Source organism: Brevundimonas naejangsanensis (assembly GCF_003627995.1).
GTDB classification, from domain to species: Bacteria; Pseudomonadota; Alphaproteobacteria; order Caulobacterales; family Caulobacteraceae; genus Brevundimonas; species Brevundimonas naejangsanensis_B.
On record NZ_CP032707.1, the window covers coordinates 798,070 to 851,920 of the forward strand.

Genomic DNA, 53,851 nt, shown 5'->3' on the forward strand with positions numbered 1-53,851 from the left:
AGCAGTATCAGGAAGGCGTCTTCTGCTGGAAGGGCTTCCTCTATTACAAATGGGCGCTCAGCAGCCTGATGGCCGACATCGTCCACGTCGCCGACGAGGTGGGGACGGTCAAGCCCGTGGGGCCCAGCGACCAGGCCGCCAAGGACTATATCGCGCGCGGGCGGGCCGTGCTGCGCGGCCGCATCATGAAGACCTGCGAAGAGGTCAGCCGCACCCTGCGCTATTACGACGACGCCTATGCGGCCCTGACCCGCGAGGGCAATCCCCTGGCCTTCCGCGACTTCCTGCTGGAGGCGCCGGCCCTGTTCACCCGCCTGGGCGACCAGCTGGGGGCGGTGCAGCACATCGTCAGCTTCTGGCGCTTCCGCTTCAACCCCAAGGCGCCGCCCATCGGCGTCGATGAGCTGATCGACGTCTTCATGGACTTCGAGACCGGCCTGATGGGCCGCGAGGCCGACGCCTACGACCCGCGCGACGCGGCGTAGCAGCGCCGCGCCGCTTTCCTCCCCATGACATGGGGAGGGGGACCCCGACCCGATGGGCGGCGCGAAGCAGCCAAGGGGTGGAGGGGCTTGAACAGCGGAATCAGGCGGAAAAGAAGCCGGGGCAGCGGAACCAAGCAGCCCCTCCGTCTCGTCGGCTACGCCGCCGATCCACCTCCCCATTGCAGGGGAGGAAAGAAAAACCCCGCGCCGTCGCCGGCGCGGGGTTTCTGCCTTCAGACCTTCAGCAGGCCTTAGTAGCGGTAGTGCTCGGGCTTGAACGGCCCCTCGACCGGCACGCTGATGTAGGCGGCCTGGTCCTTGGTCAGGGTGGTCAGCTTGGCGCCCAGCTTGGCCAGGTGCAGGAAGGCGACCTTCTCGTCCAGGTGCTTGGGCAGGGTGTAGACCTTGTTCTCGTACTTCGAGGCGTTGGTCCACAGTTCGATCTGGGCCAGGGTCTGGTTGGTGAAGGACGCCGACATGACGAAGGACGGGTGGCCCGTGGCGTTGCCCAGGTTCACCAGGCGGCCTTCCGACAGCAGGATGATCTTCTTGCCGTCCGGGAACTCGACGTGGTGGACCTGATCCTTGATCTTGTCCCACTTGAAGTTCTTCAGGCCCGCGACCTGAATTTCCGAGTCGAAGTGGCCGATGTTGCAGACGATGGCGTTGTTCTTCATCCGGCGCATGTGCTCGACCGTGATGACGTCCTTGTTGCCGGTCGTCGTGACGTAGATGTCCGCCTTGTCGGCCACGTCGTCCAGGGTCTGGACCTCATAGCCTTCCATCGCCGCCTGCAGGGCGCAGATCGGGTCGATCTCCGTGACGATCACGCGGGCGCCGCCGTTACGCAGGCTGGCGGCCGAGCCCTTGCCCACGTCGCCGTAGCCGCAGACCACCGCCACCTTGCCCGACAGCATGACGTCGGTGCCGCGACGGATGGCGTCGACCAGGCTCTCACGGCAGCCGTACAGGTTGTCGAACTTGGACTTGGTGACGCTGTCGTTGACGTTGATGGCGGGGAAGGGCAGCTCGCCGCGCTCGGCCATCTGATACAGGCGGTGCACGCCCGTGGTGGTCTCTTCCGACACGCCGCCGATGGCGTCGCGGATGGCCGAGTAGAAGCCCGGCTTTTCCTTCAGATAGCGCTTCATGACCGAGAAGAGGGCTTCCTCTTCTTCATTGGTCGGGTTGTCGAGGACCGAGGGGTCCTTCTCCGCCTTCGGGCCGAGCACGCACAGCAGGGTGGCGTCGCCGCCGTCGTCGAGGATCAGGTTCGGGTAGCCGCCGTCAGCCCATTCGAAGATCTTGTGGGCGTAGTCCCAGTACTCCACCAGGGTCTCGCCCTTGAAGGCGAAGACCGGCGTGCCCGACGCGGCGATGGCGGCGGCGGCGTGGTCCTGGGTCGAGAAGATGTTGCACGAGGCCCAGCGCACTTCGGCGCCCAGGGCTTCCAGCGTCTGGATCAGCACCGCCGTCTGGATGGTCATGTGCAGGGAGCCGGCGATGCGGGCGCCCTTTAGCGGCTGGGAGGCGCCGTATTCGTCGCGCAGCGCCATCAGGCCCGGCATTTCGGTTTCGGCGATGGCGATTTCCTTGTTGCCGAAGTCGGCCAGGGAAATGTCGCGAACGATGTAGTCGGTCATGCGGAGGGGTCTTTCGGCCACGGTTCTGTCTCAGCGGCCGCTATAGCGCGGCCCGCCGCCAGGGGCAATCAAGGCATAAGGATATCTTTATATGAGCGCCGACGAACACAGGTAAGGGAATCTACGCATTTGCCGCTTAACCCGGACAATACCCTCAGCGAGGGAAGGGTTTTGTCACGGCGCGCTCCCCAGCGCCTTGGTTCAAGTGAGTCCGTTTCATGGCGTCCGAAGGCATTGATCATCACATGAACTTCATGGGCCTGGGTCACCCCTCCGCCGGCTATCGCGCGATCGGCCCCCTGTTGCGGCGTCAGCTGCCCCTGGCGCTGGCGGCCTTCTACGACCGGGTGCGGGCCGAGCCGGAGACGCGCCGCTTCTTCCGCGACGAGGGGCACATCAGCGCGGCCAGCACCGCCCAGCAGCGCCACTGGGACGCCATCATCGACGGCCGCGCCGACGCCGACTACGCCGCCTCGGTGCGCACCATCGGCCGCGTCCACGCCCGCATCGGCCTGGAGCCGCGCTGGTACATCGGCGGCTACAGCGTCATCCTGGCGCACCTGACCCGCGCCATCATCGAACGGCCCCGCAAGCTGTTCGCCAATCGTCGCGAGCACGACCGCGTCACCGCCGAGGCCATCAGCGAGCTCAGCCAGCGCGTCATGCTGGACATGGAGCTGGCCATCTCCACCTATCTGGAGGCCCTGCAGGAAGAACGCGACCGGGTCCAGGCGGCCCACGACGCCGCCGAGGCGCGCCAGACCGAGGTGGTCCGCGCCCTGGGCGCCGCCCTGCACGCCCTGGCCGAGAACGACCTGTCGGTGACCATCCCCGAGAGCTTCCCCGAGGAATACCGCTCGCTGCAGAACGACTTCCACGCCGCGACCCGCGCCCTGCGCACCGCCGTGCGCGCCGTGGCCGACAGCGTCGAAAGCCTGAGCGCGGGCTCCAGCCAGTTGGCCGTCGCCTCCGAGGACCTGGCCAGCCGCACCGAGCGTCAGGCCGCCAACCTGGAGCGCACCGTCAACGAGGCCGAGGCCATCGCCAACGAAGTCGCCGCCACCGCCGACGGCGCCCGCCAGACGGCCGAGGCCCTGGCCGCCGCCCGCGCCGACGTCGAGGAGACGGCCAAGGTCGTCGGCGACGCCGTGAACGCCATCCACGCCATCGCCGAATCCTCGACCGGCATCGCCCGCTTCACCAGCCTGATCGACGAGATCGCCTTCCAGACCAACCTGCTGGCCCTGAACGCCGGGGTCGAGGCCGCCCGCGCGGGCGAGGCCGGCCGCGGCTTCGCCGTGGTGGCCCAGGAAGTCCGCGCCCTGGCCCAGCGCTCGTCCGAGGCCTCGGGCGAGATCCGCGCCCTGATCTCCACCTCCTCGGCCCAGGTGGCGCGCGGCGTCGACCTGGTCGAGCGCACCGGGGCGGCGCTGGAGCGCATCGGGGCCAAGGTCACGGCCGTCGACGGCCTGGCCGGGGGCATCGCCGGCTCGGCCCAGGAACAGGCCGAGGGCCTGGCCCGCGTGCGCCGCGCCATGGGCGAGATGGACGACATCACCCAGCAGAACGCGGCCATGACCGAAGAGGCCACCGCCGCCGCCCGTCAGCTGGCCAACGAGGCCCTCAGCCTGAACCAGCAGGTCAGCCGCTTCCGCCTGGACCGCCCGGTCGCCGCCGGCGCCGCGCCGACGGGCCCGCGCCTGGTGGCCTGATCCGGCGGCGCGAATCCCGCTGGCGCAGGTCGGCGGGAGCGCGCTAACAGACTCTCCTGTTCGAATGGGGGAGCATCGATCATGAAGACCTTGCTGAGCGCGGCCGCCTGCGTTCTGGCCCTGAGCGCGGCCGCGCCCGCGGCCCTGGCCCAGAACACCGCCCCGGTCGCGCCGACCGGCGCCGCGCCCGCGGCGGGCGTCGTGACCCTGATCCAGGCCGGACGGCTGCTGGACCGGCCCGGCCGGACGCCGCGCGGCCCGTCGACCCTGGTGGTGCGCGACGGCAAGGTGGTCGAGATCCGCGACGGCTTCGTCGACGCCTCGGCCTTTCCCGGCGCCGTGGTGGTGGACCAGCGCGACCGCTTCGTCCTGCCCGGCCTGATCGACAGCCACGTCCACCTGGTGTCCGACGTCGCCGGCCAGGCCGGCTTCCTGGCCGAGATCACCGACAACCTGCCGGTCCACGCCTACAGCGCCGCCATGAACGCCCGGAAGACCCTGATGGCGGGCTTCACCACCGTGCGCAACCTGGGCGACAGCGGCGGCGTGACCCTGGCCCTGCGCAATGAGACGGCGGCCCACCGCCTGCCGGGGCCGCGCATCCTCGACGCCGCCTCCAGCATCTCGACGACCTCGGGCCATATGGACGGGCGGTTGGGCTTCAACGACGACTTCCGCGAGCACATTGCGCACGACAACGTCTGCAACGGCGCCGAGAGCTGCCGCGAAGCCGTGCGGCTTCAGGTCGGGCGCGGCGCCGACGTCATCAAGATCGCCACCACCGGCGGGGTCAACAGCCGCATCGGCGCGGGGCTCGGCGCCCAGATGTTCGAGGACGAGGCCAAGGCCCTGATCGACACGGCCCACCTGTACGGCAAGAAGGTCGCCGTCCACGCCCACGGCGCCGACGGGATCAACCTGGCCCTGCGCATGGGCGCCGATTCCATCGAGCACGGCACCATCTTCGACGACGAGACGCTGCAGCTGCTGCGCCGCACGCGCGCCTATTATGTGCCGACCCTGTCGACCATCAACGGCTATCGCGAGCGCCTGGCCGCCGATCCCAACGCCTATCCGCCCGAAGTCCTGCCCAAGATCCTGTGGCGCATCGAGATCACCGGCCAGTCGCTGCAACGCGCGGTCCCGGCGGGCGTGCGCATCGCCTTCGGCACCGACGCGGGCGTGTCCAAGCACGGCCGCAACGCCGATGAGTTCGAGCTGATGGTCCAGAACGGCATGACCCCGGCCACGGCCATCGAGGCGGCCACCGTCAACGCCGCCGACCTGCTGGGCCTGTCCGCCGAGATCGGCACGCTGGAGCCGGGCAAGCGCGCCGACGTCATCGCCGTGGCGGGCGATCCGCTCAGCGACGTGACGACGCTGAAGACCGTGGCCTTCGTCATGCGCGATGGCCGCATCTACAAGGACGAGCGCTGATCTCGTAACGGCGGGCGGTCAGTTCCGGCTTGGCCGCGCCCGTTCGCACGGCTAAGCCGTGACGCCATGGCTGACGACGCTTCGATCCGACCCGCCCGCGATCTCTCGATCCCCCGCCACGACTGGACCCTGGAGGAGGTCGAGGCCCTGTTCGCCCGCCCCTTCATGGAGCTGGTGTTCGAGGCGGCGACGGTGCACCGGCGCACCTTCGACCCGAGCGAGGTGCAGAAATCCCAGCTGCTGTCGGTCAAGACCGGCGGCTGCGCCGAGAACTGCGGCTACTGCTCCCAGTCGGCCAGCTTCAAGACCGGCCTCAAGGCCGAAAAGCTGATGGAGCCGACCGCCGTCATCGCCGAGGCCATGGCGGCCAAGGCGGGCGGCGCCAGCCGCTTCTGCATGGGCGCCGCTTGGCGCGAGCTGAAGGACCGCGACACGCCCAAGCTGGCGGCCATGATCTCGGGCGTGAAGGCCCTGGGTCTGGAGACCTGCGCGACGCTGGGCATGCTGAACGCCGATCAGGCCAAGCAGCTCAAGGACGCCGGCCTCGACTACTACAACCACAACCTCGACACCGGGCCCGAATATTACGCCGAGGTGGTGACCACCCGCTCCTACCAGGACCGGCTGGAGACGCTGCAGCACGTCCGCGACGCCGGCATGTCGACCTGCTGCGGCGGCATCGTCGGCATGGGCGAGAAGCGCCGCGACCGCGCGGGCCTGCTGCATGCCCTGGCCACCCTGCCCGTCCACCCCGACAGCCTGCCGGTCAACGCCCTCGTCCCCGTCGGCGGCACGCCGCTGGGCGAACGGGTGCTGAAGGAAGGCGAGATCGATCCGATCGAGTTCGTCCGCACCGTCGCCGTCGCCCGTCTGGTCTGCCCCAAGTCGATGGTCCGCCTGTCGGCCGGCCGCGAAGGCATGACGCCCGAGATGCAGGCGCTGTGCTTCCTGGCGGGCGCCAACTCCATCTTCGTCGGCGGCAAGCTCTTGACCACGCCGAACCCGGAAGAGGACGACGACGCCAAGCTGTTCGCCCTGCTCGACCTCAAGCCCATGCCGCTGAAGGTCGAGGCGCGGGCCTGAGGCTCGCCGTCCCCCGCTTCTCCGTCATCCTCGGCCTTGCGCCGAGGATCCAGAGACTCCAGGGTTCGCCGTTCGGGCCGCATTGCCGGGTCCTCGGCGCAAGGCCGAGGATGACGAACGGAAGGGCCGGAAGGGGACACAATGGCCGCGCTCGTCTATGCCACCGTGGGTTCCAACCGTTTGGACCAGGCGAAAGCCTTTTATGACGCCTTGCTCGGCTCGGCGGGGATCAGGCCCATCTTCGAACACCCGTCCGGCGGTCGCGTCTATGGCGCCAACCGGACGCCTAACTTCGCCGTGCTCGGCCCCCACGACGGCCGCCCCGCCAGCGTGGGAAACGGGTCCATGTTCGCCTTCGGCTTCGATACGCGCGAGGAGGTCGACGCCTTCCACGCCAAGGCGCTCGAATTGGGCGGCGCCTGCGACGGCCCGCCCGGTCTGCGTGGGCCCGGCCTATGGTTCAGCTATTTCCGCGATCTCGACGGAAACAAGCTCTGCGCCTTCTGCATGACCTAGGCGGCTCATGCCGCCGCAGGTCTGGGCGCGAAGCTGGAGCCTGGCTCCGTCCGCGCGGATTAACGCGATTTCATTGGCGCGCCGTCCAGCCTAACGGCAAGGCTTCGTCATGAGCTCGAACCTCGATGCGCCCGCGGCGGACTTCCGACGGCCCTTTCGCGGCTGGCTGGCGTTCAACGTTCGGACGGGGCTGATCCTCCTGGCTCTCTTCGGCGTGACGCGCTTCGCCCTCGTCATGCTGGCGAACGTCACCCGGGACTATGGCCTGGTGTCCTTCTTCTTCATCGCCATGGCGTTGACGCCGCTGCTCCTGCTGACCCGGTCAGGGCGGGTGCGGATCGGATTGAACTGGCGGCCGCGTCTGACGGGCCTCGGGCTAGGCGTCCTTCTGGGCGCGGGCTGCTGCGTGGTGCTGATCGCCACCGCCGGCCTGCTCTTCGGCCCCGGTGACGACAACGCCTTCACCTATGTGGCGGGGACCTACTCCGCCCTGCCTGATCGAATGAGCGACACTCTGCGGCTGATCATGTTCGCGGTGTTCGCCCTGATCGGCATGACCTTCAGTCCCATCGGCGAGGAGCTGTTCTACCGCGGCCTGGTCCACGAATCCTTCGTCGCCGGGCTGGGCGAGAACCGCGCCGCCCTGGTCGACGCCGCCGCCTTCGCCCTTGTCCATCTGGCCCATTTCGGCCTGGTGTGGCGCGGGACCGGCTGGGCGTTGCTGCCATTGCCGGCCCTGTGGTGGCTGTGCGGGCTTTTCGCGGCCGCCCTCGCCTTCACCTGGGCCCGACGGGCGAGCGGCTCAATCCTGGGCGCGGTCGCCGCCCACGCCGCCTTCAACCTCGTGATGACCGCGTGGATTTTCTACGGGCTGAGGGTCTAGGCTGGCGGCGAAGAAAGGCCGCTGCCCTGCCGCGCGCCCGCCTGTCGGCCGGGCGCGAGGGCATGACGCCCGATGCAGGCCCTGTGCTTCCTGGCCGGCGCCAACTCCATCTTCGTCGGCGGCAAGCTGCTGCTGGACCTCAAGCCCATGCCGCTGAAGGTCCAGGCGCGGGCCTAGACGCCCCGGCCCGGCGCCAGCGCCCCACCAGCCACAGGTGCAGGGCGTGAACGCCGACCCAGGCCAGCCCCATGACGATCAGGACGCCGAAGTAGAGCCGGGCGTCCGCGCCCTCCAGAGCCCCCAACAGGCTCGCCAGCGCCGTCGGGATCAGGGAACATCGTCATATCGGCAGACGACCACATGCCCCTCAGGCGATCAAGCCGGGGGTCTGCGCCTACTTGCTCATCCAGGGGCGTGCGGCGCCGGTCTTGATGCGGGCCGCCTGTTCGCGCTGGAAGCGGCCGCCGCGCGGCGGCTTGGGCCGGGCGTCGATCGCCGCCTTCTTGAGCCGCAGCGCCCGCTGGACGGGCGTTTCGCCGGGAGCGGCGTCCTCCGAGGCGGCGGCGGGGGCGTGATCATCGTCAATGCTCATGCCCATCCCTGTAGCACGTCCGCGCGACGCGCTGCCTCTTCTCCGTCATCCTCGGGCTTGACCGGAGGATCCAGAGACTCCGAGAGGGAAGGTTCGGGCTACGAGGCCTCAATCCGCTTGCGTCGCGATACTGGATCCTCGGGTCAAGCCCGAGGATGACGGCGGGAACAGGCCACGGCGGAGAGGCTTCCCCCCGCCCCCCCCCCCCCCGTCCTACCGTCCCGGCCGCCGGGTCATCGCCGAGGCAGGCGCCAGTTGCAGGCCGCGCGCCTCCAGGCCCGCCGTCCAGCGGGCGGCGGCCTCGACGGTGACGGGGTAGGAGAAGCCGGTCCCCAGCGCCGCGCCGTGGGTCTTGGCGGCGGCCTCCAGCGCATTGAACTGGCGCAGGATGGCGGCGGGGGTCTGCTCCTCATCGATGACGCGGTCGGCGCTGGCGCGGGCGAAGGCGCCGGGGCGGCGGCGCATGGAGCCGTCGTCGAGGAAGGCGAGGCCCCGCTGGCGCAGGTTGGTCATCAGGGCGCCCATGCCCTCGTCCGAGGTCGCGAAACGGTCGCCCAGATAGTTGGTGACGCCGAAATAGCCCGTGGCGCGCGCCAGCAGCCAGTCCAGCTTGACCGCCACGTCGTCGGCGCCGCCGGACGAGAGCAGGGTGTAGGGGCCGGGATCGTTGTCGGGATAGCCGGTCGGCTCCATCGGCAGTTCGATCATCACCTCATGGCCATGGGCGCGGGCCAGGTCGATCCAGGTCTGCAGGCCCTCGGCGTAGGGCACGAAGCTGAGCGTCACCTCGGCCGGGAGGCGCTCGATGGCCGCGCGGGTGGTGGCGCTGTTCAGGCCGAGGCCGCCGACCACCAGGGCCACCATCGGCTTGCCGTTCGAGCGGAAGGGACGGGCGTAGGCCTGGGCGGGGACGCGGCCGTCGGCGGCGATGCGCGGCAGGGGGCCGTTCGGGCCGGGCTGGGACAGGCCCGCGATCGGCGCCTTGGGCAGGGGGTTGGACGGGGCGCGGACCGGGGCGCTGAAACCTTGCCCCGACGCCACGCTGGCGCCGTCCGGCAGGGTGATCAGGGCTTCGCCGCCGGCGGCGCCCTCTTCGCCCATCAGGGCCGGGTCGATGGGGCCGAGATCCTGATAGATGTCCAGGCCGCTGAAGCCGAAGGCCTCGGCGCCCGTCGGGGCCGTCTCGGCGGTCGAGGCCCGCTCCAGGGCGGCGCTGGCCGAAGGGGCGCCCGCGCGCGGATCGCCCAGGACGGCGACGAACAGGGCGGCGGCCCCGACGACGAAGACCCCGGCCGCGCCCGCCGCCACCGGCGGCTTCTTCAAGGCGGCCAGCAGGCCGTCCACGGCCGCGCGCGACCGGGGCTCCGGCGGCGCGCCTGCGGCGGCGGCGAGGGCGGACTGGCGCTTGGCGAACATGGACAGGGCGGCTCGAAATGCGATGCGGACGCCGCACAGGCGCGACGCCTTCAGCCTCAGTTAGCCCTGACGTCGGTTAAGAAAGCCTAACGGCGCGTTCACCACGTTAGGCGAACGAGGCCGATGCGGCGATCAGTCCTTCTTCGGCTCGTTCCCCGGCGTGATTTCGGGCGCAGAGATGGGACGTTCGCTTGGCTCGGCGGGCTTGACCTTGGTCGCCTCAGCTTCGGCCATCTCGATCGGCTCGGCGCCCGGCTCGGTGATGACCACGCCAGAAGGCGCGGCGGCCAGCTTGAGCAGGTCGCCGCCGGCGCGCAGCAGGTCCAGGGCCCGCTCCAGCTGGTAGTCCTTGTCCTTGGGGTAGTCGGCGCCGGGCGCCTCGCGCGGGGTGTGCGGCCCCTTGCGCTCGGCCCCGATGGAGGAGTCCAGCGCCGTCGAATAGGCCGCCTCGGAATAGATGAAGCTGGAGCGCGAGACGATGCGCGCCTCGGCCTCGGAGCGCGCGACCTCCAGGTCCGGCTCGATGCCGATCTTCTGGATGGAGCGGCCCGACGGCGTGTAGTAGCGCGCCGTGGTGATCGACAGGGCGCCGTCCTGGCCGCCGCGCAGCGGGATCACCGTCTGCACCGATCCCTTGCCGAAGCTGGTCAGGCCTAGGACCGTCGCCCGCTCCTGGTCCTTCAGGGCGCCGGCCACGATCTCCGACGCCGAGGCCGAGCCGTAGTTGATCAGCACCACGACCGGCAGGCCGCCGGTCAGGTCGCCGGGCTTGGCGGCGTAGCGTTCGATGTCGGTCGGCTTGCGGCCGCGCTGGCTGACGATCTCGCCGCGCTCGAGGAAGGCGTCGGACACGTCGATGGCCGCCGTCAGCAGGCCGCCGCCGTTGTTGCGCAGGTCCAGCACATAACCCTTGAGGCCGGGCTTTTCGCGCTTCAGCCGCGCGATGGTCTCGCCGAGTTCGCGGCCGGTGTTCTCATTGAAGGTCGAGACGCGCAGATAGCCGAAGTCGCCTTCCAGGCGGCCGGTGACGGATTCGACCTTGATGACCTCGCGGGTCAGCTTGACCTCGCGCGGCTCCTCGCCGTCGCGCAGGAAGGTGACGGTGACGCTGGTGCCCGTGGCGCCGCGCAGCTTGTCCGACACCTCCGACACGGTCAGGCCCGCCGCGTTCTGGCCGTCGATGGCGCTGATGACATCGCCCGCCTGGACCCCGGCACGGCCCGCCGGGCTGTCGTCCATGGGCGAGATGACCTTCACCAGGCCGCCCTCGGAGGTGATGGTCAGGCCGACGCCGGAATATTCGCCCGAGGTGCGCTCCCGCAGGTCGCCGAAGGCCTTGGCCGGCAGGTAGTTGGAGTGCGGATCGAGCGCCGACATCATGCCCTGCAGGGCGGCTTCGATCAGCTTCTTGTTGTCGACCGGGACGACGTAGGCCTGTTCGACGATGCCCAGCACGTCGCCGAACATCTCGAGCATGCGGAAGGTCTCGTTGCGCGGGGTCTGGCTGGCCACGGCCGCCGCCGATCCGCCCAGCGCCAGGGCGGCGCAGCCCACGAGAAGCAGTTTACGCATTCGGTCTCTTTCCATCGGATCCGCTTTCGGCTCCGGTCGTCCAGGGCGGCGCGGACGCCGGGACGGCGCGCGCGACAGTTCGGCCGATACAATCAGCGTCCGCGCGGATTTGAAAGGATTTTCGCACGGTTGCGGCCGAAGCCGGACTCCCCAGACGACGCCCCCGCCTCATTCCCCCTTCTCCGTCATCCTCGGGTCGAGCCCGGGGATGACGAATGAAATAGAGCTTTGCGCCTGAGCATTTCGACGCCGTCGACGCTCACGCCGCCGCTACTGCAGCCAGGGCGCCGGGTCGATGGGCCGCTCCTGGCGACGCAGCTCGAAATAGGCCTCGCCGTCCTCGCCGGTGCGGCCCAGGGTCTGGCCGTCGCCGACGCGTTGGCCCGTCTCGACCTCCAGCCGGTCCAGGCCCGCGATCACGGCGCGCCAGCCGGGGCCGAGGTCCAGGATCACCACCTCGCCCCACTCCTTCAGCGGCCCGGCGTAGGCGACGCGCCCCGCCGCGGGCGCGCCGACCGCCTCATGGCTGGAGCGCCAGGCCCAACCAGCCGAGCGGCCGCCGAAGCGTTGCGACGGCGTCCCCGCGATCGGCGGGGTCAGGCGGCTGCGCCCGGCCGGCAGGCGAGCGGCGGGCGCCGCTTCGGGCGCCTCCGCCACCTGCGGCGTCTGCCCGCCCAGTTCGCGGATGCGGGCTTCCAGCGCCCGTGTCGCGCGTTCGGCTCGCGCCGCCTCGGCCCTCAGCACCGAGCGCAGGGCGGTCTTGCGCGCCGTCAGGCCCTCGATCTCGGCGCGGCGGTCGTTATGGGCGCTCTCGACGGTGAACAGGCGCTCGCTGGACAGGGCGGCCAGGCGGCGGATACGGCCGATCTCGGCCTGCCGCTCGACCAGGGTTTCGGCGCGTTTCTGCAGGTCGGGCGTGATGGCGCGGATCAGGATGGAAGCGCGCACCGTATCCACCGCCTTGTCCGCCGGGATCAGCAGGGGCGGCGGCGGCTTGCGGCTCATCATCTGCAGGGCCGACAGCAGCCGTCCCTGGGCCGCGCGCTCGTGCGACAGGGCGGCGACCAGGGCCGCCTCGCGCTCGCCCAACGCCTTCAGCCGGGCGCGCTGGGCCTCCATCTGCACGTCGTCCTCGGCCTCGGCGAGGCGCAGCTCGCGCAGCTGGCGGTCTAGGTCGACGATCTCCTCGGCGGCGGCGGCGGCCTCGGCGCGCAGGCGCCGGGCGCGGGCCGTCTCGTCGCGATACTCGGCCTGGAGACGGGCCAGCTCAGGATTAGGCTGGGCCGCGCGCTGGCTCGCCGCCGGCCCGGCCAGGGCCAGCAGCAGGCTGGAGGAGGTCAGGAGAAGAACGGCCCCGCGTCGCATCAGTCGCGATGATAGGGCGATCCGGCCAGGATGGTCACGGCCCGATACAGCTGCTCGGCCAGCATGGCGCGGGCCAGGGCGTGGGGCCAGGTCTGCGGCCCGAAGGCCAGGGTCGAACGGGCGGCGCGACGCACGCTCTCGTCCAGGCCGTCGGCGCCGCCGATGACGAAGACCAGGCGCCGCTCGCCCTGGTCGCGCAGGGCCGCCACATGGTCGGCGAAGGCGCGCGAGGAATAGGTCCGGCCCCGCTCGTCGCAGGCGATCAGGTGCGCGCCCTCGGCGGCGGCCAGCAGCAGCTCGGCCTCCGGCGCCTTGCCGGGCTTCCTCGGCTCCAGGTCGATGAGCTCCAGCGGGCCCAGCCCCAGGGGCCGGCCCGACAGGGTGGCGCGGCGGGCGTAGTCCTCGGCGAGAGTCGCCTCGGGACCGCGGCCCGGCTTGCCGATGGCCGCGATCGCCAGCTTCATGAGGTCAGCCCGCCGTCAGGAGGATCAGCCGCGGACGGGGCCGCCGCGGTGGGCGCTGTCCACGGCCCAGATCTTCTCGATGTTGTAGAAGGTGCGCACTTCGGGGCGGAACAGGTGGACGATGACGTCGCCCGCATCCAGCAGCACCCAGTCGCAGTGCGGCAGGCCCTCGACCTTCACCTTGCCCAGCCCCCGCTCCTTGAACAGGCGCAGCAGGTGGTCGGCGATGGCGCCGACGTGGCGGTGCGAGCGGCCCGAAGCCACGATCATGGCGTCGGACATCGGGCTCTTGCCGCGCAGGTCGATCAGGACGATGTCCTGGGCCTTGTCTTCGTCGAGTTTGGCGAGGATGGCCTGCTCCAGCTCGGTCGCGCCGACCGGCAGGGGCTGGCGCTCGTCGCTACTGGGGCCGTCCTCGGCCTGACCGTCTTCGGAATGGACGGAATCCATCAGGTCCATTTCGTGCGCCGCGTTGGAAACGGCGTCTTGCGCATCGTGCGCGGTCGAGGGGGTCAGCGGAGGGCTCCAAGGGCGATTACTAAAACTCCAGTCTAGCACGCCCCGGGCGAAAGGTCACCCGATCGGATTCGACTCTTCGCCCCGCCCCGCCCGCGCGGCGCGGATGGCGGTGGAGGAGCGGTGATTCAGCGGCGCCGACAGATAGGTCCAGGCCGGCGCCTCCAGGCTCGGCAGCAGGCCGGCCTGGGCCGCCGGGACGCGGTAGCGGGCGAAGCGCTCCGCCGCCGGGGCCGTGCGGCTGTCCAGCAGGCTGCCGGGCCGGGCGATCACCGCCACGGGCATCATCCGCATGATGTCGGTCCAGCCCCTCCAGCGATGGAAGTCGGCCAGGTTGTCCGACCCCATCAACCAGACGAAGCGCACCCCCGGATGGCGGGCGACGACGGCGCGCAGGGTGTCGATCGTCCAGCGCGTGCCGGCGCGCGTCTCGAAGTCCGAGACGATCATGGCCGGGCCGACCGTGGCGGCGACGGCGCGGGCCGAGGCCATCCGCTCGTCCAGAGGGGCGGTGTCGCGGCTGGATTTCAGCGGGTTCTGCGGCGAGACCAGCCAGACCACCCGGTCCAGCCCCAGCCGCCTGAGGGCGGTCCGCGCCACATGGGCGTGGCCGTCGTGGGCCGGATTGAACGAGCCGCCGAACAGGCCGACCTTCATCCCCGGCGCCAGGTCCAGCCCGTCGCGCAGGGCTCCCCGGCGGGGGCCGGAGCCTTTCGGCGCGGGACCGGCGTGGAAGAAGGACAAGGGCGGCTCTTGCGGCGACGACGGACGGGCGAGCGCGGCCGGAACGCCTTATGCTCACCTGCGCCCTAACACGGCCCGCGGCGGCTGTCTCGCCCCGCGAGGCGAGTCAGAATTCCTTCCAGCTCGAGCCCGGATCGCGCTCGCCCGGCTGGGCCAGCTGCTGGCCCCAGGTCAGCATCATGAAGGCCTTGTGGCTGCGGATCTTGTACTGGCCGATCATCGGGGTGACGGCCCCCAGAGGCATTCCCGTGCGCGCGTCGTAGAGGAAGCCCGAGAACTCGGCCACGCCCATGCGGTCGCGGTTGGAATAGAGCGACACCTCGGGGATGGAGACGACGTTCAGGCTCTCGTTGATCGGCACCCGCATGTCGGGGATGCCCACCACCCGGCGCAACTGGTCCAGCGACAGGGCGCCGGCCCGCACCTCGAAGATGGCGTCGGCCTCGCCGCGCTCGCGCACGATGGCGTAGCCCGCCTCCGACAGGGCGGCGCGGATGGCGCTCAGCGCATAGCGGGCGTTCTCGGCCTGGAAATAGGTCTCGTCGACGAAGACGCGCGCGCCCTGGGGGATGGGCAGGGTCAGGCCCTCGACGGCGCGGTCCGCCGCCCGGTTGACCAGCAGCATGTCGGTGGCCGTCCGCGCCGGATTGGTCTCGGTGACCATGGCGCAGCCGCCCAGCGCAGCCACGACGACGCCCAGGACAGCGCCCTGCAGGACGAGACGCGCTGAACCCACGCTCACCAGCTTCCGACGTTCGGCATCGAGGCCCAGGGCTCGGCCGGCGCCAGGCGGGCGCCTTCCTGCAGCAGTTCGATCGAGATGCCGTCGGGCGAGCGGATGAAGGCCATGTGGCCGTCGCGCGGCGGGCGGTTGATGACCACCCCGCCGTCCATCAGGCGCTGGCAGGCGGCGTAGATGTCGTCGACGCGGAAGGCCAGGTGGCCGAAGTTGCGGCCGCCGTCATAATCCTGATCGTCCCAGTTCCAGGTCAGTTCGACCTCGGGCGACTGCTCGGCCTCGGCGCGGGCCTGATCCTTGGGCGCGGCCAGATAGACCAGGGTGAAGCGGCCGGCCTCGTGCTCGCTGCGGCGGGTCTCCACCAGGCCCAGCAGGTCGCGATAGAAGCGCAGGGAGGCGTCCAGGTCCTTCACGCGGACCATGGTGTGCAGATAACGCATGACCGGGCTCAGTGCGCCTCGGGCGGGCGGGCCGCCGGATCGAGGTATTCGCTCTCCGGCTGCGGGTGGGCCGACAGCACGAAGCGGCGGTCGCAGTAGCCGCACTCGATGAAGTCGTCCTCGCCCATGTCCATGTAGACCAGCGGGTGGCCCAGCGCCCCGCCGCCGCCGTCGCAGGCGACGCGCTTGGTCGAGACGACGATCTCTTCGGGCGGGGGGATGACAGCGTCGATGTGGCGGGGAGGCATGGGTCCGGTCCGGGTCTGGAAAGGCTCGCGCCGTTCCTAGGCGGACCGGACCGTCAGGTCAAACCTCGGGAGCCGCCTTCGCCTTCTGCTCGGACGGGCGCCGGAACAGGCGGTCGAACAGGGCCTTGCGCTTCTTGAACAGGGTCAGGCCCAGGCAGCCCGCGCCGACCCACAGGCCGATCTCGCCGATCAGGGCCGCGATCGCCGCGAACAGGGCGGCGTAGGTCATGTCCAGATAGTCCAGCTTGCCCGCCAGCAGGGCCAGGCCCATGCCGGCGTAGCCGAGGGCGCAGACCCCCATGGCCGTGAAGCCGATCAGGCGGGTGCGGGTCAGGGGCTTGCGGTTCTGGGCGTCGCCGGCGGCGGGAGCGGTGGCGGTCATGGCGTCCTCATCCAAGGAAGGTTGTCTTTATGACAAGCAACCTAGACATGTCATCCGGACGGGTCAAGCACCATTTACATAAGGTCTCGCATCCTTGTCGAAACCGCTTCGACGACGCCTTGGCGAACCCCTCTTCGCGCCCTACCTATGCCGCTCGCCGCGCCGCTCTCAGTCGAAGTTCCGCCATGACCCACGCCCCTGCCCTGCCCGCCAACGCCATCGAGGTGCGGGGGCTGAAGAAGACGTACAAGGGCTCGCGCAAGGCGCCGCCCAAGACCGCCCTGCGCGGGGTCGACCTGACGGTGCCGCGCGGCTCGATGTTCGGCCTGCTGGGCCCCAACGGCGCGGGCAAGTCGACCCTGATCAACATCATCGCCGGGGTGGTGAACAAGTCCGAGGGCACGGTGCGAATCTGGGATCGCGACATCGACCATGAGGCGCGCGACGCCCGCTCGGCGCTGGGCGTGGTGCCGCAGGAGATCGTCGCCGACGTCTTCTTCACCCCGCGCGAGGCGCTGGAGGTCCAGGCCGGCTTCTACGGCGTGCCGGCCGACCAGCGCCGCTCGGACGAACTGCTCGCGGCCCTGGGCCTGTCGGACAAGGCCAACGCCTATGTCCGCGCCCTGTCCGGCGGGATGAAGCGGCGCCTGATGGTGGCCAAGGCCCTGGTGCACAATCCGCCCGTGCTGATCCTCGACGAGCCGACGGCGGGCGTGGACGTCGAACTGCGCCGCCAGCTGTGGGACTATGTGCGCAAGATCAACGAGGAGGGGGTGACGGTGATCCTGACCACCCACTACCTCGAGGAGGCGCAGGAGCTGTGCGACACCATCGCCATCATCAACCGGGGCGAGGTCGTGGCCTGCGAGCCGACCGAGCAGCTGCTGAAACGGCTCGACACCCGCAACGTGGTGGTGACGCCCGAGACGGCGCCCGAGACCCTGCCGGTCCTGGCCGGCTTCCACGTCGCGGCGCGCGCCAACGGGGCCTTCGTCGTCACCTATCGCACGGGCGAATCCAGCGTCGAGCAGGTGCTGGCGGCGGTGCGCGCGGCGGGCGTGACCATCAAGGACATCGCCACCGAGGACCCCAGCCTGGAGGACGTCTTCCTGGCCCTGACCTACGGCGACGCCAGCCGCCCGGACCCGACGCAGGACTGAGGGCGCCCTCTCCTCTCTGCGCCTCCACTTACCGTTTCTCTCCGTCATCCTCGGGTCAAGCCCGAGGATGACGGCGTGTATGCGTAGGTGTGAGCGAGGATATGCGCGCGAACGCGAGCGGCGCCCTAGACCACCATCACCGTCCCCAGCAGCAGCCTAGCCCCCGGCTTGCCCAGGATAGAGTCGGTGGCGTGCTGCAGGGCCACGACCAGCCATTCGACATCGGGCGGGGCGTCCGGCAGCAGGCGCTGGGCGGCGATGCGCACCACCTCCGTATAGGAGGCGCTGAGGCGCGGCTGCGACAGCCGGGCCCGCTCCATCAGGGCGGCGTCGGCGATGTCCAGGCCCGTCTCGACCGACATCACCCCGCGCCGCCCGTCGCGACGCAGGATGGTGGCCGTGGCCGTCGGCAGGGACAGATAGCCCCCTGGGCGCCCCCGCCCTTCTCCGACGAGGCGCGCGCCGTCCCGGCGGCGGCCAGCGCGAGCCCGCCGAGCGTCAGGCCGATCAGATGACGTCTGTCCATGCGCCCAGCCTAGCGGCCGCTTCCTTTCGCGGACGTTGACGCCCCTAGCCCGCAAGACGGCGGCGGCGTATGCGGAGCGCATGAGCGCCGTCGATCTGTCCCTCTATCGCCCCAACGTCGGGGTCGTCCTGTTCAACCCGGCCGGCCAGGTCTGGTTCGGCCGCCGCGCCGATACGCCCGAGCCGTGGAACTGGCAGTTCCCGCAAGGCGGCGTCGACGACGGCGAGGACCTGGAGGCCGCCGCCCGCCGCGAACTGCACGAGGAGACGGGGGTGCGCTCCATCGCCCTGCTGGGCCGGACGAGCGACTGGATTCCCTATGACTTCCCCGAGGGCCTGCCGAGCCCCAGGAGCTGGAAGGGGCTGAAAGGCCAGCGCCAGCAGTGGTTCGCCTTCCGCCTGACCGGCGCGGAGGACGAGATCGACCTGAACGCCCACGGCGAACCTGAATTCGACGCCTGGCGCTGGGGACGGCTGGCGGAGGCGCCCGGCCTGATCGTGCCGTTCAAGCGGCCGGTCTATGAGCAGGTGGTGCGGATGTTCGGCGAATGGGCCATTTAACGCTCCCTTCCCCCTCGATGGGGGAAGGGCCGGGGATGGGGGGTGTGGGCGCGGCGTTAAACGTCCATGTGCGAGAGACGCGCCCGCGCCGCCCGCCTTCACCCCCACCCAACGCTCCCCCATCGAGGGGGAGGGCTTGAGAAGCGCCAAAACAAAAGGCCCCCCGCCGCAGGCGAGGGGCCTTTAATCGTTTCAGCCGCGCGAACCTCAGTTCGCGGTCAGCTCCGAAGCCTCTTCAGCCAGGATGGTCAGGCCTTCGCCGTTGACGTCGGCGAAACCGCCCTTGACCTCGAAGCGGCGGCGCTGGGCGCCGTCATAGACCGTCACCACGCCTTCGCGCAGGGTGGTCATGAAGGGCGCGTGGCCGGGCAGGACGCCGAAGTCGCCCTCGACGCCCGGCGCATCGACCTGATCGACCGAACCGGCGAAGACTTCGCGTTCCGGGGCGACGAGGGAGAAGTTCAGCTTACCGGCCATGGCTTAGGCTTCCGCAGCCATCTTGGCGGCCTTCTCGACGGCCTCTTCGATGGCGCCGACCATGTAGAAGGCGGCTTCCGGCAGGTGGTCGTATTCGCCGTCGCAGATGGCCTTGAACGAGCGGATGGTGTCGGCCAGCTCGACGAACTTGCCCGGCGAGCCGGTGAACTGCTCGGCCACGAAGAAGGGCTGCGACAGGAAGCGCTGAATCTTGCGCGCGCGCGACACGACCAACTTGTCGTCTTCCGACAGCTCGTCCATGCCCAGGATGGCGATGATGTCCTTCAGCGCCTTGTACTGCTGCAGGATTTCCTGGACGCGGCGGGCGACCTGATAGTGCTCTTCGCCGATGACCAGCGGGTCCATGATCCGCGAGGTCGAGTCCAGCGGGTCCACGGCCGGGAAGATGGCCTGGGCGGCGATGTCACGCGACAGAACGGTGGTGGCGTCCAGGTGGGCGAACGAGGCGGCCGGGGCCGGGTCGGTCAGGTCGTCGGCGGGGACGTAGATGGCCTGGACCGAGGTGATCGAGCCCTTCTTGGTCGAGGTGATCCGCTCCTGCAGGTTGCCCATCTCGGTGGCCAGCGTCGGCTGATAGCCCACGGCCGAGGGGATGCGGCCCAGCAGAGCCGACACTTCCGAACCGGCCTGGGTGAAGCGGAAGATGTTGTCGACGAACAGCAGCACGTCCTTGCCTTCCTCGTCGCGGAAGTATTCCGCGATCGACAGGCCGGTCAGGGCGACGCGAGCGCGGGCGCCGGGGGGCTCATTCATCTGGCCGTAAACCAGGGCGCACTTGGAGCCTTCGGTCGAGCCGTTGTTCTTGGCCGGGTCCACGTTCACGTTGGACTCGATCATCTCGTGATACAGGTCGTTGCCTTCGCGGGTGCGTTCGCCCACGCCGGCCAGAACCGAGTAACCGCCGTAAGCCTTGGCGATGTTGTTGATCAGTTCCTGCATGGTCACGGTCTTGCCCACGCCGGCGCCGCCGAACAGGCCGGTCTTGCCGCCCTTGGTGTAGGGGCAGATCAGGTCGATGACCTTGATGCCGGTGACCAGGATTTCCGCCGAGGTCGACTGTTCGTCGAAGGTCGGGGCTTCCTTGTGGATCGGACGGTATTCGGTGGTCAGGATCGGACCGGCTTCGTCGATCGGCTGGCCGACGACGTTCATGATGCGGCCGAGCGTGCCCGGACCGACCGGGGCCATGATCGACTTGCCGGTGTCGACGACCGGCTGACCGCGGGTCAGGCCTTCGGTCGTGTCCATGGCGATGGCGCGGACCATGTTCTCACCCAGGTGCTGGGCGACTTCCAGGATCAGGGTGAAGGGCTCGCCCGTCTTCTGGTCGACGTTCTGGGTCTCCAGGGCGTTCAGGATCGCCGGCAGGTGGCCTTCGAACTCGACGTCGACGACGGCGCCGATGACCTGGGCGATCTTGCCCTGGCCCGCGACGGCGGCGGCGGCCTTCGGAGCGGCGGCCTTCTTGGGAGCGGCCGGCTTCTTGGCGGCGGGTTTCTTGGGGGCGGTGGTGTCGGTCATCGGGTGTTGTCCGTGTCGAATGTCAGCTGTGTCGGGATCAGAGCGCTTCAGCGCCGGCGATGATCTCGATCAGCTCGGTGGTGATCTGAGCCTGGCGGGAACGGTTGTACTGCAGCGTCAGGGCGCTGATGAGGTCGCCCGCGTTGCGCGTGGCGTTGTCCATCGCGGCCATCTGGGCGCCGAAGAAGCCGGCCTGGTTCTCCAGCAGGGCGGCCAGGATCTGCGTCGTCAGGTTGCGCGGCAGCAGGGTCTCGAGGATGTCCTCTTCCGACGGCTCGTACTCATAGAGCGCGCCGGCGTCGGCCGAGGCGTTCGCGTCGACTTCGGCCGGGGCCAGCTGACGCGACGACGGGACCTGCGAGATCACCGACTTGAACTGGCTGTAGAAGAGGGTGACCTTGTCAGCCTCGTCCGCTTCGAACTTCTGCGCCAGCAGCTCGGCGATCGGCTGGGCCGAGTGCAGGCCCACCGTCTTGTGCTCGCTCAGCTCGAAGGTCTTGACGACCTTGTCGCCGAACAGGCGGGTCAGCTGGTCGCGCGACTTTCGGCCCACGGCCACGATCTCGACGGTCTTGCCGTTGGCGATCAGGCTGTTGATGTGGTCCCGCGCGGCGCGGATGACGTTGGTCGAGAAACCGCCGGCCAGGCCCTTGTCGGCCGTGGCGACGACGACCAGGTGCTTCTGGTCGGCGCCGGTGCCGGTCATCAGGCGCGGGCCGTCGTCGCCGACGCCGGCCGCCAGGTTGGCGATGACCGAGGCCATCCGCTGCGCATAGGGCCGGGCGCTTTCGGCCTGGTCCTGGGCGCGCTTCAGCTTGGCCGCGGCGACCATCTGCATGGCTTTCGTGATCTTCTGCGTCGCTTTGACGCTTCCGATCCGATCGCGCATTTCCTTGAGGCTAGCCATCCGGCTCTGCTCTTCCTTTGACTACAGGGCCGAACGATCAGGCGAAGGTTTTGGCGAAGGCCGCCAGGATGTCCTTCAGCTCGGCTTCCAGCTCGGGCGTCAGGGCCTTCTTGGTGCGGATGCCTTCCAGCAGCGAGGCGTGGTTGGCGTGGATGCGCGCCAGCAGCTCGCTCTCGAAGCGGCCGACCTGGGCCACTTCGATGCCGTCCAGATAGCCGCGCGTGCCGGCGTAGATCGACACGACCTGCTCTTCGACGGCCAGCGGCGAGTACTGCGGCTGCTTCAGCAGCTCGGTCAGACGGGCGCCGCGGGCCAGCAGGCGCTGGGTCGAGACGTCCAGGTCCGAGCCGAACTTCGCGAAGGCGGCCATTTCACGATACTGGGCCAGCTCGCCCTTAATCGAACCGGCGACCTGCTTCATGGCCTTGATCTGGGCCGAGGAGCCGACGCGCGACACCGAGATGCCGACGTTCACGGCCGGACGGATGCCCTGATAGAACAGGTCCGATTCCAGGAAGATCTGGCCGTCGGTGATCGAGATCACGTTGGTCGGGATGTAGGCCGACACGTCGTTGGCCTGGGTTTCGATGATCGGCAGGGCGGTCAGCGAGCCCGAGCCGTAGTCCTCGTTCAGCTTGGCCGAACGCTCCAGCAGGCGGGAGTGCAGGTAGAAGACGTCGCCCGGGTAGGCTTCGCGGCCCGGCGGACGGCGCAGCAGCAGCGACATCTGGCGGTAGGCCACGGCCTGCTTGGACAGGTCGTCATAGATGATCAGGCCGTGCATGCCGTTGTCGCGGAAATACTCGCCCATGGCGGTGCCGGCGAACGGAGCCAGGAACTGCAGGGGGGCCGGTTCCGACGCCGTGGCGGCCACGACGATGGTGTATTCCAGCGCGCCCGACTCTTCGAGGGTCTTCACGATCTGGGCCACGGTCGAACGCTTCTGACCGATGGCGACGTAGATGCAGTACAGCTTGGCCGACTCGTCGTCCGACTTGTTGACGGCCTTCTGGTTCAGGATGGTGTCGATGGCGACGGCGGTCTTGCCGACCTGACGGTCGCCGATGATCAGCTCGCGCTGGCCGCGGCCGACCGGGATCAGGGTGTCGATCGCCTTCATGCCCGTCTGCATCGGCTCGTGCACCGACTTGCGCGGGATGATGCCGGGGGCCTTGACGTCGACGCGGCGACGCTCGGTGAACTGGATCGGGCCCTTGCCGTCGATCGGCTCGCCCAGCGGGTTGACGACGCGGCCCAGCAGGCCCTTGCCGACCGGCACGTCCACGATCTCGCCCAGGCGGCGCACGTCGTCGCCCTCGGCGATGGCGGCGTCCGCGCCGAAGATCACGGCGCCGACGTTGTCGCGTTCCAGGTTCAGGGCCATGCCCTTCACGCCGGCCTTGGTGAACTCGACCATTTCACCGGCCTGGACGTTGTCGAGGCCGTGGATGCGCGCGATGCCGTCGCCGACCGACAGCACCTGGCCGACGTCCGAAACGTCGGCTTCCACGCCGAAGTTGGCGATCTGCGACTTGAGGATGGCCGAGATTTCGGCGGCGCGGATATCCATGATGGGCTCTCTGGCTTTCGTCTTCGGTGCGGGCCCGTCGGCCCGGCTTGATCGGGTGTTCGGGTTAGGCGCGCTTCAGCGCGAAGGTCATCTGGTCGAGCTTGGTCTTCAGCGAGGCGTCGAACAGCTTCGAGCCCACCTTGACCTTCAGGCCGCCCAGGATCGACGGATCGACGCGGGCGGTCAGCTCGGGGTCGCGGCCCAGGGCGGCGCGCAGCTCGGCCTGGATCTTCTTGGTCTGGGCGGCGCTCAGGGCCACGGCCGAGATCACCTCGGCGGCCACCACGCCCGTCTTCTTGGCGTACAGGGCCTCGAAGGCGGCGATCGCGCCCGGCAGGTCCGCGGCGCGGCCGTTCTGGCCCATCAGGCCCAGGAAGTTGCGCGTCACGGCGTTGAACTTGGCCTTGTCGGCGATGGCCGTCAGGCCCTTGGCCTGATCGTCCGAGGCGATCAGCGGCGAAGTGGCCAGGCGGCGCAGGTCCGCGCTCTCCAGCCAGGCGGCCTTCAGCGCGCCCAGATCGGCGCGCACGGCGGCCAGCGCCCCCGTCTCGTCCGCGAGGTCGAACAGCGCCTGTGCATACCGTCCGCCGACTTCCGTCGTCCTGAAATCGTCCGCCACTTATATTGGTCCGCGTCTGAAGCGATTGTATCAAGACCGGCCGCAGTCGCCCGCGCCAGCCAAGGGCCTGATATGCTTTAAGAAAGCACGCTGGGGACGCATCTTTCGATACGCCCTTCGCTAAAGCCGCGCGGCTGATACCACGCAAGCCCCCGCCTCGCAACCAAGGCGGGCGGAACGATAACGCCGCACCCACGCTCCTTTGGTCGAACGAAACCGGGACGCCATGGCCGCCTCCACGTCCAAGCAGGTGATCTTCGCGGCCCTGGCGGGCAACACCGCCATCGCCGTGACCAAGTTCGCCGCCGCCCTGTTCACCGGCTCGGCCGCCATGATGAGCGAGGCGATCCACTCGGCCGTCGACACCGGCAATCAGGTCCTGCTGCTGATCGGCCTGCGCCGCGCCGCCCGGCCGGCCAGCGAGACCCACCCCTTCGGCCACGGGCTGCAGCTCTATTTCTACACCTTCGTCGTCGCCATCCTGATCTTCGGCCTTGGGGCCCTCGTCTCCATCCTGCACGGGCTGCAGCGCATCCGCGCGCCCGAGCCGATCCAGAACCCCTGGATCAACTATCTGGTGCTGGGGCTGGCCGTGCTGTTCGAGGGCGGCTCCTGGTGGGTGGCGCTCAAGGCCTTCAACCGCCAGCGCGGCGGCCGGCCCCTGCTGCCCGCCGTGCGCGAGAGCAAGGACCCCACCGTCTTCACCGTCCTGTTCGAGGACACCGCCGCCCTGACCGGCCTGGTCATCGCCCTGATCGGGGTGGTCGCCAGCCATGTTTTCGGCCTGCCGGTCATCGACGGGGTCGCCTCCGTGGCCATCGGGGTGGTGCTGGCCCTGACCGCCGGCTTCCTGGCCTTCGAGAGCCAGAGCCTGCTGACCGGCGAGGCCGCCGATCCCGCCACGCGGGCGGGCATCGCCGCCATCGCCCGCGCCGAGCCAGGCGTCGACGGGCTGAACGACCTGCGCACCATGCATTTCGGCCCCAATGAGATCCTGGTCGCCCTCAGCCTGGACTTCGACGACCGACTCAGCGCCGGAGAGGTCGAGGCCACGGTGGCGCGGCTGGAGCACCGCATCCGCGCCGCCCACCCCCAGGCCGGCCGCATCTATGTCGAGGCCCAGAGCCTGGCCAGCCATGCGGCGGTCCGCGCGGCGGTCATGGCGGGGGGCGGCCCCGGCGCCCTGGTGTCCGACGTGCCGGGGGGTGCGACCATGACGCCACGCACGACCGCTTGATGCAACCTCACGGCCCCGTTACCGCTAATGCTCACCATCACATCCTGGAACCCCGATGCTTGACAGCATAATCCCGCTCCTTAGCGATCCGGCCGCCTGGGCGGCCCTCATCACCCTGGTGGTCATGGAGGTGGTGCTGGGGATCGACAACCTGATCTTCATCTCCATCCTGTCCAACAAGCTCCCGCCCGAGCATCGCCAGCGCACGCGTCGCATCGGCATCGGCCTGGCCCTGATCATGCGTCTGGCGCTGCTGGCCGCCATCGGCTGGATCGTCGGCCTGACGGCGCCGGTCTTCGACCTGGGCCTCCACGGAGAGACCTTCGACACCGCCTTCTCCTGGCGCGACCTGATCCTGATCGCCGGGGGCCTGTTCCTGGTGTGGAAGGCGACCAAGGAGATCCACCACGCCGTCGACACCACCCCCTCGAACGACATGCTGGAGAAGGACAAGAAGGACGTCGTCATCAACAACGTCGGCGCGGCCATCGTCCAGATCATCCTGCTGGACCTGGTGTTCTCGGTCGACTCCATCCTGACAGCCGTGGGCATGACCGATCACGTGCCGATCATGATGGTCGCCGTCATCATCGCTGTGGCCGTCATGCTGCTGGCCTCGGACCCCCTGGCCGACTTCATCGACAAGAACCCGACCGTGGTCATGCTGGCCCTGGGCTTCCTGCTGATGATCGGCATGGTGCTGATCGCCGACGGCTTCGGCGTCCACGTGCCCAAGGGCTACATCTACGCCGCCATGGCCTTCTCGGCCCTGGTCGAGGGGCTGAACATGTGGGCGCGCGCCGCCCAGATCAGGAAGAACCAGGCCGAGGAAGCCGCCCAGGCCGCCCTCAACCGGGCCGAGACCGCCGAACCGGGCGTCTGACCCCAGCCCCCCGGCTGAACGACGAAGCGCCGCGGTGAGAGCCGCGGCGCTTTTTTCATGCCTTTGCCGCTCATCCCGGCGGACGCCGGGATCCAGTGCTTTGGCTTCAAACGCGAGTTTGGTCGGGACGCTGCTTTCCACGCGTCGTGCAGCGACTCTTACTGGATCCCGGCGTCCGCCGGGATGAGCGGGAGAAAGGGAAGCGCTCAAGCAGCGAGCCGCCGCGCGGCGAGCGATAGCGCCTCTTACAGAAAACTATAAGGATCCACGTCCACGGTCAGCCGCACAGAGGCCGGGACCTTCACCCGCGCCAGCCAGGCGCGCAGGAAGGCCTGGAGGTTCACGTCGCGATCGGCCCGCACCAGCAGCCGCTTCCTCCGCCGCCCGCGCACCAGGGCCAGGGGCGCGTCGGCGGGACCATAGACCTCCAGCCGCTCGGCGTTGGGGATGGCCTCGGCCAGGTCGCGGGCGACCTTCTCGACCGCCATGGCGTTCTCGCTGGACAGGATCAGCGCCGCCAGGCGGCCGTGCGGCGGCAGGGAGGCGGCCTCGCGCTCGGCCATCTCGGCCTCGACGAAGGCGTCGCGGTCGCCCGCCGCCAGGGCCTGCAGCACCGGATGCTCGGGCGTCCAGGTCTGCAGCAGGGCGCGGCCCGGCTTGTCCGCCCGCCCGGCCCGGCCCGTGGCCTGGGCCAGCAGCTGATAGGTGCGCTCGGCCGCGCGCAGGTCGCCGCCGCGCAGGCCCAGGTCAGCGTCCACCACGCCCACGAGCGTCAGACGCGGGAAGTTGTGGCCTTTCGCCGCAGCCTGGGTGGCGACCAGAATGTCGATCTCGCCGTCGGCCATGGATTGGATCAGGGCGCGGGCCGACTTGCCGTCCGGCACGGTGTCCGAGCTGAAGACGGCGGTGCGCGCCTGCGGGAAGAGCTGGCGCACCTCCTCCTCGACCCGCTCGACCCCCGGCCCGACCGGCACAAGCGAGTCCTCGGCGCCGCACGAGGGACAGGCCTTGGGCTTGGGCATGGAGAAGCCGGTCAGATGGCAGACCAGCCGCCCGGTGTAGCGATGCTCGACCAGCCAGGAATCCGTATCCGGCGCCGTCAGCCGATGCCCGCAGGCGCGGCACAGCACCACCGGCGCATAGCCGCGCCGATTGAGGAACAGCAGGCTCTGTTCCCCCCGCGCCAGCGTCTCGCCGATGGCTTCGCGTAAAGGTGCGGACAGCCAGGTCTGCGGGTCCGGCGGGCATTCACGCAGGTCGATCAGGCCGATCTGCGGCAGGACCGCTGCGCCGTGCCGCGCCGCCAGCTTCAGCCAGCGATACCGCCCCTGATGGGCGTTCCACAGGGTCTCCAGCGACGGGGTGGCCGAGGCCAGGACCACCGTCGCCCCCTCGATCCGCGCCCGCGCAACGGCCAGGTCGCGGCCGTGATAGACCAGCCCCTCCTCCTGTTTGAACGAGCCGTCATGCTCCTCGTCCACCACGATCAGCTTGAGGTTGGCGTAGGGCAGGAACAGGGCCGAGCGCGCGCCGACGACGATGTTGCAGCGGCCGGAGACCACCGCCTCCCACGCCTGTCGCCGGCGCGGCGGGGCGACGCCGGAATGCCATTCGGCGGGGGCGACGCCGAAGCGGGCGGTGATGCGCTCGATCACCGCCTGGGTCAGGGCGATCTCGGGCAGCAGGATCAGCGCCTGCGCCGTCGGATCGGCCCGCAGCGCCCGCGCCGCCGCCTCCAGATAGGCCTCCGTCTTGCCCGAGCCCGTCACCCCGTCCAGCAGGAAGGGGGCGAAGCCGCCCGCCGCCACAGCGTCCGCAATGGCCGCCGCCGAGGCCGCCTGATCCGGGTTCAGGGTCGCGGGCGCATGGTCGGGATCGGGCGGGTCGAAGGCGGCGACCGCCTCGACCTCGAACGGCTCCAGCACCCCTTCATCGACCAGTCCCTTGACCACGCCGGACGAGACGCCCGCCGCCCGCGCCAGATCGGGGCCGGGCATGGATCGTTGGCCCAGGGCCTCCAGCACCGCCGTGCGCGCCGCCGTCGGGCGGGCGGGACTGCGGCCCTCGACACGCCGCACCCGCCGCTCGGGCCGGGGCCGGGGCGCGCGCAGGCCCTTCAGCGCCGTCGCCGCCATCTCGCCGGGCGGACTCAGCGTCCAGCGCGCCGCCCATTCGACGAAGTCCAGCGTGCGTTCCGGCAGGCGCGGATCGGCCAGCACCTGCTCGACCGCCTTGAGCTTGCGGTTGGAGCCGGTCGTTTCGAACACCTCGGCGACCACGCCCCGGATCAGGCGCGGCCCCAGCGGCACGGCGACCTGATCGCCGCGTGCGACCGCCAGTTCCTCGGGAACCGCGTAATCGAAAGCTTCCGGCACCGGCAGGGGGATGAGGACGGAGGCGACCTTCACGCGGCTTCTCCTCCCCATTTCATGGGGAGGTGGCGCGGTCGCGCAGCGGCCGTGACGGAGGGGCTGCTTGGTTCTGCTGACAGAGGCCCCTCCACCACTACGTGGTCCCCCTCCCCATGAAATGGGGAGGAAAAGGGGAGTCGCCCTTCGCGTTGGTCAGGGTTAGAACTCTTCCCCATGAAACTCTTTCTCGACACCGCCGACGTCGCCGTCATCAAGGACCTGCTGCCCACCGGGATGGTGGACGGCGTCACCACCAATCCTAGCCTGATCGCCAAGTCGGGTCGCAACATCGCCGAGGTCATCGCCGAAATCTGCGCCCTGGTCGAGGGGCCGATCTCGGCCGAGGCCGTGGCCACCGACTTCGAGACCATGGTCAAGGAAGGCGACAAGCTGGCCGCCATCGCCCCCAACGTCGTGGTCAAGCTGCCCCTGACCTGGGACGGGCTGCGCGCCACGCGGGCCTTCGCCGACAAGGGGATCAAGACCAACGTCACCCTCTGCTTCTCGGCCGCCCAGGCCATGCTGGCGGCCAAGGCCGGCGCGACCTTCATCTCGCCCTTCGTCGGCCGCCTGGAAGACGTCGGCGCGGACGGCGTGGGCCTGCTGGAGGAGATCCGCACCCTCTACGACATCCACGACTTCGACACCGAGATCCTGGCCGCGTCCCTGCGCAATCCCGACCATGTGACGGCCGCCGCCCTGGCCGGCGCCGACGCCGCCACCCTGCCGACCGACGTTTTCAAAGCCTTGGTCAAGCACCCGTTAACCGACAAGGGGTTGGATGCCTTCCTGGCCGACTGGGGCAAGACCGGTCAGTCCATCTTGTAATTTTTCAGACCCGGAAAGAGGTCCTGCTTGAGCACTTCCCTGGACCTCTCTTCCGACCCCGCGGCGTCTAGCCTGCATTGGCCCGAGGTGCGCGCCTGGCTGGGCGCCCACGCCGACTTCCTGCTGGACGACCGGGCTCTGCTGGAAGAGCTGGGCCTGGCCGCCACGGGGCGCAACGTCGTCGACTTCGGCCGCGCCGCCCTGGCCCGGCTCGAGGCCGTCGCCCAGCGCGAGGCCGGGGCGCGCCGGCTGATCGAAGAGATTGCCCGCGCCAACTTCGCCGCCCAGACCCAGACCCACGTCGCCGCCCTGGACCTGATGGAGGCCCAGACCCACGCCGAACTGGCCCGCCATCTCGACGCGGTGTCCCAGGGCCGCTTCGGCCTGGCCGGCGCCGCCGTCGCCGTCGAGAAGCCCGGCGCCGTCCCCTTCGGCTGGAAGGCGCTGGAGGCGGGCCGCGTCGACGCCCTGCTGGGCGAGGACGGCCTGCACTGGCTCGGCCCCAACTTCACCGGCCTCAACCTGTTCGGCCCGGCCGAGGGCGAGGTCGCCTCGGTGGCCCTGGTGCGCATGAGCCTGCACGCTCCGGGCGAGGACGCGCCGCGCTCGGCCCTGTGCGCCTTCGGCTCGGCCGAGGACGACGGCTTCACTCCCGCCATGGGCTGCGAACTGGTGGCCTTCGTCGCCCGCGTCGTCGAACGCATGGCCGGACGATGGCCGCTGCAGGCCTGACCGCCGCCGCCCTGACGGCGCAGGAGGCCCTGGCCGCCTGGCTGGAGCACCTGGCCCACGAACGCCGCCTGTCGCCGCGCACGCTTGAAGCCTACGGCCACGTGGGCCGGCTCTATCTGGCCTTCCTCGAGCGCCATCGCGGCGAGGCTCAGAGCGCGGCCGACATGGGGACCGTCGCGGCGGCCGAGATCCGCGCCCACCTGGCCGAGCGTCGAACCGGCGAGCGCACTTTGAACGCGCGCTCGCTCAGCCAGACCCTGGCCGCCATCCGCGGCTTCCACGCCTTCCTCGACCGACGCCTGGGGGTGGCGGCGCCGCAGCTGGCGCTGGTGCGAGGGCCGAAGGTCAAGGCCTCCCTGCCCCGACCCGTCAGCGAGGATCAGGCGAAGGGCCTGCTGCACGAGCCCGAGGCCGATCCCGACCTGGAGCCATGGGAGGCCGCGCGCGACCGCGCCGTCCTGACCCTGCTCTACGGCTGCGGCCTGCGGATTTCCGAAGCCCTGTCGCTGAAACGGTCAGACGCCCCCCTGCCCGACTCCCTGCGCATCACCGGCAAGGGCGGCAAGACGCGGCTGGTCCCCGTCCTGCCCCAGGTGCGCGCGGCGACGGACGCCTATCTGGCGACCCAGCCCTTCGTGATCGACGCCGATCAGGCCCTGTTCCGGGCGCGGCGCGGCGGGCCGCTCAGTTCGCGCCATGTGCAGGCGACGGTCCAGCGGCTGCGCGGACGGCTCGGCCTGCCCGCCTCCGCGACGCCCCACGCGCTGAGGCATAGCTTCGCCACCCACCTGCTGGGGGCGGGGGCCGACCTGCGTTCGATCCAGGAACTGCTGGGCCACGCCAGCCTGTCGACGACGCAGAAATACACCCAGGTCGACGCCGCCCGCCTGCTGGCCGCCTACGCCCAGGCCCACCCGCGCGGCTGACCATCGATCGACGGACTTTTCAGCGCCCCGAAAAGGCGCCAGAAATCATGCGGGGATAGGTCGCGGAACGGGAGTTCACGCGCGTGCGCAGGCCGACCCTCGTCCCGGCGTCCGATGGTCCCGCCCGGCGGCCCAGCCGCCGCGCAGCCCTGGCCCTGCTGACGCAGACAGGGCTCCTGCTCGGGCTGCCGGCCTGGGCGCAACAGCCGCCGGACCAGGTTCCCCCTCCGGCTCCGACACCCTCGGACGTCGAGGCCCGCCTGCTCGAAAACCTTCTGACCCGCATGGGCGCGGAGGTCGACCTGGGCGGACGCAGGGCCCTGTTCGTCATCGACACGGGAGCCGAGCGCAGCGCCGTCTCCGACCGTCTGGCCCGGGACCTGGCCCTTGAGCCCGGCCCCCCGGTTCTGGTGCATGGCATCACCGCCGCCGAGATGGTCCCGACCGTGCGCGTCCCGCGCCTGGCCTTTTCCGGCCGTCGCTTCACCGACCTGGTCCTGCCGGTCTTTCCCAGCGCGCTTCTGGGCGCCGACGGCCTGCTGGGACTGGACGTGCTGTCACGCTTTCGCCTGACGCTGGACCTGCGCCGCCGCCGCGTCATGCTGGCCGCCTCGGGAGCCGACGTGGTGCAGCGCGGCATCGCCTTCGGCGGCGCCAGCCGGTTGCCCACATACGTCACCCCCATACGCTCGGGACGGTTCAGCCAGCTGATCCTGACCCATGTCATGGCCGACGGGGTGGAGACGGTCGCCTTCGTCGACAGCGGCGCCCAGTATTCCATCGGCAACCAGGCGCTGATGCGGGCGCTGGACGCACGCCTGGGCCCGGTCGAGCGGCCGACGCTGCGCGTCTACGGGGTGATCGGCCAGTCGCTGCTGGTGCGCTCGGGCCAGCTGGCCAACCTGCGCCTGGCGCGGCGCGATCTGGGGCCCACGCCCCTGCTGTTCGGCGACCTGCACGCCTTCCGCATCCTCGACCTGATCGAGCGGCCGGCCCTGCTGCTGGGCGCCGACGTCCTGACGCGGTTCAGCCGCGTGACGCTGGACTATGGCCGAGGCCGCATCGCCTTCGAGGGGCTGATCCGCCGCCCCCCGCCCGCGCCGCAGTCCCCTCCGATCAGATCGCCCTGACCGCCCCGCCGTCCACGCGGATCAGGGAGCCGGTGACATAGCCCGCCCGCGGGCTGGCCAGGAAGGCGGCCACGGCGCCGAACTCCTCGGGCGCGCCGATGCGGCCGGTGGGGATGGACTTCACCGACTCGGCGCGGGCCTCGGCAGGCTCGACGCCCGTGGCGGCGGCGCGAGCGGCGTCCAGCCGCGCGATGCGCGGGGTGTCGATGCGGCCGGGCAGCAGGGTGTTGACCGTCACCCCGTTGGCCGCGACCTCGCCCGCCAGGGTCTTGGCCCAGGCCGCCACGGAGGCCCTCAGGGTGTTGGACACGCCCAGCGTCCCGATCGGCTCGATCACGGAGGTGGAGGCGACGTTCAGCACGCGCCCCCAGCCCATGGCCCGCATCCCCGGCAGCACCCGGTCCGTCAGGCGGAAGACCGACAGCACCATGGCCTCGAATTGTTCGCGCCACAGCGCCGGATCCAGCCCCGCCACGCCCGACGGCGGCGGCCCGCCGGTGTTGTTCAGCAGAATCTGGATCGGCCCGCCCAGGGCCGCCTCGGCGGCGTCCACCGCCCTCAGCAGTCCCTCGTGATCGGCCAGGTCGGCGGGGGCGATCACCGCCTTGCCCGGCCCCATGGCGTTCAGTTCGTCGGCCACGGCCTGCAGCTTGCTCGCGTCGCGCGACAGCAGGGCCACGTGCGCCCCCTCGGCCACGAGCGCCGTCGCCACGGCCCGGCCCAGGCCGCTGGAGCCGCCGCAGATCAGGGCGCGCTTGCCGGTGAGTTGAAGGTCCATGTCGATCATTCCATGCTGTCAGGTCTCGCCGGTCCACATAGGGGCTGACGTCGCGGTTGCGAGGCCTCAGCGTGCCGTCCTGGGCGCGCCCTTCGTCCATTGCAGGACGACCTCGCACAGCAGGATCGGCGTGACCCAGAACAGCCAGACCGCCGCCGTCACCCCCTCCAGGCCGAGGTAGCCGAAAGGCGACGCCGTCTGCGCCAATCGGCACCCGACAAAGGTCCAGCTGACCACATAGGTGCGGATCGCCCATTCCTGGTGACTGTCGAAACGGCGATTGCGCGCCGCCCGCCCGGCCATCGCCGCAAAGACCAGCCAGACGACGGCCAGGGCGGCGGTCGTCACCCCCAGGCTGCGCGGCTCGTGCTGCGGATCGAGCGACAGCCACAGGGCCGTCAGGGCCCCGACGCCGCCGCCGGTCAGATAGACATAGGCGACCGCCCTGTGCAGCCGCATCCGCCGCCTGCGCCAGCCGAGGAACAGGGCCGCGCCCCCCGCCGCCAGCATGGCCGTGCCGCCCAGAGCATGAGCATACAGCAGGCCGAAGTGGAGCAGGTGCTCGCCAAGGGCGCGGAACGACAGCACCGGCCAGGCGTGAACCCGCCATATCCAGGCCGAGGACGCCAGGGCGGCCACGAACAGGGCCGGGAGAATCCAAGCCTTTCGCGAACGCAGGATGAGAGGGTCTGTCGACATCGCCGCTGCCTCTTCGTTCACCCTCGCACAACAAGGATCGGCCAGCAACCGAAGCCGGGATCCGGTCGGCCGCCGCCGGTCAGGCTGCGGGCGTTGCAAATCAATTTGATTTGCAATTCAAATTAAATACCAATACCCATCGATCTATGATCGACATGTCCCCTGACCGCGCGCGGTTCGGCGTCACCTTCTCCCTACTGGCGCGGCGCTGGCGCAGGCTGATCGAGGCGCATCTGGCCGCGACGGGCCTGACCGACGCCACCTGGGTTCCGCTGGTTCACCTCGACGCCACGGGCGGCGGCCTGGCGCAGAAGGATCTCGCCGCCCTGGTCGGCGTCGACGGCTCCAGCCTGGTGCGGGTGCTCGACATTCTCGAGCGCGACGGCCTGATCGAGCGGCGCCGCGACGCCAGCGACGGACGCGCCCGGCTGATCCATCTGACACGAGACGGCGAGCAGCGCGTCGCCCGGATTCAGGGCGCCCTGCGGACGGCGGAGGAGGCCATGCTGGTCGACCTGTCGGACGCCGACCTCGGCGTCATGCTCGGGCATTTCCACGCCATCGAGCGGCGCATGGCGGAACGCGAACAGGGGGAAGGGCGGTCGTCTTGACCTCGCCGCAACTCCAGCCCGCGCGGACACGGCGAAGGGACGCCGCCCGCCTGCTGCTGCATCCCGAACAGTTCAAGGACAGCCTGAGCCTGACGCGCCAGGCGTCGCTCCGCAATGCGACGCTGGCGGGGTTCCAGGCCGCCCTGACCGTCGCCGTCGCCCTGCCCCTCGTCGTGCTGTCGCCGTGGGCGCAACTGATCGGCTTCGCCTCGCTCGGCGCGCTCGTCGCCCTCTTCGGCCGCTTCGCGCCGGCCGGGCGCCGCCAGAGCATCGTGCTGCAATGCGGCCTGCTCCAGACGGCGGCGGTCCTGCTGATGTCGCTCGCCGCCTGGCTGGGCGCGTCGCAGGGGCTTCAGCTGATCCTGCTCGCCCTCTGGTGCGGCGTCGCCCTGTTCGTCAGCATCGCCGGCCGGTTCGGCGCGCCGGGAGCCCTGATCTTCGTCTTCGCCGCCAGCGCGGCCATGGCGCCCGAACTCACCCTGGGCCAGGTCGTCGAACGAAGCGCGGCCACGGCGATCGTCGCCGCCCTGGCCTGGCTGATCTGCCTGGCGACGGAAGCCGTCCGCCATGCGCCGCCGCCCGCGCGCGACACGCCCGAAGACCCCCTGCCGCCGCTCAGGAGCCGCCTGATCGCGGCCGCCCGCACCGTGGCCGGCGCGGCCCTGGCCATCGGGGCCAGCCTGGTCCTCGACGGCCAGCATCCGGCCTGGGCCGCCATGGGGGCCCTGGCGGTCATGCAGGGCCCTCAGTTGCACATCGTCATGAACCGCGCCCTGCAGCGCATGGGCGGGACCGTGATCGGCGCCCTGCTGGCCTGGCTGCTGCTTCTGCAGGACCCGTCCGTCTGGATTCTGATCGCGGCGCTGGCCGCGCTTCAGCTGCTCACCGAGATGGTGATCGGCGTCAACTACGCCCTGGGTCAGGTGCTGGTGACGCCGATGGCCCTGCTGATGACCTATCTGGGCGCGGGCCGCGCGGTCGGTCCCGACATGGCCTCGGACCGCATCCTGGAGACCCTGATCGGGGTGGCCGTGGGCGTCGTCCTGTCCGTGGCCTTTTCGTCGGCGGATGAGCGAACCCATCTGGCGCGGCGCCGAGTCCGCACCGATTGACCCGCCTTAACAAAAACGGCGCGCCCCGTGCGGAGCGCGCCGTTCTGATTTCGGACTAACCGAAGAAGCTTAGGCTTGCATGGTCCAGCCTTCGACGCCCATAGCCGCCTGGCGGACGGCTTCGGAGCGGGTCGGGTGCGGGTGGCAGGTGCGGGCGATGTCCTCGGACGAGCCGCCGAAGGCCATGGTCATGCAGGCCTCGCCGATCAGCTCGCCGGCCTGCGGGCCGTAGATGTGGACGCCCAGGACCTTGTCGGTCGCGGCGTCGGCCAGGACCTTCACGAAGCCGTCGGTCTCGTGGTTGATCTTGGCGCGGCTGTTGGCGGCGAAGGGGAACTTGCCCTTCTTGAAGTTGACGCCCGCGGCCTTCAGCGCCTCTTCGGTCTTGCCGACCCAGGCCACTTCCGGGCCGGTGTAGATGACCGACGGCACCAAGTCGTAGTCGACGTGGCCCGGCTTGCCCGCGATCAGTTCGATCACGGCCACGGCGTCTTCCTCGGCCTTGTGGGCCAGCATCGGGCCGTGCGTCACGTCGCCGATGACCCAGACGCCCGGCGCCGAGGTCTTGAAGTGGTCGTTGGCGATGAAGCCGCGCGCGTCCGGCGTGACGCCGACCGTCTCCAGCCCCAGGCCTTGCGTGTAGGGACGGCGGCCGATGGCGACCAGCACCACGTCGCCCTTCAGCGTCTCCGCCGCGCCGCCCTTGGCGGGTTCGAGGGTCAGCTCGACGCCGTCCTTGGACGTCTGGGCGCCGGTGACCTTGGTGCCCATGCGGAAGGTCATGCCCTGCTTGGTCAGGCCGCGCTGGAAGGCGGTGGCGACTTCGCCGTCCATGCCCGCGCCGACCTTGTCCAGGAACTCGACGACCGTGACCTGGGCGCCCAGACGGCGCCAGACCGAGCCGAGCTCGAGACCGATGACGCCCGCGCCGATGACGATCAGGTGCTTGGGCACCTTGGGCAGGAACAGGGCGCCGGTCGAGTCGATGACCTTGCCGTCCTCGAAGGCGACGCCCGGCAGCGGGGTCGGCTCGGAGCCCGTGGCGATGATGATGTTTTTGGTTTCGAGCGTGGTCTTGGCGCCGCCCTCGGCTTCGACCTCGACCTTGCCGGCGCCGGCGATGCGGCCGAAGCCCTTCACCACGTCGACCTTGTTCTTCTTCATCAGGAATTCGATGCCCTTGGTCAGGGCCTCGACGCTGTCGTCCTTGGCCTTGTGCATCTGGGCCAGGTTCAGCTTGGGCTTCACCTCGATGCCGATGCCGGCGAATTCGACGTTGGCGGCCTCATACAGCTCCGAAGCGTGCAGCAGGGCCTTGGACGGCATGCAGCCGACGTTCAGGCAGGTGCCGCCAAGCGTGGCGCGCTTCTCGACCAGGGCGGCCTTGAGGCCCAGTTGGCCGGCGCGGATGGCGGCGTTGTAGCCGCCCGGCCCGCCCCCGATGATCACCACGTCATAGGTCTGGGAAGCGGCGTCGGCCATGAGGTCCTCTGATCGGTCTGGCGCTGGATAAGGAAGGCGCTGGGAAGGAAGCGGCGCGGACACTAGCGCCGCTCCCGGCGGGGTCAACCGCCACGGCCCATATAGGCCCCGATCGCGCGCACGGCCATGCGGACGGAGACACAATGGGCGGAAAAGCGAAACGGGGCCCGATCTTGCGACCGGACCCCGTTTTCACCGCTTCGACTGGAGCGGGCGAGGCGATTCGAACGCCCGACCCTCACCTTGGCAAGGTGATGCTCTACCCCTGAGCTACGCCCGCACTCCGTTGGGAGCGATGTGTGTGCTCCCCGTCGAGGAGGGGGCGTATAGCGGACCTTCTTCGGATCGCGCAAGCCCCCTTTTTCGTTTTTCTTTCAAACCCTCGTTCGGACTTGTAGCGCGGATGCCGGGACGGCCTGTGACGCCCTTCGGAACCAGCCCTCGCAGCCGCCCCGGCCTCCTCCGCCACCCCCTCGGCCGTCATCCTCGGGCTTGACCCGAGGATGACGGCTCTATGGCGAACACGCGCGCGGGAGCCCGCTCAGGCAGCGAGCCGCCGCGCGGCGAGCGATAGCGGCCTTCCAGCCCCTCGCCTCAGCGCGGGGCGAGACGAATGGCCCCGTCCAGGCGGATGCATTCGCCGTTGATGTAGGTGTTCTCGGCCAGGTGCAGGGCCAGGGCGGCGTAGTCGGCGGGCGTGCCCAGGCGCTTGGGGAAGGGGATCATGGCGGCCAGGGCGTCCTGCACCTTCTGGTCCATGCCGGCCATCATCGGCGTCCACATGATGCCCGGCAGGATGGTGTTGACCCGCACGCCCTCGTTCATCAGGTCGCGCGCGATGGGCAGGGTCATCGAATAGACGCCGCCCTTGGAGGCCGAATAGGCCGCCTGGCCGATCTGGCCGTCCTGGGCCGCGACCGAGGCGGTGTTGACGATCAGGCCGCGCTCGCCGTCGGCCATGGGCTCCAGCGTGACCATGCCCGCCGCCGACTGCGACAGGACGCGGAAGGTGCCGAACAGGTTGATCGAGACGGTGCGCTCGAACTGGGCCATGTCGTGGGCGCGGATCTCGCCGGTGTCCTTCTTGCGGCTGACGGTCTTCTGGCCGGTGGCGATCCCGGCGCAGTTGACGGTCAGGCGCTCCTGGCCGTGGGCGGCGCGGGCCTTGGCGAAGCCGGCGGCCACGCTCTCGTCCGAGGTCACGTCGACCTTGCAGAAGACGCCGCCGATCTCCCGGGCGATGACCTCGCCGCGCTCCTCGTTCAGGTCGAACAGGGCGACCTTGACGCCCTTGGCCGCCAGGGCGCGCGCCGTGCCTTCGCCAAGGCCCGAGGCCCCGCCCGTCACCACCGCCGCGATCGAAGCGTCGAGTTTCATGGAAGTCGTCCCTATATTCGAATGAACCGAGTGCTCGTGCGAGGATTTAGCGGCCATGACCGCAAAGACCAACGGAATGTCGCCCGATGACGCCGTCAATCCCGAGACGGCCCTGGTTCCCGCCGTGCAGAAGGTGAACGAGATGCGCGTGCGCCGGGGCTTCTGGCCCAAGATGCGGCGCAACGCCGCCCGCATCCCCTTCGCCGGCCAGGCCCTGGCCGCCTGGTACGCGACCCAGGACCCCAAGACGCCGCTGGCGGCCAAGGGGATCATGCTGGGCGCCCTGGCCTATTTCGTCATGCCGGTGGACGCCATTCCCGACGTCTTCGCCGGCATCGGCTTCACCGACGACGCAGCCGTGATCGCGGCGGTGCTGGCGACCCTGGGCGCGCACCTGAAGCCGCGCCACCATGAGCAGGCGGCGCAGGCGCTGAAGCGGCTCCGGGAGGAGGAGGAGGAGGAGACGTAGGCCCTTCTCCCCTTGTGGGAGAAGGTGGCCCGTCAGGGCCGGATGAGGGGTCTCGCGACCTCGGATGAAGGCTGCGAGTTGATTGTCCCGCAACCCCTCATCCGTCTCGCTTCGCGAGCCACCTTCTCCCACAAGGGGAGAAGGGGCACGTCAATCCACCGTCACCACGATCTTGCCGACAGCCGTGCGGTCGCTCAGGGCCTGGATGGCCTCATGGGCGCGCTCCAGGGGGAAGGTGCGGCTGATGCGCGGCCGGATCTTGCCCTCGCGGTAGAGCTGCATCAGTTCGGCCATGTTGGCGGCGTGGGCGGCCGGATCGCGCGCGATGGCCGCGCCCCAGAAGACCCCGATCACCGATGCCGACTTCAGCAGGGTCAGGTTCAACGGCAGGGAGGGAATCCCCGCCGGGAAGCCGACGACCAGATAGCGGCCGTTCCAGTCCATGGCGCGCAGGGCCGGCTCGGCGTAGTCGCCGCCGACGCCGTCGAACACCACGTCCGCCCCGTCGCGGCCGGTCGCCAGCTTGAACTCGCCCGCCAGCGCCTTCTGAGCCGCCTTGTCCATCGGGCCGGAGGGGTAGATCAGGCCGTTGTCGGCGCCCAGGTCGAGGGCGAACTCGACCTTGTCGTTGGTCGAGGCGGCGGCGACCACGCGCGCGCCCATGGCCTTGCCCAGTTCGACGGCGGCGGCGCCGACGCCCCCCGCCGCGCCCAGGACCAGCAGGGTCTCGCCCGGCTGCAGGTTGGCCCGGTCCTTCAGGGCGTAATAGCTGGTGCCATAGGTCAGGATGAAGGCGGCCGCCGTCTCGAAGTCCATGCCGTCGGGCATGGGGATCAGGCTGTCGGCCCGCACCTTCAGCCGCTCGACCAGGCCGCCCCAGCCGGGCACGGCCACCACGCGGTCGCCGCGGAAGACGCCCTTCACCCCCTCGCCGACCGCGTCGACGACGCCCGCGACCTCCGCCCCCGGCGAGAAGGGGCGCTCCGGCTTGAACTGGTATTTGTCGGCGATGATCAGGGCGTCGGGGTAGTTGATGCCCACGGCCTTGACCTCGATCACCACCTCGCCCGGGCCGGGCGTGGGGTCCATCACCTCCTCGACGACCAGAGCCTCGGGACCGCCGGGCGTCTTGGACAGCACTGCACGCATGAAAGGCTCTTTCGGCATCCCCCGTCGGCCATGGCGCCGACATGACCGAGACGCTAATCAGGCCTCGGCCCGATGCAAAGAGGCCGAACGATTCTGAGGAGACGATCATGGCGAAACCCGCCCTCATCCTTCACGGCGGCGCCGGGGCCCGGCGCGAGCGCAACTACGACGCCGAAGTGGTGCAGATGCGCGCGGTCGTGGAGGCCATGAAGGCGCGGCTGGACGCCGGCGCCTCGGCCCTGGACGTGGCGGTCGAGGCGGTCGTCATGCTCGAGGATTCCGGCCTCTACGTCGCCGGGCGCGGCGCCTCGCCCAACCTGGCGGGCGACTATGAGCTGGACGCCAGTCTGATGGACGGCGCCACGGGCAAGGCCGGGGCGGTCGCCGCCCTGCAGGGCTTCCGCAACCCGGTCGTCGCCGCCCGCGCGGTGATGGACCGCACCCCCCACGTCATGCTGGCCGGCAGCGGCGCCGCCCGCTTCGCCGCCGAACAGGGGCTGGAGCGGGTCGAGGATCCGGCCGCCTGGTTCACCGGCGCCGGAAAGGGCGAGGACAATCATCCCCCGAGCATGCTGGGCCACGGCACCGTCGGCTGCTGCGTGCTGGACAGCCAGGGCCGCCTGGCCGCGGCCACCTCGACGGCGGGCGTCTTCGGCAAGATGCCGGGCCGCGTCGGCGATACGCCGATCCCCGCCGCCGGAACCTGGGCCGACGAGCACGCCGCCGTCTCCTGCACCGGCCAGGGCGAGTATTTCATCCGCGTGGCCGCCGCCGTGCGCACCGCCATCGGCGTAGCCGCGGGCCGGTCGCTGGCCGACGCCTCGCAGGACGCCATCGACCGCATCGGCGCCCTGGGCGGGGACGGCGGCCTGATCGCCCTGGACCGCGAGGGCAATATCGCCGCCCCCTACAACAGCCAGGGCATGAAGCGCGCCTGGCTGGCGACCGACGGGACCGTCGGGGTGGACGTGTTCGGGCGGTAAGGCCCCGCCGGGCCGCCGCGTTTCATTACATCTCCGTAAGGTGCGCGGCGGGTTTTCGCCCTGCTAGGCTTCGGCGGCCCGTGTCCGGCGGGCGTCGGAGACCTGCCGCATGAAGACCCGCCTGATCCTGACCGCCTGCGCCTCGGCCCTGCTGCTCGGCCTGCCCGCCGCCGCCCCCGCCTGGGCCAAGGCCCCCGCCGTCGCCACCGCCGCCGCTCAGGGCGGAGTCGAGGTGCCGCCGCTGGGCTTCCACAAGCGGGTGCTGGCCAACGGCATGGAGGTCTATACGGCGCGCGACGCCTCGACCTCGAACGTCACGGTCCAGGTCTGGTACCGCGTCGGCTCCAAGGACGATCCGGCGGGCCGCTCGGGCTTCGCCCACCTGTTCGAACACCTGCTGTTCAAGGCGACCAGGAACATGCCGTCGGAGACGTTCGACCGTCTGACCGAGGACGTCGGCGGCATGAACAACGCCTTCACCGCCGACGACGTGACCGCCTATTACGAGGTCGTCCCCGCCAACCACCTGCAGCGCATCCTCTTCGCCGAGGCCGACCGCATGGGCTCCCTGGTCGTCGACCAGCCGACCTTCGAGTCCGAGCGCGACGTGGTGAAGGAGGAATACCGCCAGCGCATCCTGGCCAGCCCCTACGGCCGTCTGTTCGGCCTGTTCGCGCCCGAGACCATCTATCAGGACCACCCCTATCGCCGTCCGGGCATCGGCTCGATCGAGGAGCTGGACGCCGCGACGCTGGACGACGTGCTGCGCTTCCACGCCACCTACTACCGGCCGGACAACGCCATGCTGATCGTGGCGGGCAATTTCGACCAGGCCCAGCTGGACGGCTGGATCGACCAGTATTTCGCCCCGCTGAAGCGCCCGGCCGCGCCCATGCCCGCCAACGACGTCAAGGAGCCCGAGCCGAGCGGCCCGCGCACCGCGACCTTCCATGCGCCCAACGTGCCCCTGCCCGCCGTGGTGCTGGCCTGGAACACCGTGGCCTATCGCGACGCCGACCGCGCGGCGCTGACGGTGCTGGACGGCATCCTGTCGACGGGCGAGTCCAGCCGCCTCTATCGCTCGCTCGTCTATGACAAGCAGATCGCCGTCTCGATCGGCTCCAACCCCGACTTCGCCCAGCAGGCGGGCAATCTGACCGCCTACGCCATCATGGCCAACGGCCAGTCGCCCGAGACCGGCCAGGCCGCGCTGGAGGCCGAGATCGCCCGCCTGCGCGACGCCCCCGTCACCGCCGCCGAACTGGCCGAGGCCAAGAACGAGCTGGTGGCCGACGCCCTGCGCGGCCGCGAGAGCATCGACGACCGCGCCACCACCCTGGGCATGGCCCTGATCATGACCGGCGACGCGACCGCCGCCGACCGCGAGATCGCCGAGATCCAGGCCGTCACCGCCGCCGACGTGCAGCGCGTGGCGCGCCGCTATCTGACGCCGCAGCGCCAGATCACCATCAACTACCTGCCCGCCGACGACGAGAACCCGGCCAGCGAGCAGACGAAGAACGTCGACGCCCCGGTGACGGTCGCCGCCCTGGCCCCGGCCGGTCCGATCGCGGTCCTGCTGCCCGAAGCCGAGCGCGCCCGCCTGCCCGAGCCGGGCGCCGAGGTGTCGCCCGCCACCCCGGCCATCGCCGACTTCCGCCTGGCGAACGGGATGCGCGTCCTGGTCGCTCCGACCGACGGCCTGCCCCTGGTCTCGGCGCGGCTGAATTTCGACGCCGGCTCGGCCCATGACCCGGCGGGCAAGCCGGGCACAGCCGCCATGACCGCCGCCCTGCTGACCCAGGGCACGGCGACGAAGTCCGCCCCCGAGATCGCCACCGCCATCGAGCAACTGGGCGCCAATGTCGGCGCGGGCTCGGGCGCCGACTTCACCAACGTCTACGCCAATGCGCCCAAGGACGTGTTCGGCCGCGCCCTGACTCTGATGGCCGACCTGGTGCGCCATCCGGCCTTCGCCCAGGAGGAGCTGGAGCGGCAGCAGTCCCAGACCCTGGACGGCCTGCGCGTGGCGCTGAGCCAGCCGGGCTCCATCGCCTCCCAGTCGGTCGGCCGCGTCATCTACGGCGACGCCCCCTACGCCGCGCCGGGCGGCGGCACCCTGACCAGCATTCCGGCCCTGACGCGGGAGGACGTGGCCGCCTTCCACGCCGCCCGCTATCGCCCGTCGCGGGCCACCCTCGTCTTCTCGGGCGCCGTGACCCCGGCCGAGGCGCGCCAGCTGGCGCAGGCGGCCTTCGGCGACTGGCGCGAGCCGGCCGCGCCCGCCCCCGCCGCCATCGACAAGGCGGGCCAAGCCCTGGCCCCGCGCGTCGTCGTCATCGACCAGCCGGGCGCCGGCCAGGCGGCGGTCGTCGCCGCCATCCGCGGCATCAGCCGCACCGACGCCGACTACTTCCCGCTGACGCTGGGCAACACCCTGCTGGGCGGCGGCTTCTCCTCGCGGCTGAACCAGGAGATCCGCATCAAGCGCGGCCTCAGCTACGGCGCCCGCTCCTCGGTGGGCGCCCTGCAGCAGACCGGGGTCTTCTCCGCCTCGACCCAGACCAAGAATGAATCGGCGACCGAGGTGGCCGACCTGATCCTGGCCGAGATCGCCAAGCTGGGAACCACCCAGGCGACCGAGGCCGAACTGGCTCCGCGCCGCGCGACCCTGATCGGCGGCTTCGGCCGCTCGCTGGAGACGGTGGACGGCCTGGGCGGCCTGGTCGCCAACCTGGCCCTCTACGACCTGCCGATGAGCGACCTGGCGGCCTACGCCGGGCGCGTCCGCGCGGTCACGCCGGAGCAGGTCGAGGCCGCCTTCGCCCGCCATCTGCCGACGGACCGTGCCAGCCTGGTGATCGTCGGCGACGCCTCGAAATTCATCGACGACCTGCGGGCGAAATATCCCAGCGTCGAGGTCATCCTCCTGACCGAGCTGAACCTGGACAGCGCGACGCTGAAGTAGGGCTGCTTGCCACGGGCTCCGATTTCCGGCCAAGCTGGAAATCGGAGAACCGCGCTATGCTGAAAACAGGACCCGCCGCCCTTCTGGCGGCCGGAACGATCTGGCTGACCTGGTCGCCTGTGCAGACGCTGTCGCCCGCGCCCGATCCGCTGGACGACGCCCTGACGCTGCTTCAGACCGATCCCGCTGCAGCCGTCGCCGCATTGGAACGGCTGGCGGACGGCGGTGATGTCGAAGCGACCGCTTCGTTGGCGACCGCACTCGAAATCACCGGAGGCGACCCTGAACGGTCAGAACACCTCTGGGCGCAAGCCCTCCAGGGCGGCTCGCAAAATGCGCGCCTGAACATCGGCATGCGGCGATTAACGAACGACGACCCTGCCGACGACGCGGAAGCCGTCGCCTGGCTCGAGGGCCTGGATGAGATGTACCAGCCCGTCGCGGCCTACCCCCTGGGCCGGGCCTATCTCTTCGGCGCGGGCGTCCAACGGGATCTGGAAAGGGGAACTCGGCTGATACAAACGGCCGTCAGGGCTGACCCAGGCAACTTCGACGCCCAATTCCTACTAGGACGCGCCTACCAGAACGGCTGGGGCGTGCCGGTCGACCGCGACGCCGCTCGCACTCACCTAACCCTTGCTGCGGACAGCGGCGACCCGCGCGCCCAATGGAATCTCGGCATGCTTCTGATAAGCGGCGGGGCCTCCTCCGATGTCGCGACGGCGTACCGCTATGTTCGCCAAGCCGCGGAACAGAATTTCGAAAGCGGCATGATCTCATTGGCGGTCATGCTGGCCAGGGGACAAGGCGTAGCTCCCGATGCCGCCGAGGCGCGCCTCTGGTATGCGCGCGCGGCGGAGGGCGGCTCGGCCCACGCCCTGCGCGGTCTCGGCATGATGATGCTGGTCGGCCAGGGCGGCGCCAGCGACCCAGTCAAGGGCGCGGCCTATGTAGAGCTGGCCGCTGAAGGCGGCGACGCCAACGCCGCGACCTTGCTGAGGCAGTTCGCCGAACCCCTGTCTCAGCTTCCCCGCGCCGACATCGACGCCGCCAAGGCGAAATGGCTCCGGGGTCACGGCGCGCCGCGCTAGGTTCCGTCACGTCGTCAGGCACACCACCTGGGCTACGCGCAGGTCGCGGCGCAGCCGGTCGGCGACGGCGCCGTAGTTCTGGGTCGTGACGGCCTGGCCGAGGGCCTGTTCGTCGGCGCGCTGCTGGGCGCCGACGGTCGGCACGAAGGTGTCGGGCGCCGTGGTGTAGATGCGGCCGCGCCGGGGCGACTCGGCGATGGTCACGCCCAGCACCCGCCCGCGCCGGTCCAGCACCGGCGCCCCGGACAGGCCCGACAGCGTGCCCTTCAGGCCCTTGGTCCGCCCGGCCTCGGCCCAGGCCAGCACCGGCTCGTCATAGGAGCGATGGCCGCGGATGCGCAGGGTCTCGCGGCCGATCAGGCGCGACGCCACCTCGCCGGGCCGACCTTGCGGAAAGCCGGGATGGAAGGCGCGCTGGCCCTTGTAGAGCGGCGCCTGGGAGGCGATCGGCAGGGCGGGCGGCCCCCCGTCGGTCAGCAGCAGGGCGACGTCCGCCCGCGCGGCCAGGCGCACGTCGGCGGCCAGGGCGCGGGTCTTGTCGATCACCAGGGCCGGCTTACGGCAGCCCTCGACCACGTGGCGCGCGGTAATCCAGCGGCCGTCGCCGGCGATGGAGAAGGCCGTGCCCGACACCGGCTGGAAGTCGTCCGGCGCCGCCACGGTGACGGAAGGGTCGAAGGGCGTGATCGGCCCGAGCAAGGGCCCCGCCGTCTCGTCATCATGCAGGTCGTGGGGGGCGTCGGCCCGTTCGCCCCGGCTCAGGGACGCCGCCAGGATGACGCCGATCACCGCGGCGTAGATCATCCAGTCCGGCAGGTGGGGAAAGCGCAAGGCGGCCCCCTCAGCCCGTCAGGGCCGCGGCCAGGATCAGGGCGGTGGACAGCTTGGCCCCGGCCAGGACCACGGCGGCGGGCGCCTCGCCCTTCTCGATGCGTTGCGGCAGGCCGGTCAGCAGCAGGTCGACGACGCGGAAGGCCAGCAGTTGCAGCACCACCGTCGCCACGCCCCAGATGGCGATGTCGCGGATCGAGGTGGCCACGGACAGCGACACCGCCAGCGGGATGGCCAGACCGAGCAGCACCCCGGCGAAGGCGATCGCGGCGGCGAGGTTGCCCTGGCGGATCAGGGCGATCTCGCGCCACGGCGTCAGCAGGGCATAGACGGCGGCCCCGACGCCCAGCAGGCCGAAGGTGACCAGCAGGTGCAGCATCAGGATGGGAAAGCCCGTCGCAAAGGCCTGGAGCTCAGGGGTGGACAGCACGCCCGGCAGCGACGAGGTCTCCATGACGACGAACCCAAGCCTCCCAGCCTGAAGGGAACGAAAGCAAAACACCCAATGCCCGAAGGCTTGGCCGTCGCGCTAGGGCGCCGCGGCCACAGTCGGCGGACAAAGCGAGGGGCGACGCCCGCGCTCAGGCGGCGTCGGCCTCGCCTTCGGCCTCCTCGCGCTCGGCCTTGAGCCGGGCCGAGGCGCGCAGCTTCTCGCTTTCGGACTTCAGCTGGCCGCAGGCAGCCAGGATGTCGCGGCCGCGCGGGGTGCGGATGGGCGAGGCGTAGCCGGCCTTGTTCAGGATGGCGGCGAAGGTCTCGATCGTCTTCCAGTCCGAGCACTGATAGTCGGTGCCGGGCCAGGGGTTGAACGGGATCAGGTTCACCTTGGACGGAATGCCCTCGATCAGCTTGACCAGGGCGCGCGCCTCGGCCGGGCTGTCGTTGACGCCCTTCAGCATGACGTATTCGAACGTCACCCGGCGCGCGTTGGAAAGGCCGGGATAGGCGCGGATGGCGGCCATCAGCTGATCCAGCGGATACTTCTTGTTCAGCGGCACCAGCTGGTCGCGCAAGGGATCGTTGGTGGCGTGCAGGCTGATGGCCAGCATGGCCGCCGTCCGCTCGCCCAGGGCGTTCAGCTGCGGCACGACGCCCGAGGTCGACACGGTGATCCGGCGCCGCGACAGGGCGATGCCCTCGTTGTCGGAGATGATGTCGATGGCGTTGGCGACGTGGTCGAGATTGTAGAGCGGCTCGCCCATGCCCATGAAGACGATGTTGGACAGGCGGCGGTCTTCCTTGGGCGAGGGCCACTCGTCCAGGTCGTCGCGCGCCACCTGGACCTGGGCCACGATCTCGGCCGTGGTCAGGTTGCGGACCAGCTTCTGCGTCCCCGTGTGGCAGAAGGTGCAGTTCAGGGTGCAGCCGACCTGGGACGAGACGCACAGGGCGCCGGCGCGGCCGACGTCCGGGATGTAGACGGTCTCGATCTCGATGCCCGGCGCCGTGCGGATCAGCCATTTGCGCGTGCCGTCCTTGGACACCTGGCGCTCGACGATCTCGGGGCGGGCCAGGGTAAAGGCTTCGGCCAGTTTCGCGCGCGTGTCCTTGGCCACGTCGCTCATCAGGGCGAAGTCGGTCACGCCGTAGTGGTGGATCCAGCGCCACACCTGGGAGGCGCGCATCCTGGCCTTCTCCGGCGGGCAGATTTCGGCGTCGATCAGAGCCTGGCGCAGTTCCTCGCGCGTCAGACCGCTGAGGTTGACGGGCGTCTTGACCGAAGCGCTGGCGCGCGAAAGATCGAGCGTGATGCTCAAGGGCGGATGTCCTGCGGCGATGGGGCGAGGGGCGGCGTCTAGCACAGATGGGGGCGCTTGTCGCCTTTGACCAGGCGAGCGGGCCCGCGGGGGTTGATCGACGCAGGCCGGGCGGCTAGAGGGGCGGCCGTTGGGGAGTAGCTTCCGGCATATCCCAGCCGGGATCGCGTCAACATGCTTGCTCCGTCGCGGGGCATGGCGCGATCAGCGGATCACCTCCGCCTAGCGAGACCAGCATGCTGCACCCGCGGGGCCGGCCCGTGCGTGGAGCGTGCTGTCATGCGTCCGGCCGAGAGTGTTTTTCCATAATGTCCCCCATCGCCATCGCCATCCTGTCCGTCAGCATGTCCGCCGACGCCTTCGCCGCCGCCATCGGCCGCGGCGCCCAGCATCGCCCCACCCTGCCCCAGGCTCTGCGCTCGGGCCTGGTCTTCGGGGTCATCGAGGCCATCACCCCCCTGATCGGCTTCGCCTTGGGCGTGGCCGCCGCCGCCTTCGTCCAGGCCATCGACCACTGGATCGCCTTCGGCCTGCTGGGCGCGGTCGGCGGCAAGATGATCTGGGAGGCGCTGAAGCGCGACGAGGAAGCCGAGGGCGAGGACGCCCCGAGCGGCGGCAAGGCGGCGTCGCGTGGCCTGGTCGCCCTGGTCGCCACCGCCGTCGGCACCTCCATCGACGCGGGCGCGGTCGGCGTCGGCCTGGCGCTGCTGGACGCCAACATCTGGCTCATCGCCGCCTGCATCGGGGCCACCACCTTCGCCCTGGCGACGTTGGGCCTGCTGATCGGCAAGGCGGTCGGGTCGCGCCTGGGCAAGATCGTCGAACTGGTCGGCGGCGTCGCCCTGATCGCCCTGGGCCTGAAAATCCTGCTGGAGCATCTGGGCTTTCTGGCCGTCTGATCCTCGCCCGCCCGGCCTCACCCTTGTCAGGCGCGGCGCGGCGGCGGAACGTCGCCGCCGACCGACCGTTTCAGCCGTCCAAGGAGACCTTCCATGCGCGCCCCCCTCGCCGTCATCATCGCTTTCGCCGCCCCTCTGGGCCTGACCGCCTGCGCCACCGGCCGCACCCCGCCCACCTACCAGCAGGAGTTGGACCAGCTGCAGGCCGAATGCACGGCGCGCGGCGGCATACTGGCGCCCACCGGGCACGAGACCGGCCGCCCCCAGACGGAATTTGTCTGCAAGATCACGGGCGGCGCCTCGCGCATCCCCCAATACTGATCGGTCCCGCCCTGACGGCCCGTCTCTCGGCCGGCTTCAGCCGGGCTTGACCTCGATCCGGTGCGCCCTGGAGCGGGCGCGCTCGCTCTTGGGGATCTCGATGTCCAGCACCCCGTTCTTGATGCGGGCCTCGACCCGGTCGGCGTCGACCTCCTGATCGAAGGGGATGCGCCGCTCGAAGCGGCCGTAGGCGCGCTCGGTGTAGCAGCGGTCGCCGCTGGCGGCGCTGCGTTCGTCGCGGCGCTCGCCTTGCAGCGTCAGCACATTGTCGTTCAGGTCGATCTGCAGGTCCTTCTGCTCCACCCCAGCCAGGTCGGCGGTGACGTGATAGGCCTTGTCGGTCTCGCGCAGCTCCAGGCTGGGCCAGACGACGGCGGACCAGGGCTTCATGCTCTCGGCCGCGAAGGAACGCGCCTCCGGCAGACGCCAGAAGTCGCCGGCCAGGCGCTCCAGCTCGCGTCGCATCGAGGCGAAGGGGTCCCGCTCGAACGCCCCCGGCGTCAGCGAGCGTTGCGGGGTGAGGCTTTGATCAGGCATGGCGGCTTCCTTCATGACAATGCGCCCCCCCCAACTCAAACCGCCTGCGCCGGGCCGGGTTTCCCCGCCGCGTCAAAAACGACGGCCGCCCGCGCCTAGAGCCCCTTGGCTGGCCCGTCCCGTTCGTCCGGCTCGCCGTCCGCGTCACGGTCCGTCGGTCGCCGCCGATCGCCGGTGACGGCGCGGTCGACCCCGGTGAGGATGACCGCCAGCATCAAGGCTCCAATGGCGACGAGAACGAACGGCATGGCCCGACAACGGACCGGACCGTCTTCGGTTCAGGCGCGGGCCTGGAGAAACGGATGCGCGAGCAGGGCAGTAGCCGGACGCCGGCGGGCTCGTTAGAAGCCCTCTATGAAAGTAGCGATTTTCGGCTCTTGCGTGACGCGTGACGCTTTCGGTTTCACCGGGCGCGACAGCGACGTCCTCACCTATGTCGCGCGTCAAACCATCAGGGCCGCGGTGTCTCCCCGCGACAACTCTGTCGAGCTTGCCCTTTCACACCTTCAGCCGGAAGGGTTCGACATCCGCGCGATGCTGGCCGCCACGCGCAAACAGTCGTTTGCGATGCTTGCGGCAAGCCAGGCTGAAGTCTTGCTGGTCGACCTGATCGACGAGCGTTTCTCCACACGCACAGATCGCAACAGCGTCATGACGCTTTCTACCGCCTTCCCCCCGGCGGCTTGCGCGGGATGGGAGCATTGGCGAGCCGTGGAGCCACGCACAATCAGCGCCACCTTGGCCGCAGTGCCCCGTTTCTGCGACGCGCTGCGTGAAGCAGCCAAGGGAAGGCCCATCATCCTCCACAGAGCCTATTGGCTAAGCGGCGACGAGCTCTCCGGCCCCATGAACGCCGCCCTAGACCAATATTATGACGCCGTCGGCGACGAGCTGAAATGCCCATCCATAACAGTGGACGAAAGCCTCAGGCTGCCTGATCCGAGCCACAAATGGGGACCTGCGCCGTATCACTACACGCAACAATATTATGATTATTTTATATCGCAATTCGACATGCTGACAGCGTAGAGAATAGAGGCTGTCACACAGACCGCGCTACACAGGCGGCGCCCCGCCGCCTCAAGGCGGCCAGCGCAGCCCGAAACGCTCGCGCGACGAGCGAGACGGAAACATCACTCCGTTTTTGGAAGAAGTCCGTGGTGGTTGGAGGCGGGATCGAACCGCCGACCTGTGGGTTATGAATCCACCGCTCTAACCATCTGAGCTACCCAACCCCATACGGGTGTCTCACGCGGGTCGCGAACGACCGTCAGGCGCGAGAGGGGTGCGTATATCGCCGCCTTTCGTCCGGTTCAAGCCGCTTCGTCGCGGATTTCGCGCGGGACGATCGGTCGCGGCGCGTTTCGGCTCGCGCAAAGCGCGGCGACGCTTCATTCTGTCCGGCTACGTCACGCTGTTCAGGAGCCGCCATGCGTCCCGCCTTCCTCGCCGCCTCCGCCGCCGTCCTGGTTCTCGCCGCCGCCTGTGGCGCCAATGGGCAGGACGCCCCCGCCGCGACGGGCGCTCCGGTCGAGACCCGGCCGCCGAACAACCCCGACCAGAAGCCGGCCTTCGACGGCCAGACCCGCGCGCCGTCGGTCAGCACCGCGGTCGCCATGCGGCATCAGGTCGTGGCCGAAGGGCTGGAGCATCCCTGGGGCCTGGCCCTGCTGCCCGACCGCCGCTGGCTGGTGACGGAGAAGCCCGGCCGCCTGCGCGTGGTCACGGCCGAGGGCGCGATCGGGGCTCCCGTCGCCGGCCTGCCCGCCGTCGCGGCCCGGGGCCAGGGCGGCCTGCTGGACGTGATCCTCAGCCCCGGCTTCGCCCAGGACCGCCTGATCTACTGGAGCTACGCCGAGCCGCGCGAGGGCGGCAACGGCACCGCCGTGGCGCGCGGCCGCCTGTCCGCCGACCTGAGCAAGGTCGAGAACGTCCAGGTCCTCTTCCACGCCCTGCCGACCTATGACGGGGACAAGCATTTCGGCTCCTCCCTGGCCTTCGCCCCGGACGGCAAGCTGTTCATCACCCTGGGCGAGCGCTCCGACAAGCCGATGCGGCCCCAGGCCCAGGACCTGGGCTCGCACATGGGCAAGACCATCCGCATCAACGCCGACGGCTCGGTCCCGGCCGACAACCCCTTCGTCGGGCGCGAGGGCGCCCGGCCCGAGATCTGGTCCCTGGGCCACCGCAACATGCAGGGGATCGCCGTCCAGCCGGGCACGGGCGCGGTCTGGACCATCGAGCACGGCACGCGCGGCGGCGACGAGCTGAACCTGGAGAAGCCGGGCGCCAACTACGGCTGGCCCGGCGTGGCCTACGGCATCGAGTACAATGGCCAGGCCATCCCCGACGCCGTCACGGCCCGCGAGGGGACAGAGCAGCCGGTCTATTACTGGGACCCGGTGATCGCGCCGGGCGGCATGACCTTCTACGACGGCGCCATGTTCCCCGGCTGGCGGGGGAACCTGCTGATCGGCGGCCTGGGGAGCAAGCACCTGGCTCGCCTCGTGCTCAAGGACGGCCGCGTGGTCGGCGAGGAGCGGCTCCTGACCGGCCTGGGCGAACGCATCCGCGACGTGGCCGTCGGCCCCGACGGCGCCGTCTGGGTCATCACCGACGAGGAGAACGGCAAGCTGGTCCGCCTGGCCGCCGCCCGCTAGGCCGGGCCGCCGGCGGACCGCCGGAGGCAGGAGGTCAGCGGGCCTCCTGCATCTCCAGGCCGCCGCCCCGGCGACGCATCGGCGCCTCGGCCAGGGCGAAGGCGTTGTCCTCGCCGTGAAAGACGTGGGTCTCGGCGGGGATTTCCGGATGGCCCTGGAGTCGGGCCATGGCGGTCTTCTTGCGCGCCCGCATCTGGTCGGCCAGGTCGTCCATGTCCAGACCCGCCGCGCGGGCCAGGCTGAACAGGCCCTCGGAGCGTTTTTCCTCCTCCTCGACATGGTGCATGATCATCTCGGAGAGGACCTTGACCTTGGCGTCGTAGAAGGCCTCGTCCGGGCCGCCGGCCTCGATGTCGTTGATCATCAGCTTGGCCGCGTCGTGCTCGACATAGGCCTCGTTGAGCATGTCGGTCTCCACCACCCGACGGCAGGCCGGATAGAAGATCTCCTCCTCGAGAATGGTGTGGACCTTGAGTTCTAGGCAGGCCTGCTCGGCCAGCTTCTGCTTGCGGTCCTTGCCGCGCGCCTTCTCGAACTGGGCGAAGATGTCCGCCACCTTGCGGTGGTCCGCCTTCAGCATGGCGACGGCGTCCATGTCGTCATAGTCCTGGGTCACGACTGTGCTCCTTGCAAATGGGGTCGAAGGGGGAAGCCCCCTGGACCGCCCCCGTTCCTCCGGCCCCGCTAGATGCGAATTGTTCGCGGCCTCGCCCCGACGCTCTCACGCGCCTTGTTACTTGACGTTGACGTAAACGTCGGCTTTCTAACGGATCGAGTTTCCACTCCAGACGCGACGATCGGACCCGTCCGCCCGCCGCGCGGGACCCGAGACGCCACCTGTCCCTCAAGCCGCGAGGCGCCGCGCGCCGAGCATAGGGACGCCGAAAAAGAGAGACGCTCCATGGCCGACGCCTACATTTACGACGCCGTGCGCACCCCGCGCGGCAAGGGCAAGAAGGACGGCAGCCTGCACGAGATCACCGCCCTGAGCCTGGCCAGCCAGGTTCTGGAAGCGCTGCGCGATCGGAACGGCCTGGACACCGCCAAGGTCGACGACGTGATCCTGGGCTGCGTCTCGCCGGTGGGCGAACAGGGCGCCGACATCGCGCGCACCGCCGTTCTGGCCGCCGGCTGGGACCAGGCGACGGCGGGCTTCCAGATTAACCGCTTCTGTGCCTCGGGCCTGGAGGCCGTGAACGTGGCCGCCGCCAAGGTGAAGTCGGGCGAAGCGGGCATGGCCGTCGGCGGCGGCGTGGAAGCCATGAGCCGCGTGCCGATGGGTTCCGACGGCGGCGCCTGGCCGACCGACCCCTCGTCGGCCTTCCCGACCTATTTCGTGCCGCAAGGCGTCTCGGCCGACATGATCGCCACCAAATACGGCTTCAGCCGCGACGACGTGGACGCCTATTCGGTCGAAAGCCACAAGCGCGCCGCCCGCTCCTGGGCCGAGCGCCGCTTCGACAAGTCGGTGATCGCGGTCAGGAACCAGCTCGGCCTGACCCAGCTGGACCACGACGAGACCATTCGTCCGAACACGGACATGCAGATCCTGGGCGGGCTCAATCCCTCCTTCGTCATGATGGGCGGCATGGGCTTCGACGCCGTGATCGGCCAGCGCTACCCCGAGGTCGCCAGCGTCAACCACGTCCACACCCCCGGCAACTCGTCCGGCATCGTCGACGGCGCCGCGGGCGTGCTGATCGGCACCAAGGAAATGGGCGAAGCGCTGGGCTTGAAGCCGCGCGCCAAGATTCTGGGCGGCGCCTCCATCGGCTCTGAGCCGTCGATCATGCTGACCGGCCCCGAGCCCGTCACCCGCAAGCTGCTGGGCAAGCTGGGCATGCAGCCGGGCGACATCGACCTGTATGAACTGAACGAGGCCTTCGCGGCCGTGGTGCTGCGCTACATGCAGGCGCTCGACATCCCGCACGACAAGATCAACGTCTGCGGCGGCGCCATCGCCATGGGCCACCCGCTGGGCGCCACCGGCGCCATGATCCTGGGCACGGTGCTGGACGAGCTGGAGCGCTCGGACAAGTCGACGGCCCTGGCCACCCTGTGCATCGGCGGCGGCATGGGCACCGCCACCGTCATCGAACGCGTCTGATCCGGGAGCTTATGACCATGGAAAACTTCAAGATCGACATCGACGCCGACGGCATCGCGCTCGTCACCTTCGACGTCCCGGGCCGTTCGATGAACACCCTGACTAGCGCCGTCATCGCCGAGATCCCGGCCCTGGTCGAGAAGATCAAGACCGACGACGCCATCAAGGGCGTGGTCGTCACCTCGGGCAAGCCGACGGGCTTCTGCGCCGGGGCGGACCTGGGCGACATGGCCTCGGGCATGCTGGCCGGCGGCGGCGACCTGCAGAAGGCGTTC

The 53,851-nt window shown here is 70.1% G+C and carries 57 protein-coding genes, 2 tRNA genes, 1 pseudogene and 1 riboswitch (2 of these 61 running past the window's edge); of the genes and pseudogenes, 27 read left to right on the forward strand and 33 right to left on the reverse strand.

Annotated elements, in window-relative coordinates; translation table 11 throughout:
- Positions 1–485, forward strand: partial view of a hypothetical protein gene (locus tag D8I30_RS03760; RefSeq protein ID WP_121483371.1) — the 3' portion only. Its footprint begins 637 nt before the window's first position; the window shows 485 of its 1,122 coding nt (coding positions 638–1,122); its start codon lies off the left edge, out of view; the stop codon is at positions 483–485.
- Between the two features lie 251 nt (positions 486–736).
- On the opposite strand, the gene ahcY is transcribed toward D8I30_RS03760, so the two are convergent.
- Positions 737–2,128: an adenosylhomocysteinase gene (ahcY, locus tag D8I30_RS03765; RefSeq protein ID WP_121481556.1), complete on the reverse strand. Its 1,392-nt coding sequence runs from the start codon at positions 2,126–2,128 to the stop codon at positions 737–739.
- Between the two features lie 218 nt (positions 2,129–2,346).
- Here ahcY and D8I30_RS03770 point away from each other — a divergent pair, with 218 nt between their 5' ends.
- The 6 genes and pseudogenes from D8I30_RS03770 to D8I30_RS03795 form a co-directional block, all read left to right on the forward strand.
- Entirely contained in the window at positions 2,347–3,840 is a 1,494-nt protein-coding gene (locus D8I30_RS03770; protein WP_121481557.1) for a globin-coupled sensor protein, read from the forward strand.
- 81 nt (positions 3,841–3,921) lie between these two features.
- Entirely contained in the window at positions 3,922–5,277 is a 1,356-nt protein-coding gene (locus D8I30_RS03775) for an amidohydrolase family protein (protein WP_121481558.1), read from the forward strand.
- A gap of 66 nt (positions 5,278–5,343) precedes the next feature.
- A complete protein-coding gene (gene bioB, locus D8I30_RS03780) occupies positions 5,344–6,360 on the forward strand; it encodes a biotin synthase BioB (protein ID WP_121481559.1) in 1,017 nt (338 codons plus the stop codon).
- A gap of 141 nt (positions 6,361–6,501) precedes the next feature.
- On the forward strand, positions 6,502–6,876 hold the full coding sequence (locus tag D8I30_RS03785) for a VOC family protein (RefSeq protein ID WP_121481560.1): 375 nt from the start codon (positions 6,502–6,504) through the stop codon (positions 6,874–6,876).
- Positions 6,877–7,402: 526 nt separating this feature from the next.
- A complete protein-coding gene (locus D8I30_RS15095) occupies positions 7,403–7,759 on the forward strand; it encodes a CPBP family glutamic-type intramembrane protease (protein ID WP_430805154.1) in 357 nt (118 codons plus the stop codon).
- Positions 7,726–7,936, forward strand: a pseudogene (locus tag D8I30_RS03795) (biotin synthase BioB); the annotation flags it as partial. The gene D8I30_RS15095 and the pseudogene D8I30_RS03795, both read left to right, overlap by 34 nt.
- A 217-nt stretch (positions 7,937–8,153) precedes the next feature.
- On the opposite strand, the gene D8I30_RS03800 reads toward D8I30_RS03795, so the two are convergent.
- From D8I30_RS03800 to D8I30_RS03850, 11 genes are all read right to left on the reverse strand, one after another.
- Entirely contained in the window at positions 8,154–8,351 is a 198-nt protein-coding gene (locus tag D8I30_RS03800) for a hypothetical protein (RefSeq protein ID WP_121483372.1), read from the reverse strand.
- 213 nt (positions 8,352–8,564) lie between these two features.
- Positions 8,565–9,767: a divergent polysaccharide deacetylase family protein gene (locus D8I30_RS03805; RefSeq protein ID WP_121481562.1), complete on the reverse strand. Its 1,203-nt coding sequence runs from the start codon at positions 9,765–9,767 to the stop codon at positions 8,565–8,567.
- Between the two features lie 132 nt (positions 9,768–9,899).
- Positions 9,900–11,339 carry a S41 family peptidase gene (locus D8I30_RS03810; protein WP_121481563.1) on the reverse strand — a complete coding sequence of 480 codons (1,440 nt, stop codon included), beginning with the start codon at positions 11,337–11,339 and terminating at the stop codon, positions 9,900–9,902.
- 270 nt (positions 11,340–11,609) lie between these two features.
- A complete protein-coding gene (locus D8I30_RS03815; protein ID WP_121481564.1) occupies positions 11,610–12,704 on the reverse strand; it encodes a murein hydrolase activator EnvC family protein in 1,095 nt (364 codons plus the stop codon).
- The gene (gene rlmH / locus D8I30_RS03820; protein ID WP_121481565.1) at positions 12,704–13,168 is read right to left on the reverse strand and encodes a 23S rRNA (pseudouridine(1915)-N(3))-methyltransferase RlmH; all 465 of its coding nucleotides are present in this window, start codon (positions 13,166–13,168) and stop codon (positions 12,704–12,706) included. The genes D8I30_RS03815 and rlmH overlap by 1 nt, the downstream gene beginning before the upstream one ends.
- 24 nt (positions 13,169–13,192) lie before the next feature.
- On the reverse strand, positions 13,193–13,627 hold the full coding sequence (gene rsfS, locus D8I30_RS03825; RefSeq protein WP_191743927.1) for a ribosome silencing factor: 435 nt from the start codon (positions 13,625–13,627) through the stop codon (positions 13,193–13,195).
- Positions 13,628–13,741: 114 nt separating this feature from the next.
- Positions 13,742–14,428, reverse strand: coding sequence for a nicotinate-nucleotide adenylyltransferase (locus D8I30_RS03830; protein WP_121481566.1), 687 nt, complete (start codon positions 14,426–14,428; stop codon positions 13,742–13,744).
- A 106-nt stretch (positions 14,429–14,534) separates the two neighbouring features.
- Positions 14,535–15,164, reverse strand: coding sequence for a DUF6655 family protein (locus tag D8I30_RS03835; RefSeq protein WP_240387316.1), 630 nt, complete (start codon positions 15,162–15,164; stop codon positions 14,535–14,537).
- Between the two features lie 2 nt (positions 15,165–15,166).
- Entirely contained in the window at positions 15,167–15,607 is a 441-nt protein-coding gene (locus D8I30_RS03840) for a VOC family protein (RefSeq protein WP_121481568.1), read from the reverse strand.
- Positions 15,608–15,615: 8 nt separating this feature from the next.
- The gene (locus D8I30_RS03845; RefSeq protein ID WP_121481569.1) at positions 15,616–15,855 is read right to left on the reverse strand and encodes a zinc-finger domain-containing protein; all 240 of its coding nucleotides are present in this window, start codon (positions 15,853–15,855) and stop codon (positions 15,616–15,618) included.
- A 58-nt stretch (positions 15,856–15,913) separates the two neighbouring features.
- Entirely contained in the window at positions 15,914–16,237 is a 324-nt protein-coding gene (locus tag D8I30_RS03850; RefSeq protein ID WP_121483374.1) for a hypothetical protein, read from the reverse strand.
- 185 nt (positions 16,238–16,422) lie between these two features.
- On the opposite strand from D8I30_RS03850, the gene D8I30_RS03855 reads away from it, so the two are divergent.
- Positions 16,423–17,397 carry an ABC transporter ATP-binding protein gene (locus D8I30_RS03855; RefSeq protein WP_121481570.1) on the forward strand — a complete coding sequence of 325 codons (975 nt, stop codon included), beginning with the start codon at positions 16,423–16,425 and terminating at the stop codon, positions 17,395–17,397.
- A gap of 125 nt (positions 17,398–17,522) precedes the next feature.
- On the opposite strand, the gene D8I30_RS14675 is transcribed toward D8I30_RS03855, so the two are convergent.
- Positions 17,523–17,759, reverse strand: a complete 237-nt coding sequence (locus D8I30_RS14675; protein WP_240387317.1) for a hypothetical protein — start codon at positions 17,757–17,759, stop codon at positions 17,523–17,525.
- Positions 17,759–17,923: a hypothetical protein gene (locus tag D8I30_RS14680; protein WP_240387318.1), complete on the reverse strand. Its 165-nt coding sequence runs from the start codon at positions 17,921–17,923 to the stop codon at positions 17,759–17,761. The genes D8I30_RS14675 and D8I30_RS14680 overlap by 1 nt, the downstream gene beginning before the upstream one ends.
- An 80-nt stretch (positions 17,924–18,003) precedes the next feature.
- Here D8I30_RS14680 and D8I30_RS03865 point away from each other — a divergent pair, with 80 nt between their 5' ends.
- Positions 18,004–18,483 (forward strand): RNA pyrophosphohydrolase, encoded by a 480-nt coding sequence (locus D8I30_RS03865; RefSeq protein WP_121481571.1) that lies wholly within the window; start codon positions 18,004–18,006, stop codon positions 18,481–18,483.
- 207 nt (positions 18,484–18,690) lie between these two features.
- Here the strand turns inward: D8I30_RS03865 and D8I30_RS03870 are convergent, their stop codons facing one another.
- The 5 genes from D8I30_RS03870 to D8I30_RS03890 all read right to left on the reverse strand — a co-directional run bounded on the left by D8I30_RS03870 (position 18,691) and on the right by D8I30_RS03890 (position 23,598).
- Positions 18,691–18,960, reverse strand: a complete 270-nt coding sequence (locus D8I30_RS03870; RefSeq protein WP_003167474.1) for an ATP synthase F1 subunit epsilon — start codon at positions 18,958–18,960, stop codon at positions 18,691–18,693.
- Between the two features lie 3 nt (positions 18,961–18,963).
- A complete protein-coding gene (atpD, locus tag D8I30_RS03875) occupies positions 18,964–20,502 on the reverse strand; it encodes a F0F1 ATP synthase subunit beta (protein WP_121481572.1) in 1,539 nt (512 codons plus the stop codon).
- Between the two features lie 37 nt (positions 20,503–20,539).
- The gene (locus D8I30_RS03880) at positions 20,540–21,409 is read right to left on the reverse strand and encodes a F0F1 ATP synthase subunit gamma (RefSeq protein ID WP_121481573.1); all 870 of its coding nucleotides are present in this window, start codon (positions 21,407–21,409) and stop codon (positions 20,540–20,542) included.
- Between the two features lie 37 nt (positions 21,410–21,446).
- Positions 21,447–22,979, reverse strand: coding sequence for a F0F1 ATP synthase subunit alpha (gene atpA, locus D8I30_RS03885; RefSeq protein ID WP_121481574.1), 1,533 nt, complete (start codon positions 22,977–22,979; stop codon positions 21,447–21,449).
- A 64-nt stretch (positions 22,980–23,043) separates the two neighbouring features.
- Positions 23,044–23,598 carry a F0F1 ATP synthase subunit delta gene (locus D8I30_RS03890; RefSeq protein ID WP_121481575.1) on the reverse strand — a complete coding sequence of 185 codons (555 nt, stop codon included), beginning with the start codon at positions 23,596–23,598 and terminating at the stop codon, positions 23,044–23,046.
- 226 nt (positions 23,599–23,824) lie between these two features.
- Here D8I30_RS03890 and D8I30_RS03895 point away from each other — a divergent pair, with 226 nt between their 5' ends.
- Both D8I30_RS03895 and D8I30_RS03900 read left to right on the forward strand, forming a co-directional pair.
- Positions 23,825–24,835, forward strand: a complete 1,011-nt coding sequence (locus D8I30_RS03895) for a cation diffusion facilitator family transporter (RefSeq protein WP_121481576.1) — start codon at positions 23,825–23,827, stop codon at positions 24,833–24,835.
- A gap of 55 nt (positions 24,836–24,890) precedes the next feature.
- Entirely contained in the window at positions 24,891–25,718 is an 828-nt protein-coding gene (locus D8I30_RS03900) for a TerC family protein (RefSeq protein WP_121481577.1), read from the forward strand.
- A gap of 245 nt (positions 25,719–25,963) precedes the next feature.
- Here the strand turns inward: D8I30_RS03900 and D8I30_RS03905 are convergent, their stop codons facing one another.
- Positions 25,964–28,144, reverse strand: coding sequence for a primosomal protein N' (locus tag D8I30_RS03905; RefSeq protein WP_205570743.1), 2,181 nt, complete (start codon positions 28,142–28,144; stop codon positions 25,964–25,966).
- Between the two features lie 159 nt (positions 28,145–28,303).
- On the opposite strand from D8I30_RS03905, the gene fsa reads away from it, so the two are divergent.
- The 4 genes from fsa to D8I30_RS03925 all read left to right on the forward strand — a co-directional run bounded on the left by fsa (position 28,304) and on the right by D8I30_RS03925 (position 31,745).
- Positions 28,304–28,957 (forward strand): fructose-6-phosphate aldolase, encoded by a 654-nt coding sequence (gene fsa / locus D8I30_RS03910; protein ID WP_121481579.1) that lies wholly within the window; start codon positions 28,304–28,306, stop codon positions 28,955–28,957.
- Positions 28,958–28,984: 27 nt separating this feature from the next.
- The gene (locus D8I30_RS03915; RefSeq protein WP_121481580.1) at positions 28,985–29,689 is read left to right on the forward strand and encodes a DUF484 family protein; all 705 of its coding nucleotides are present in this window, start codon (positions 28,985–28,987) and stop codon (positions 29,687–29,689) included.
- A complete protein-coding gene (locus D8I30_RS03920) occupies positions 29,671–30,615 on the forward strand; it encodes a tyrosine recombinase XerC (RefSeq protein WP_121481581.1) in 945 nt (314 codons plus the stop codon). Before D8I30_RS03915 ends, D8I30_RS03920 begins: the two co-directional genes overlap by 19 nt.
- 83 nt (positions 30,616–30,698) lie before the next feature.
- Entirely contained in the window at positions 30,699–31,745 is a 1,047-nt protein-coding gene (locus D8I30_RS03925) for a pepsin/retropepsin-like aspartic protease family protein (protein ID WP_162938799.1), read from the forward strand.
- On the opposite strand, the gene D8I30_RS03930 is transcribed toward D8I30_RS03925, so the two are convergent.
- Together D8I30_RS03930 and D8I30_RS03935 are read right to left on the reverse strand one after the other, a co-directional pair.
- Positions 31,732–32,523, reverse strand: a complete 792-nt coding sequence (locus tag D8I30_RS03930; protein ID WP_121483375.1) for an SDR family oxidoreductase — start codon at positions 32,521–32,523, stop codon at positions 31,732–31,734. The genes D8I30_RS03925 and D8I30_RS03930 overlap by 14 nt on opposite strands.
- Positions 32,524–32,589: 66 nt before the next feature.
- Complete coding sequence (locus D8I30_RS03935) at positions 32,590–33,222, reverse strand: DUF2306 domain-containing protein (protein WP_121481583.1); 633 nt, start codon at positions 33,220–33,222, stop codon at positions 32,590–32,592.
- A gap of 155 nt (positions 33,223–33,377) precedes the next feature.
- Between D8I30_RS03935 and D8I30_RS03940 the strand changes: the two genes are divergently transcribed.
- Together D8I30_RS03940 and D8I30_RS03945 are read left to right on the forward strand one after the other, a co-directional pair.
- Entirely contained in the window at positions 33,378–33,833 is a 456-nt protein-coding gene (locus tag D8I30_RS03940) for a MarR family winged helix-turn-helix transcriptional regulator (protein WP_121483376.1), read from the forward strand.
- Positions 33,830–34,945 carry an FUSC family protein gene (locus D8I30_RS03945; protein WP_121481584.1) on the forward strand — a complete coding sequence of 372 codons (1,116 nt, stop codon included), beginning with the start codon at positions 33,830–33,832 and terminating at the stop codon, positions 34,943–34,945. The genes D8I30_RS03940 and D8I30_RS03945 overlap by 4 nt, the downstream gene beginning before the upstream one ends.
- 69 nt (positions 34,946–35,014) lie before the next feature.
- Here the strand turns inward: D8I30_RS03945 and lpdA are convergent, their stop codons facing one another.
- The 3 genes from lpdA to D8I30_RS03960 all read right to left on the reverse strand — a co-directional run bounded on the left by lpdA (position 35,015) and on the right by D8I30_RS03960 (position 37,804).
- A complete protein-coding gene (gene lpdA, locus D8I30_RS03950) occupies positions 35,015–36,427 on the reverse strand; it encodes a dihydrolipoyl dehydrogenase (protein WP_121481585.1) in 1,413 nt (470 codons plus the stop codon).
- A 205-nt stretch (positions 36,428–36,632) separates the two neighbouring features.
- Positions 36,633–36,707: transfer RNA gene (locus D8I30_RS03955), tRNA-Gly, on the reverse strand.
- 314 nt (positions 36,708–37,021) lie between these two features.
- Complete coding sequence (locus D8I30_RS03960) at positions 37,022–37,804, reverse strand: SDR family oxidoreductase (protein ID WP_121481586.1); 783 nt, start codon at positions 37,802–37,804, stop codon at positions 37,022–37,024.
- 55 nt (positions 37,805–37,859) lie between these two features.
- Here D8I30_RS03960 and D8I30_RS03965 point away from each other — a divergent pair, with 55 nt between their 5' ends.
- Positions 37,860–38,273, forward strand: coding sequence for a YkvA family protein (locus D8I30_RS03965; protein WP_121481587.1), 414 nt, complete (start codon positions 37,860–37,862; stop codon positions 38,271–38,273).
- A gap of 150 nt (positions 38,274–38,423) precedes the next feature.
- On the opposite strand, the gene D8I30_RS03970 is transcribed toward D8I30_RS03965, so the two are convergent.
- Positions 38,424–39,422: an NADPH:quinone oxidoreductase family protein gene (locus D8I30_RS03970; RefSeq protein WP_121481588.1), complete on the reverse strand. Its 999-nt coding sequence runs from the start codon at positions 39,420–39,422 to the stop codon at positions 38,424–38,426.
- Positions 39,423–39,529: 107 nt separating this feature from the next.
- Between D8I30_RS03970 and D8I30_RS03975 the strand changes: the two genes are divergently transcribed.
- From D8I30_RS03975 to D8I30_RS03985, 3 genes are all read left to right on the forward strand, one after another.
- Positions 39,530–40,405 carry an isoaspartyl peptidase/L-asparaginase family protein gene (locus tag D8I30_RS03975; RefSeq protein WP_121481589.1) on the forward strand — a complete coding sequence of 292 codons (876 nt, stop codon included), beginning with the start codon at positions 39,530–39,532 and terminating at the stop codon, positions 40,403–40,405.
- Between the two features lie 109 nt (positions 40,406–40,514).
- A complete protein-coding gene (locus D8I30_RS03980) occupies positions 40,515–43,373 on the forward strand; it encodes a M16 family metallopeptidase (RefSeq protein ID WP_121481590.1) in 2,859 nt (952 codons plus the stop codon).
- A gap of 56 nt (positions 43,374–43,429) precedes the next feature.
- Positions 43,430–44,464 carry a tetratricopeptide repeat protein gene (locus D8I30_RS03985; protein ID WP_121481591.1) on the forward strand — a complete coding sequence of 345 codons (1,035 nt, stop codon included), beginning with the start codon at positions 43,430–43,432 and terminating at the stop codon, positions 44,462–44,464.
- Positions 44,465–44,470: 6 nt separating this feature from the next.
- On the opposite strand, the gene D8I30_RS03990 is transcribed toward D8I30_RS03985, so the two are convergent.
- The 3 genes from D8I30_RS03990 to rlmN all read right to left on the reverse strand — a co-directional run bounded on the left by D8I30_RS03990 (position 44,471) and on the right by rlmN (position 47,052).
- Positions 44,471–45,295: a S1 family peptidase gene (locus D8I30_RS03990; RefSeq protein WP_121481592.1), complete on the reverse strand. Its 825-nt coding sequence runs from the start codon at positions 45,293–45,295 to the stop codon at positions 44,471–44,473.
- Positions 45,296–45,305: 10 nt separating this feature from the next.
- On the reverse strand, positions 45,306–45,749 hold the full coding sequence (locus D8I30_RS03995; RefSeq protein ID WP_121481593.1) for a DUF350 domain-containing protein: 444 nt from the start codon (positions 45,747–45,749) through the stop codon (positions 45,306–45,308).
- A 127-nt stretch (positions 45,750–45,876) separates the two neighbouring features.
- The gene (gene rlmN / locus D8I30_RS04000) at positions 45,877–47,052 is read right to left on the reverse strand and encodes a 23S rRNA (adenine(2503)-C(2))-methyltransferase RlmN (protein WP_121481594.1); all 1,176 of its coding nucleotides are present in this window, start codon (positions 47,050–47,052) and stop codon (positions 45,877–45,879) included.
- Between the two features lie 130 nt (positions 47,053–47,182).
- Positions 47,183–47,353, forward strand: a riboswitch (yybP-ykoY riboswitch).
- A gap of 7 nt (positions 47,354–47,360) precedes the next feature.
- Between rlmN and D8I30_RS04005 the strand changes: the two genes are divergently transcribed.
- Positions 47,361–47,951: a manganese efflux pump MntP gene (locus D8I30_RS04005; RefSeq protein ID WP_121481595.1), complete on the forward strand. Its 591-nt coding sequence runs from the start codon at positions 47,361–47,363 to the stop codon at positions 47,949–47,951.
- A gap of 93 nt (positions 47,952–48,044) precedes the next feature.
- Positions 48,045–48,272 (forward strand): hypothetical protein, encoded by a 228-nt coding sequence (locus D8I30_RS04010; protein WP_121481596.1) that lies wholly within the window; start codon positions 48,045–48,047, stop codon positions 48,270–48,272.
- A 36-nt stretch (positions 48,273–48,308) separates the two neighbouring features.
- Here D8I30_RS04010 and D8I30_RS04015 read toward each other — a convergent pair whose 3' ends face one another.
- Both D8I30_RS04015 and D8I30_RS14340 read right to left on the reverse strand, forming a co-directional pair.
- Complete coding sequence (locus D8I30_RS04015) at positions 48,309–48,809, reverse strand: Hsp20/alpha crystallin family protein (protein WP_121483377.1); 501 nt, start codon at positions 48,807–48,809, stop codon at positions 48,309–48,311.
- Between the two features lie 95 nt (positions 48,810–48,904).
- Positions 48,905–49,057, reverse strand: a complete 153-nt coding sequence (locus D8I30_RS14340; RefSeq protein WP_162938801.1) for a hypothetical protein — start codon at positions 49,055–49,057, stop codon at positions 48,905–48,907.
- Between the two features lie 106 nt (positions 49,058–49,163).
- Here D8I30_RS14340 and D8I30_RS04020 point away from each other — a divergent pair, with 106 nt between their 5' ends.
- Entirely contained in the window at positions 49,164–49,838 is a 675-nt protein-coding gene (locus D8I30_RS04020) for a DUF6270 domain-containing protein (RefSeq protein WP_121481597.1), read from the forward strand.
- A gap of 129 nt (positions 49,839–49,967) precedes the next feature.
- Here the strand turns inward: D8I30_RS04020 and D8I30_RS04025 are convergent.
- Positions 49,968–50,044, reverse strand: a tRNA-Met gene (locus tag D8I30_RS04025).
- 195 nt (positions 50,045–50,239) lie between these two features.
- Here D8I30_RS04025 and D8I30_RS04030 point away from each other — a divergent pair.
- Positions 50,240–51,469 carry a PQQ-dependent sugar dehydrogenase gene (locus D8I30_RS04030; RefSeq protein WP_121481598.1) on the forward strand — a complete coding sequence of 410 codons (1,230 nt, stop codon included), beginning with the start codon at positions 50,240–50,242 and terminating at the stop codon, positions 51,467–51,469.
- A 34-nt stretch (positions 51,470–51,503) separates the two neighbouring features.
- Here the strand turns inward: D8I30_RS04030 and D8I30_RS04035 are convergent, their stop codons facing one another.
- The gene (locus D8I30_RS04035; protein ID WP_240387319.1) at positions 51,504–52,085 is read right to left on the reverse strand and encodes a hemerythrin domain-containing protein; all 582 of its coding nucleotides are present in this window, start codon (positions 52,083–52,085) and stop codon (positions 51,504–51,506) included.
- A 285-nt stretch (positions 52,086–52,370) separates the two neighbouring features.
- On the opposite strand from D8I30_RS04035, the gene D8I30_RS04040 reads away from it, so the two are divergent.
- Both D8I30_RS04040 and D8I30_RS04045 read left to right on the forward strand, forming a co-directional pair.
- Entirely contained in the window at positions 52,371–53,576 is a 1,206-nt protein-coding gene (locus tag D8I30_RS04040; RefSeq protein WP_121481599.1) for an acetyl-CoA C-acetyltransferase, read from the forward strand.
- A 17-nt stretch (positions 53,577–53,593) separates the two neighbouring features.
- On the forward strand, positions 53,594–53,851 hold the start of the coding sequence (locus D8I30_RS04045; protein ID WP_121483379.1) for a 3-hydroxyacyl-CoA dehydrogenase NAD-binding domain-containing protein. 1,935 nt of this gene lie beyond the right edge of the window; the window shows 258 of its 2,193 coding nt (coding positions 1–258); its start codon is at positions 53,594–53,596; the stop codon falls past the right edge of the window.

Excerpts from the sequence above, each read along its gene's own strand:
- D8I30_RS03930 (WP_121483375.1), bottom strand. The coding sequence starts at position 32,523 with ATGGACCTTCAACTCACCGGCAAGCGCGCCCTGATCTGCGGCGGCTCC.
- D8I30_RS03810 (WP_121481563.1), bottom strand. The coding sequence starts at position 11,339 with ATGCGTAAACTGCTTCTCGTGGGCTGCGCCGCCCTGGCGCTGGGCGGA.
- D8I30_RS03880 (WP_121481573.1), bottom strand. The coding sequence starts at position 21,409 with ATGGCTAGCCTCAAGGAAATGCGCGATCGGATCGGAAGCGTCAAAGCG.
- atpD (WP_121481572.1), bottom strand. The coding sequence starts at position 20,502 with ATGACCGACACCACCGCCCCCAAGAAACCCGCCGCCAAGAAGCCGGCC.
- D8I30_RS03995 (WP_121481593.1), bottom strand. The coding sequence starts at position 45,749 with ATGGAGACCTCGTCGCTGCCGGGCGTGCTGTCCACCCCTGAGCTCCAG.
- D8I30_RS15095 (WP_430805154.1), top strand. The coding sequence starts at position 7,403 with ATGTTCGCGGTGTTCGCCCTGATCGGCATGACCTTCAGTCCCATCGGC.
- D8I30_RS03845 (WP_121481569.1), bottom strand. The coding sequence starts at position 15,855 with ATGCCTCCCCGCCACATCGACGCTGTCATCCCCCCGCCCGAAGAGATC.
- bioB (WP_121481559.1), top strand. The coding sequence starts at position 5,344 with ATGGCTGACGACGCTTCGATCCGACCCGCCCGCGATCTCTCGATCCCC.
- D8I30_RS04030 (WP_121481598.1), top strand. The coding sequence starts at position 50,240 with ATGCGTCCCGCCTTCCTCGCCGCCTCCGCCGCCGTCCTGGTTCTCGCC.
- D8I30_RS03865 (WP_121481571.1), top strand. The coding sequence starts at position 18,004 with ATGAGCGCCGTCGATCTGTCCCTCTATCGCCCCAACGTCGGGGTCGTC.
- D8I30_RS03870 (WP_003167474.1), bottom strand. The coding sequence starts at position 18,960 with ATGGCCGGTAAGCTGAACTTCTCCCTCGTCGCCCCGGAACGCGAAGTC.
- D8I30_RS03855 (WP_121481570.1), top strand. The coding sequence starts at position 16,423 with ATGACCCACGCCCCTGCCCTGCCCGCCAACGCCATCGAGGTGCGGGGG.
- D8I30_RS03920 (WP_121481581.1), top strand. The coding sequence starts at position 29,671 with ATGGCCGCTGCAGGCCTGACCGCCGCCGCCCTGACGGCGCAGGAGGCC.
- D8I30_RS03905 (WP_205570743.1), bottom strand. The coding sequence starts at position 28,144 with ATGGGGAGGAGAAGCCGCGTGAAGGTCGCCTCCGTCCTCATCCCCCTG.
- D8I30_RS03980 (WP_121481590.1), top strand. The coding sequence starts at position 40,515 with ATGAAGACCCGCCTGATCCTGACCGCCTGCGCCTCGGCCCTGCTGCTC.
- D8I30_RS03840 (WP_121481568.1), bottom strand. The coding sequence starts at position 15,607 with ATGCGTTATCTGCACACCATGGTCCGCGTGAAGGACCTGGACGCCTCC.
- D8I30_RS03960 (WP_121481586.1), bottom strand. The coding sequence starts at position 37,804 with ATGAAACTCGACGCTTCGATCGCGGCGGTGGTGACGGGCGGGGCCTCG.
- D8I30_RS03975 (WP_121481589.1), top strand. The coding sequence starts at position 39,530 with ATGGCGAAACCCGCCCTCATCCTTCACGGCGGCGCCGGGGCCCGGCGC.
- D8I30_RS03800 (WP_121483372.1), bottom strand. The coding sequence starts at position 8,351 with ATGAGCATTGACGATGATCACGCCCCCGCCGCCGCCTCGGAGGACGCC.
- D8I30_RS03850 (WP_121483374.1), bottom strand. The coding sequence starts at position 16,237 with ATGACCGCCACCGCTCCCGCCGCCGGCGACGCCCAGAACCGCAAGCCC.
- D8I30_RS03965 (WP_121481587.1), top strand. The coding sequence starts at position 37,860 with ATGACCGCAAAGACCAACGGAATGTCGCCCGATGACGCCGTCAATCCC.
- rlmH (WP_121481565.1), bottom strand. The coding sequence starts at position 13,168 with ATGAAGCTGGCGATCGCGGCCATCGGCAAGCCGGGCCGCGGTCCCGAG.
- D8I30_RS03775 (WP_121481558.1), top strand. The coding sequence starts at position 3,922 with ATGAAGACCTTGCTGAGCGCGGCCGCCTGCGTTCTGGCCCTGAGCGCG.
- D8I30_RS03940 (WP_121483376.1), top strand. The coding sequence starts at position 33,378 with ATGTCCCCTGACCGCGCGCGGTTCGGCGTCACCTTCTCCCTACTGGCG.
- lpdA (WP_121481585.1), bottom strand. The coding sequence starts at position 36,427 with ATGGCCGACGCCGCTTCCCAGACCTATGACGTGGTGATCATCGGGGGC.
- D8I30_RS03900 (WP_121481577.1), top strand. The coding sequence starts at position 24,891 with ATGCTTGACAGCATAATCCCGCTCCTTAGCGATCCGGCCGCCTGGGCG.
- D8I30_RS03815 (WP_121481564.1), bottom strand. The coding sequence starts at position 12,704 with ATGCGACGCGGGGCCGTTCTTCTCCTGACCTCCTCCAGCCTGCTGCTG.
- D8I30_RS03895 (WP_121481576.1), top strand. The coding sequence starts at position 23,825 with ATGGCCGCCTCCACGTCCAAGCAGGTGATCTTCGCGGCCCTGGCGGGC.
- D8I30_RS14675 (WP_240387317.1), bottom strand. The coding sequence starts at position 17,759 with ATGTCGGTCGAGACGGGCCTGGACATCGCCGACGCCGCCCTGATGGAG.
- D8I30_RS03805 (WP_121481562.1), bottom strand. The coding sequence starts at position 9,767 with ATGTTCGCCAAGCGCCAGTCCGCCCTCGCCGCCGCCGCAGGCGCGCCG.
- rsfS (WP_191743927.1), bottom strand. The coding sequence starts at position 13,627 with ATGGACCTGATGGATTCCGTCCATTCCGAAGACGGTCAGGCCGAGGAC.
- D8I30_RS03935 (WP_121481583.1), bottom strand. The coding sequence starts at position 33,222 with ATGTCGACAGACCCTCTCATCCTGCGTTCGCGAAAGGCTTGGATTCTC.
- D8I30_RS03785 (WP_121481560.1), top strand. The coding sequence starts at position 6,502 with ATGGCCGCGCTCGTCTATGCCACCGTGGGTTCCAACCGTTTGGACCAG.
- D8I30_RS03985 (WP_121481591.1), top strand. The coding sequence starts at position 43,430 with ATGCTGAAAACAGGACCCGCCGCCCTTCTGGCGGCCGGAACGATCTGG.
- D8I30_RS03770 (WP_121481557.1), top strand. The coding sequence starts at position 2,347 with ATGGCGTCCGAAGGCATTGATCATCACATGAACTTCATGGGCCTGGGT.
- fsa (WP_121481579.1), top strand. The coding sequence starts at position 28,304 with ATGAAACTCTTTCTCGACACCGCCGACGTCGCCGTCATCAAGGACCTG.
- D8I30_RS04015 (WP_121483377.1), bottom strand. The coding sequence starts at position 48,809 with ATGCCTGATCAAAGCCTCACCCCGCAACGCTCGCTGACGCCGGGGGCG.
- D8I30_RS03970 (WP_121481588.1), bottom strand. The coding sequence starts at position 39,422 with ATGCGTGCAGTGCTGTCCAAGACGCCCGGCGGTCCCGAGGCTCTGGTC.
- ahcY (WP_121481556.1), bottom strand. The coding sequence starts at position 2,128 with ATGACCGACTACATCGTTCGCGACATTTCCCTGGCCGACTTCGGCAAC.
- D8I30_RS14680 (WP_240387318.1), bottom strand. The coding sequence starts at position 17,923 with ATGGACAGACGTCATCTGATCGGCCTGACGCTCGGCGGGCTCGCGCTG.
- D8I30_RS14340 (WP_162938801.1), bottom strand. The coding sequence starts at position 49,057 with ATGCCGTTCGTTCTCGTCGCCATTGGAGCCTTGATGCTGGCGGTCATC.
- D8I30_RS04010 (WP_121481596.1), top strand. The coding sequence starts at position 48,045 with ATGCGCGCCCCCCTCGCCGTCATCATCGCTTTCGCCGCCCCTCTGGGC.
- D8I30_RS04005 (WP_121481595.1), top strand. The coding sequence starts at position 47,361 with ATGTCCCCCATCGCCATCGCCATCCTGTCCGTCAGCATGTCCGCCGAC.
- D8I30_RS04020 (WP_121481597.1), top strand. The coding sequence starts at position 49,164 with ATGAAAGTAGCGATTTTCGGCTCTTGCGTGACGCGTGACGCTTTCGGT.
- D8I30_RS04040 (WP_121481599.1), top strand. The coding sequence starts at position 52,371 with ATGGCCGACGCCTACATTTACGACGCCGTGCGCACCCCGCGCGGCAAG.
- atpA (WP_121481574.1), bottom strand. The coding sequence starts at position 22,979 with ATGGATATCCGCGCCGCCGAAATCTCGGCCATCCTCAAGTCGCAGATC.